The organism is Methanoculleus nereidis (assembly GCF_032944295.1).
In the GTDB taxonomy this organism is placed as follows: domain Archaea; phylum Halobacteriota; class Methanomicrobia; order Methanomicrobiales; family Methanoculleaceae; genus Methanoculleus; species Methanoculleus nereidis.
In genome coordinates, this window is the sequence record NZ_JABFFQ010000007.1 from 1 (window position 1) to 57671 (window position 57671).

General features: G+C 61.9%; 47 protein-coding genes, 1 tRNA gene and 1 pseudogene (1 of these 49 running past the window's edge). 29 read left to right on the forward strand and 20 right to left on the reverse strand.

Translation table 11 applies throughout. The annotated features are described in order from the left end of the window. Positions 1-177 precede the first annotated feature (177 nt). Positions 178-1158: a hypothetical protein gene (locus HL657_RS09210; protein WP_317296528.1), complete on the reverse strand. Its 981-nt coding sequence runs from the start codon at positions 1156-1158 to the stop codon at positions 178-180. A gap of 171 nt (positions 1159-1329) precedes the next feature. Further along, positions 1330-1962 (reverse strand): hypothetical protein, encoded by a 633-nt coding sequence (locus HL657_RS09215; protein ID WP_317296529.1) that lies wholly within the window; start codon positions 1960-1962, stop codon positions 1330-1332. A gap of 220 nt (positions 1963-2182) precedes the next feature. Here HL657_RS09215 and HL657_RS09220 point away from each other — a divergent pair, with 220 nt between their 5' ends. Next, entirely contained in the window at positions 2183-2596 is a 414-nt protein-coding gene (locus HL657_RS09220) for a hypothetical protein (RefSeq protein ID WP_317296530.1), read from the forward strand. Between the two features lie 20 nt (positions 2597-2616). On the opposite strand, the gene HL657_RS09225 is transcribed toward HL657_RS09220, so the two are convergent. Both HL657_RS09225 and HL657_RS09230 read right to left on the reverse strand, forming a co-directional pair. Then, positions 2617-5055 carry a DNA-directed DNA polymerase gene (locus HL657_RS09225; protein ID WP_317296648.1) on the reverse strand — a complete coding sequence of 813 codons (2439 nt, stop codon included), beginning with the start codon at positions 5053-5055 and terminating at the stop codon, positions 2617-2619. A gap of 19 nt (positions 5056-5074) precedes the next feature. Further along, positions 5075-5941 carry a malate dehydrogenase gene (locus HL657_RS09230; protein ID WP_317296531.1) on the reverse strand — a complete coding sequence of 289 codons (867 nt, stop codon included), beginning with the start codon at positions 5939-5941 and terminating at the stop codon, positions 5075-5077. Positions 5942-6146: 205 nt separating this feature from the next. On the opposite strand from HL657_RS09230, the gene HL657_RS09235 reads away from it, so the two are divergent. Next, entirely contained in the window at positions 6147-7034 is an 888-nt protein-coding gene (locus tag HL657_RS09235; protein WP_317296532.1) for a dihydroorotate dehydrogenase, read from the forward strand. Continuing rightward, positions 7027-7791 carry a dihydroorotate dehydrogenase electron transfer subunit gene (locus HL657_RS09240; RefSeq protein ID WP_317296533.1) on the forward strand — a complete coding sequence of 255 codons (765 nt, stop codon included), beginning with the start codon at positions 7027-7029 and terminating at the stop codon, positions 7789-7791. The genes HL657_RS09235 and HL657_RS09240 overlap by 8 nt, the downstream gene beginning before the upstream one ends. An 18-nt stretch (positions 7792-7809) precedes the next feature. Here the strand turns inward: HL657_RS09240 and HL657_RS09245 are convergent, their stop codons facing one another. The 5 genes from HL657_RS09245 to HL657_RS09265 all read right to left on the reverse strand — a co-directional run bounded on the left by HL657_RS09245 (position 7810) and on the right by HL657_RS09265 (position 13339). Further along, on the reverse strand, positions 7810-8955 hold the full coding sequence (locus HL657_RS09245) for a WD40 repeat domain-containing protein (protein ID WP_317296534.1): 1146 nt from the start codon (positions 8953-8955) through the stop codon (positions 7810-7812). A gap of 334 nt (positions 8956-9289) precedes the next feature. Then, the gene (gene mobA, locus HL657_RS09250; RefSeq protein WP_317296535.1) at positions 9290-9925 is read right to left on the reverse strand and encodes a molybdenum cofactor guanylyltransferase; all 636 of its coding nucleotides are present in this window, start codon (positions 9923-9925) and stop codon (positions 9290-9292) included. A gap of 16 nt (positions 9926-9941) precedes the next feature. Next, complete coding sequence (locus tag HL657_RS09255; protein ID WP_317296536.1) at positions 9942-10853, reverse strand: ketopantoate reductase family protein; 912 nt, start codon at positions 10851-10853, stop codon at positions 9942-9944. A 21-nt stretch (positions 10854-10874) separates the two neighbouring features. Beyond that, complete coding sequence (locus HL657_RS09260) at positions 10875-11342, reverse strand: methylated-DNA--[protein]-cysteine S-methyltransferase (RefSeq protein WP_317296537.1); 468 nt, start codon at positions 11340-11342, stop codon at positions 10875-10877. Next, positions 11330-13339, reverse strand: coding sequence for an ATP-dependent DNA helicase (locus HL657_RS09265; RefSeq protein WP_317296538.1), 2010 nt, complete (start codon positions 13337-13339; stop codon positions 11330-11332). The genes HL657_RS09260 and HL657_RS09265 overlap by 13 nt, the downstream gene beginning before the upstream one ends. A gap of 163 nt (positions 13340-13502) precedes the next feature. Between HL657_RS09265 and HL657_RS09270 the strand changes: the two genes are divergently transcribed. The 6 genes from HL657_RS09270 (at position 13503) to HL657_RS09295 (ending at position 20700) form a co-directional block, all read left to right on the forward strand. Further along, positions 13503-13757, forward strand: coding sequence for a DUF5654 family protein (locus HL657_RS09270; protein ID WP_317296539.1), 255 nt, complete (start codon positions 13503-13505; stop codon positions 13755-13757). 54 nt (positions 13758-13811) lie between these two features. After that, on the forward strand, positions 13812-14834 hold the full coding sequence (corA, locus tag HL657_RS09275; protein WP_317296540.1) for a magnesium/cobalt transporter CorA: 1023 nt from the start codon (positions 13812-13814) through the stop codon (positions 14832-14834). 123 nt (positions 14835-14957) lie between these two features. Continuing rightward, positions 14958-15941, forward strand: a complete 984-nt coding sequence (locus tag HL657_RS09280; RefSeq protein WP_317296541.1) for a mechanosensitive ion channel family protein — start codon at positions 14958-14960, stop codon at positions 15939-15941. A 154-nt stretch (positions 15942-16095) separates the two neighbouring features. Further along, positions 16096-17094 carry a magnesium/cobalt transporter CorA gene (corA, locus tag HL657_RS09285; protein ID WP_317296542.1) on the forward strand — a complete coding sequence of 333 codons (999 nt, stop codon included), beginning with the start codon at positions 16096-16098 and terminating at the stop codon, positions 17092-17094. A gap of 73 nt (positions 17095-17167) precedes the next feature. After that, positions 17168-18508 (forward strand): adenylosuccinate lyase, encoded by a 1341-nt coding sequence (gene purB, locus HL657_RS09290; protein WP_317296543.1) that lies wholly within the window; start codon positions 17168-17170, stop codon positions 18506-18508. 1046 nt (positions 18509-19554) lie between these two features. Next, positions 19555-20700 (forward strand): peptidase S9, encoded by a 1146-nt coding sequence (locus tag HL657_RS09295; protein WP_317296544.1) that lies wholly within the window; start codon positions 19555-19557, stop codon positions 20698-20700. 86 nt (positions 20701-20786) lie between these two features. On the opposite strand, the gene HL657_RS09300 is transcribed toward HL657_RS09295, so the two are convergent. Beyond that, complete coding sequence (locus tag HL657_RS09300; protein WP_231476519.1) at positions 20787-21113, reverse strand: cobaltochelatase subunit CobN; 327 nt, start codon at positions 21111-21113, stop codon at positions 20787-20789. Between HL657_RS09300 and HL657_RS09305 the strand changes: the two genes are divergently transcribed. The 11 genes from HL657_RS09305 (at position 21090) to HL657_RS09355 (ending at position 33174) form a co-directional block, all read left to right on the forward strand. Next, entirely contained in the window at positions 21090-21341 is a 252-nt protein-coding gene (locus tag HL657_RS09305) for a hypothetical protein (RefSeq protein WP_292519815.1), read from the forward strand. The genes HL657_RS09300 and HL657_RS09305 overlap by 24 nt on opposite strands. 156 nt (positions 21342-21497) lie before the next feature. Beyond that, entirely contained in the window at positions 21498-22505 is a 1008-nt protein-coding gene (locus tag HL657_RS09310; protein WP_317296545.1) for an asparagine synthase C-terminal domain-containing protein, read from the forward strand. Beyond that, the gene (gatC, locus tag HL657_RS09315) at positions 22495-22764 is read left to right on the forward strand and encodes an Asp-tRNA(Asn)/Glu-tRNA(Gln) amidotransferase subunit GatC (RefSeq protein ID WP_317296546.1); all 270 of its coding nucleotides are present in this window, start codon (positions 22495-22497) and stop codon (positions 22762-22764) included. Before HL657_RS09310 ends, gatC begins: the two co-directional genes overlap by 11 nt. Further along, a complete protein-coding gene (gene gatA, locus HL657_RS09320; RefSeq protein ID WP_317296547.1) occupies positions 22765-24066 on the forward strand; it encodes an Asp-tRNA(Asn)/Glu-tRNA(Gln) amidotransferase subunit GatA in 1302 nt (433 codons plus the stop codon). Continuing rightward, a complete protein-coding gene (gene gatB, locus HL657_RS09325; RefSeq protein WP_317296548.1) occupies positions 24063-25478 on the forward strand; it encodes an Asp-tRNA(Asn)/Glu-tRNA(Gln) amidotransferase subunit GatB in 1416 nt (471 codons plus the stop codon). Before gatA ends, gatB begins: the two co-directional genes overlap by 4 nt. A 6-nt stretch (positions 25479-25484) precedes the next feature. Next, a complete protein-coding gene (locus HL657_RS09330; protein WP_317296549.1) occupies positions 25485-28280 on the forward strand; it encodes a DNA topoisomerase I in 2796 nt (931 codons plus the stop codon). Between the two features lie 4 nt (positions 28281-28284). Then, complete coding sequence (locus tag HL657_RS09335) at positions 28285-28977, forward strand: phosphoglycerol geranylgeranyltransferase (RefSeq protein ID WP_317296550.1); 693 nt, start codon at positions 28285-28287, stop codon at positions 28975-28977. A 3-nt stretch (positions 28978-28980) separates the two neighbouring features. After that, positions 28981-29679 (forward strand): RNA methyltransferase, encoded by a 699-nt coding sequence (locus HL657_RS09340; protein ID WP_067075222.1) that lies wholly within the window; start codon positions 28981-28983, stop codon positions 29677-29679. Positions 29680-29701: 22 nt separating this feature from the next. After that, on the forward strand, positions 29702-30265 hold the full coding sequence (gene dcd / locus HL657_RS09345; RefSeq protein ID WP_317296551.1) for a dCTP deaminase: 564 nt from the start codon (positions 29702-29704) through the stop codon (positions 30263-30265). A 141-nt stretch (positions 30266-30406) separates the two neighbouring features. Continuing rightward, positions 30407-32242: a threonine--tRNA ligase gene (locus tag HL657_RS09350; RefSeq protein ID WP_317296552.1), complete on the forward strand. Its 1836-nt coding sequence runs from the start codon at positions 30407-30409 to the stop codon at positions 32240-32242. A gap of 476 nt (positions 32243-32718) precedes the next feature. Continuing rightward, positions 32719-33174: a ferritin-like domain-containing protein gene (locus HL657_RS09355; RefSeq protein WP_317296649.1), complete on the forward strand. Its 456-nt coding sequence runs from the start codon at positions 32719-32721 to the stop codon at positions 33172-33174. 77 nt (positions 33175-33251) lie between these two features. Here the strand turns inward: HL657_RS09355 and HL657_RS09360 are convergent. Beyond that, positions 33252-33419, reverse strand: a pseudogene (locus HL657_RS09360) (cation:proton antiporter domain-containing protein); the annotation flags it as partial. Positions 33420-33791: 372 nt separating this feature from the next. Between HL657_RS09360 and HL657_RS09365 the strand changes: the two are divergent. Continuing rightward, a complete protein-coding gene (locus HL657_RS09365; protein WP_317296553.1) occupies positions 33792-35192 on the forward strand; it encodes a GNAT family N-acetyltransferase in 1401 nt (466 codons plus the stop codon). Between the two features lie 54 nt (positions 35193-35246). Here HL657_RS09365 and HL657_RS09370 read toward each other — a convergent pair whose 3' ends face one another. The 8 genes from HL657_RS09370 to xerA all read right to left on the reverse strand — a co-directional run bounded on the left by HL657_RS09370 (position 35247) and on the right by xerA (position 42051). After that, complete coding sequence (locus HL657_RS09370; protein ID WP_317296554.1) at positions 35247-35414, reverse strand: hypothetical protein; 168 nt, start codon at positions 35412-35414, stop codon at positions 35247-35249. Between the two features lie 35 nt (positions 35415-35449). Next, positions 35450-36742 (reverse strand): phosphopyruvate hydratase, encoded by a 1293-nt coding sequence (gene eno, locus HL657_RS09375; protein ID WP_317296555.1) that lies wholly within the window; start codon positions 36740-36742, stop codon positions 35450-35452. Between the two features lie 229 nt (positions 36743-36971). Next, positions 36972-37367 (reverse strand): DUF3795 domain-containing protein, encoded by a 396-nt coding sequence (locus HL657_RS09380; protein WP_317296556.1) that lies wholly within the window; start codon positions 37365-37367, stop codon positions 36972-36974. A 160-nt stretch (positions 37368-37527) separates the two neighbouring features. Continuing rightward, positions 37528-37600, reverse strand: a tRNA-Gln gene (locus tag HL657_RS09385). Between the two features lie 117 nt (positions 37601-37717). Next, complete coding sequence (locus tag HL657_RS09390; RefSeq protein ID WP_317296557.1) at positions 37718-39070, reverse strand: mannose-1-phosphate guanylyltransferase/mannose-6-phosphate isomerase; 1353 nt, start codon at positions 39068-39070, stop codon at positions 37718-37720. 277 nt (positions 39071-39347) lie between these two features. After that, positions 39348-39791, reverse strand: coding sequence for a tetratricopeptide repeat protein (locus HL657_RS09395; protein WP_317296558.1), 444 nt, complete (start codon positions 39789-39791; stop codon positions 39348-39350). Between the two features lie 130 nt (positions 39792-39921). Further along, positions 39922-40857, reverse strand: a complete 936-nt coding sequence (locus HL657_RS09400; protein WP_317296559.1) for an SDR family oxidoreductase — start codon at positions 40855-40857, stop codon at positions 39922-39924. A 279-nt stretch (positions 40858-41136) separates the two neighbouring features. Then, the gene (gene xerA, locus HL657_RS09405; protein WP_317296560.1) at positions 41137-42051 is read right to left on the reverse strand and encodes a site-specific tyrosine recombinase/integron integrase; all 915 of its coding nucleotides are present in this window, start codon (positions 42049-42051) and stop codon (positions 41137-41139) included. Positions 42052-43387: 1336 nt separating this feature from the next. Here xerA and HL657_RS09410 point away from each other — a divergent pair. From HL657_RS09410 to HL657_RS09430, 5 genes are all read left to right on the forward strand, one after another. Further along, positions 43388-43969 carry a DUF5806 family protein gene (locus HL657_RS09410; RefSeq protein WP_317296561.1) on the forward strand — a complete coding sequence of 194 codons (582 nt, stop codon included), beginning with the start codon at positions 43388-43390 and terminating at the stop codon, positions 43967-43969. A gap of 1 nt (position 43970) precedes the next feature. Beyond that, positions 43971-44726: a molybdopterin-guanine dinucleotide biosynthesis protein B gene (mobB, locus tag HL657_RS09415; RefSeq protein WP_317296562.1), complete on the forward strand. Its 756-nt coding sequence runs from the start codon at positions 43971-43973 to the stop codon at positions 44724-44726. Positions 44727-44732: 6 nt separating this feature from the next. Then, positions 44733-46103 (forward strand): phosphoglucosamine mutase, encoded by a 1371-nt coding sequence (gene glmM / locus HL657_RS09420; protein ID WP_317296563.1) that lies wholly within the window; start codon positions 44733-44735, stop codon positions 46101-46103. A 358-nt stretch (positions 46104-46461) separates the two neighbouring features. Further along, positions 46462-50010: a hypothetical protein gene (locus HL657_RS09425; RefSeq protein WP_317296564.1), complete on the forward strand. Its 3549-nt coding sequence runs from the start codon at positions 46462-46464 to the stop codon at positions 50008-50010. Then, positions 50007-50294: an acylphosphatase gene (locus HL657_RS09430; RefSeq protein ID WP_317296565.1), complete on the forward strand. Its 288-nt coding sequence runs from the start codon at positions 50007-50009 to the stop codon at positions 50292-50294. The genes HL657_RS09425 and HL657_RS09430 overlap by 4 nt, the downstream gene beginning before the upstream one ends. On the opposite strand, the gene cas1 is transcribed toward HL657_RS09430, so the two are convergent. Then, the gene (gene cas1, locus HL657_RS09435; RefSeq protein WP_317296566.1) at positions 50276-51211 is read right to left on the reverse strand and encodes a CRISPR-associated endonuclease Cas1; all 936 of its coding nucleotides are present in this window, start codon (positions 51209-51211) and stop codon (positions 50276-50278) included. The two genes, HL657_RS09430 and cas1, sit on opposite strands and share 19 nt — an antisense overlap. Positions 51212-51509: 298 nt before the next feature. Here cas1 and HL657_RS09440 point away from each other — a divergent pair, with 298 nt between their 5' ends. The 3 genes in view from HL657_RS09440 to HL657_RS09450 are tightly spaced (at most 28 nt apart) and all read left to right on the forward strand, a layout consistent with a single transcriptional unit that may run on beyond the window. Continuing rightward, positions 51510-55019: a molybdopterin-dependent oxidoreductase gene (locus tag HL657_RS09440; protein ID WP_317296567.1), complete on the forward strand. Its 3510-nt coding sequence runs from the start codon at positions 51510-51512 to the stop codon at positions 55017-55019. A gap of 12 nt (positions 55020-55031) precedes the next feature. Then, a complete protein-coding gene (locus HL657_RS09445) occupies positions 55032-56120 on the forward strand; it encodes a hypothetical protein (RefSeq protein ID WP_317296568.1) in 1089 nt (362 codons plus the stop codon). A gap of 28 nt (positions 56121-56148) precedes the next feature. Further along, positions 56149-57671, forward strand: the 5' portion of a protein-coding gene (locus HL657_RS09450; RefSeq protein WP_317296569.1) for a PEGA domain-containing protein. It continues 1063 nt past the right edge of the window; only the first 1523 of its 2586 coding nucleotides appear in the window; it begins with the start codon at positions 56149-56151; the stop codon falls past the right edge of the window.

Below are 57671 nucleotides of genomic sequence, written 5' to 3' on the forward strand. Positions count from 1 at the left end.
CTCCCCTGTCCCCACCCCCCCATGGCGATATCCCCTCGAAATCCGTAAATGGGGTATAGCAGGTAGCAAGTACCACCGGCGATTCCGCATGCCGATAACGTCCCCGGAAAAACCCTATGATATTAGCAAGAACGCGGTGAAGTTGCCGGATTGAGGGCATTCGGCCGAAAAAAGAGACTACGCCCCACCACCACCGGCACGGAACGGGCAGAAACTCCTGAGCGCATAGAGCAGCCCCCCGTAGCCGAGACTGACCGCGACGATCTGGACGAGCCCCCCGAGCAGCGGGATGAAGATGAGGATCTGCAGGATCACGAACCCCAGGACAAAGATCCACGAACGCCCCGGCTCCCACCCCGTCCGGGAAGCGATGACGTCCCCGAGGGCGTACGCGACAAAGAGCGACGAGAGCATCAGGGCGACGATGAAGAGCATTCCTGCGAAGAGCGCGATGGGGAGGCCGGCGATCGTGATCGCGATAATGACGAGGATGATCGCCGATACGATGATCGCGATGAACCCGAGGACTGTAAGAAGGATCGGACTTTTCTCGACCTGCCCGACCACCGCAGCGAACAGGTCGGGGAACGCCCGGATGACGAGAAGCCCGAGGATCAGGAACCCGATGGCGAAGAGTACCGAGAAGAGATCGGGCAACAGTCCGGGCTCCGGCGGCTCCTCGAACGTCACGTTCCCGGCCGTACCGGGATTGTCGAACGTCTCGCCCGACACCGTCAGGTTCCGGAGAACCGATCCTGCGTTGGTGACCTCTCCCGCCGAGATGAATGCGTCGCGCTCTATGACGGCATTCTCCCCGATCCTGACCGTGCCCCCGGTGATGAGGGCGTTCGTCGCGTTCCCGTTCAGTTCGATCTCGCCCCCGGCGGCGAGCACCTTCCCTCCCACATCGCCGTTGATGATCAGGGTGCCGCCCGCGGCGATGACATCGCCGGCGACCGGCGCATCAACCCTCACCGTTCCCCCGGCGACCGTCAGGCTGTCCACGGGGGCGTTGACGGTCACGGATCCGCCTGAAGCGACCACATCATCGGGGATGGGGGTGTCGATCACCTGCTGATCCCCGCCGAGGAAGGTGAGCGCCTGAGCCCCGGACGGGATGAGCAGCAGGCCGAGGATGATTATTGCCAGATGCTTCATACCGCGGAGATGGACACTCCCCATCAAAAAAGTTCGTGCGGAGCCCGGAGTGATCCCCGGGAGGCATTGTTCGCAGCCGGTATGGAAGCAGTCCCGGTGGTGTGTAAACAGTGAGGCGGCAACCGGGATCGACCCAACGGGCTTGCACAAAAAATGCGTGGTGAACCTGTGCTACACCAGGTTCTTAAGGCGGCTCTTGAGCTCGGCAATCGCCTCATCTTTTCCGGGAACATCCGACTCCTGAAGCGAACCGATGTTTTCCTCGATCGTTGTGGCTACCCACTCGTTCGGAACGCTTGATGCAGAGAAGAGTTCCTGCCATTCATCGGCCCCGAACGGGATCACTTTCACCAGTTTTCCGAGGATGTTCCAGTCAACGACTTTGTACTCCTCTCCAGTGCTGGTATCCACGATCTGTATCGATCGGTCTTCGTTGCACCCGATGACCCGGCCGTGAATGACGTAGACGCTTACCTCATCCTTGTCGGTGAAGGAGATCTGGACCACGTTCCCCGGCTGCGGGCTCTCGGGAACCGTGTAAAGGACGATATCACCCGGGTACATCAGGTCCGGTTCGTACCGGTCTGCGATACCGATGTATCCGGTGTCGGAGACATAGAGCCGGAGATATTCCTGGTAAAACCTCCGGACGATCCAGTAGACCGCACCCGGGTGTGTCTCCGCCAGTTTCAGGAGGAGATTGTGGATAGCGCTCGGGATGCTCTCCGGCCGATCCAGCACCTCACGGGCCAGCCTCTCATACGCTTCTACAACCGCGGCCTCTGTCTGCGTTGCCTCTGCCATTATCAACAACCCCGGTGCATAATACCGGTAGTAGGATAAAAGTGTTCCTCCGGGCATTTGCGGTGCGCCGTCCTGCCTGGGTCCCATACCTATCCCCTTGCCGGCCCCGGAGGAGAGAAACCGCCGGCCGCTACCAGGTTCAGAGGGGACAACCGCAAGCGAAGAGAACTATAACGCTTATATTCGACCATGATCATACAGTAGAGCAGAGGATATTGATATGGGTGGCATAAAGGATTCTACGTATCTAGATGTCCAGAAGACCCTTGCCCGGCGGTTCTCTCCCCAGGAAGGGTGGCAATTAGCATGGTCTCCCGCCAGCGGTGCGCATCCGGAGTGTGTGCTCTCCCGCCGGGTCGCCGGCAGGACGGAGCGGGTGCTCGTGAACGTGAAGATGACCCCCAGTGTCCCGGCAGGCACCATCGAAGCACTCGAGGCTGCCGCAAGCGCCAGCAAGGTCGACAAGGCTGTTCTCGTCGTGCCCGGCGGGGCGGCCGTCCCGGAAGTTCCCGAGGGGATAGACATCCTGGAGATGGGCAACTGGCAGATCGTCGGCGGCCGCATCGCCTGGGCGAAGAACATCGAGCGCAGTGCGTTCCTCGAAGAAGAGCGCGCAAAAAGGGGCTTCGCGTAAAGCGGCCCTCAAAACTTTTCTTACATTCCGAAATCAAAGAGCGTCGTCCGTGACGGGTCGACATCGTGCCAGTCCCACCCGAGCGGCTCTATGATCCGCGAGAGAGGACCTTTGAGCGTCTTCTCAAGCATCGTCTCCCAGTCGACGACGAACTCCGGCGGCACCTGGTCGGCGTATTCGAAGCAGACCACGTCTGTGCGCGGGTATTTCGCCGTGACGGTCTTGATGTAGACGCGCTTGGGCTTGCTGCCCCGCTTGAAGTCGGTCCCGAGGTATTTGTTTGAATATTTAGCGCCCCGGATGTGGGCATCGTCGTTCTCGTAGTTCTCCAGGTTCTTCCCGATCCCGCCGGGAATACCGGCCTCGTCGAGCGAGTACTCCCCCCGGCGGTACTTCCTGATGACGGCGCGCAGGTATGCCTGCACATCGCTGAACGCGTCCCCGCGGAGGATCATCTCGAGGACGGCGCGCTGCACCTCCCGCGTGATCTGCGGCGAATCGCTCCGCCGGATCTCGAACCCGACAACGTCCACCTCATCGACGTCCTTGCCCTCCTTCCAGACCAGGTGCCCGGCGTAGCGCTTCTTCTTGCCGGCCTGGAAGAAGCGCCGGTAAACCTTCTCGAACTTGATGGAGAAGTAATGTGTATCGGCGTTCAGTTCGGTCTTCGCGAAGTCGCCGTAACTCGCGTTCAGCCGCGCCTCGATCTCCCTTGCCCGCGCGATGGTCTCCTCGAGACCCGCCGGCGGAACCTCGACCATGCAGGAGTCGGTGTCGCCGTAGATGACCGTGTAGCCGAGATCGGTGATGATATCCCGGGTATGCCTGATGATCGCCCGGCCGACCGAGGTGACGGCCGACCCGATCTCGCGGTCGTAGAGCCTGAACCGGGTGTAGCCCGAGACCCCGTAGTAGGAGTTCATGATCACCTTCAGGACGTTCTGCTGAAGGTCGTAGAGGACGTATTCCGGCGACCCAAAGGGGTACTGGTTGCGCAGGCGCTTGCGCTCGTCCCGCTCCTCGAGGAGCTCGGCGATGATGCTCCGTGTTAGCCCGTCCGGCTCCCGTGAGAACCGGATACCGTTCGGGGCCCGCAGTTCGCCGTCTGGGTCCTTCGTCTCGGGCGAGGCGTTGATCGTCATCATCGCCATTGGGTAGAGCGATTTCAGGTCGAGAACCACCACGTTCTCCCGTAGGCCGGTGGCGGGCTCAAAGACGGTCGCCCCCTCGAACTCGTCGCCTGCAGCGAGCCCTTTTGAGGGGAGGACGAACGTGCCTGACGCCTTCCGGAGAACGAAGATGTCGATGACGTTCGACGAGTTCAGCGTCCGATCGAGCGGGCACCCGACGTACCGGGCGATCTCGCGGTAGAACTCGATGATGTTGTTCTTTTTATCGATCCCGACGCAGAGCTCGACGTCGCGGTAGTTGTACTCCACGAGCCGCTTCGGGTCGGACCGCCAGAGGTCCGTGATCGTCCCGCTGTAGCGGACCTTCGTCACCCCGAGTTCCTCCCCGGCGATCGCATCGAGCCGGTAAGACTCCTTCTGCGCCTGGTGCATCTTCCGGTAGGCAGAAAGAAGGTCGAAGACCGCCCTCCCGCGGACGGCATTCCGTTCGGTCTGCCCCGGCAGGCGCGCGAGGTCCTCCGCCCGGAGGCCGAGTGTCGCCATCCGCTTCAGGATGTAGGGAATATCGAACTCCACAAAGTTCCAGCCCGAGAGGATATCCGGGTCGCGTTCTTTGACGTAATCGACGAGCCCCTTGAGCATTGAGACCTCGTCCGGGTACCGGATGACCCGGTGCCGCTCTTGGACGCAAAGATCGGGCGCGTCGCCCGCCGCCCCACCGGGCTGCCAGAGGAGGGTCGTATAATCGTCGTCGAACGAGTCCCAGCAGGTGACGCAGATGATCGGGTCGCGCTCGGGCTCGGGGAACCCCTCCTCGTCCACGCACTCGATATCCATGATGCAGGTCCGGGCCGGGGCCTTGATCTCGGTCGGCGTGAGTTCGCGACACTCGATCTCAAAGGCACCATCGGGCAATTCAACAGTACCGGCAGGCAACTCGACACCGGCGGTAAGGCCGCAGTCAATCATGAACCGGGTGGTAAACGGGATATCGGCCTCATAGTGCTGTTTAAAGTCATCGCGGACGGCACGGACGTCGCCAGGGCGCCGGGTGTAGAGCCGCCGGAGCGGGTCGCCGCGGATGGAGCGGTAGGTCGTATTCTCTTCGATACCGACGATCTCCTGCGGGAGGGATCTGCCGTTCACAAGATCGGCAGGCGCATAGAAGTAGGGCCGAAAGCCGGTCACCCTGACCTGGATGGCCTTCCCGGATGCGTCCCGACCGAAGATATAAACGACCGGGGTATCGGCACCGACGTTACCGTACTCCACTTGATGAATACCGACACGGATCTTCCCGAAGTCCTCCAGCGTTGCCGGAACGCTCATGCGGGACTCGAGCACCTGCTCAGACATCGAACCTCCTGCAGAGGCCCTGCACGAACGCTCCCGCCTCCGCCATCTTCGCGGACTCCCAGGGATCGAGGTCCCACTCCTCGATGCCGAGGATACCTTCGCGGCCGATCCGGGCCGGGACGCCGAGAGAACAGCCGGAGAGTCCGTATTCGCCGTCAAGCACACACGAACAGGGGAGCATCTGGCGCCGGTCGTCGAGGACGGCGCGGATCAGCATGGCGATATGGTATGCGGGGCCAAAGACCGTCCCGCCCTTGCCGCGGATCACCTCCATGCTCGCCCCCTGCATCCGGGAGAGGATAGTTTCGCGCTCATCAAGACTGAAATCCACACCAGTCTTCGAGAAAAGGGGTACCTGGTGCTCGCCGTGTTCCCCGAGCACCCAGGCGGGCCCCGTGTGCCCAGCTTCATCGAGATAGCGGGCAAAACGGGCGCTGTCAAGCTGACCGCCGAAACCGATGCACCGCTGCCGGTCGATATCCATCATCTTCCAGAGGCCGTAGTTGTTTGCGTCCATGGGATTCGTGACGGTAATGACTATCCCGGGGAACCCTCGCAGGAGCTCGCTGCAACGTTTCGCCACCGGGATATTGGCCTCGAGGAGATCGGCCCGGGTCTTGATATCTGGTGTCCTCGGGGTGCCTGCCGCAAAGACGAAGATATCGGCATCCCGCATTGCCGCCGTTTTGGTGGAGACCGTGACATCGATACCCGTGTGCTGCAGGTCGAGCACCTGTGCCCGGAGGATGGGCTCGTATACGTCGTAGGCGACGATCTCGTCGACGAGACCGAGCGCGGCGGAGAGAAATGCCGTCTCGCCCCCCACCTTTCCTACACCTAAAATTGCGAGCGAGGTCATGGTATCGGTCCTGATTCTCGGTAATGGTATATGGTATGCGCGCAAAGAGGCCCTTGACTGCACGGAGAATAACGATCCGGCGGGGAAAAGAGCCATCTTACCGTCTCCCGTGCCGGTACCCGGGCTCCGGAGAGCGGAGCACATGTTTTCCTGTTAGTACACTTGGCGCGAGAGTATAATAATACTCTACTCCTACCTTTTTTCAATGGTTGCGCTTTATCCAGGCCCCATCGAGGTCGGCGGCGTCCGACTGAGGAACCACCTGCTGCTCGCGGCCGGCGTCCTCGGTACCACCGGGGCGTCGCTCGCGCGTATCCTGCACAATGGTGCAGGCGGCGTGGTCACGAAATCCATCGGCCCGAGCCCGAAGGAGGGGCACCCGGGACCCTGCCTGATCGTCGTCGACGGTGGTATCATCAATGCCATGGGCCTGCCGAACCCTTCGGCCGCGTTTGTGGACGAACTGACCGCTCTCGCGGGCGAGCCGGTGATCGTCAGCATCTTCGGAGGGACACCAGAAGAGTTCCGAACGGTCGCCGGGTGGTTTGCCGGCACGGCCTCCGGGCTCGAGCTGAACCTCTCCTGCCCCCACGCGGAGGGCTACGGGGCGGCAATAGGGAGCGACCCGGCTCTTGTGGAGGAGTGCACGAGAGCGGTGGCCTCCCTCGGGGTCCCGACCTGGGTGAAACTCACACCGAACGTCGCCGATATCGGTGCGATCGGGGCGGCCGCGGAGCGCGGCGGGGCGAATGCGATCGTCGCGGTCAACACGGTGAAGGCGATGCGAATCTCGACGGCGCTCCGCCGGCCGGTGCTCGGGAACCGGTTCGGCGGGCTTTCCGGGAAGGCCATCTTTCCCGTCGCGGTCCGGTGCGTCTACGACCTCTACGAGGCGTGCTCCATCCCCATCGTCGGGTGCGGCGGGGTCTCCACCGCCGACAACGTCGTCGAGATGATGATGGCGGGAGCCAGCGCCATCGAGATCGGGAGCGCGGTCATCGACGACATCGGCATCTTTGCTGCGATCGCAAACGACCTCTACAGTCCGGACGGCATCGACGCACGCGAGATTGTGGGGTGCGCCCATGCATGAGCAGATGCCCGCAGGGGTCACGATAACGGAGATCGTGGAGGAGACGCCGTCGATCAGGACGTTCGTCTTCGACCGCGAGATTGCATCGCGACCGGGTCAGTTCGTGATGGTCTGGGTGCCGGGTGTCGACGAGATCCCGATGGCCCTCTCCTCCCCGTCCTCGATCACCGTCCTCGAGGTAGGGGACGCGACCGCCGCTCTCTTTGCGATGCACGAGGGCGACCGGATCGGGATCCGGGGACCCTACGGGAACGGCTTTACCGTCTCCGGGAGGGTGCTTGCCGTCGCCGGCGGCGTCGGGGCCTCGCCGTTGCTGCCGCTTGTCACGGCCGGGCAGGTGGACACCTTCCTTCTCGGCGCCCGGACGGCCTCAGAACTCCTCTTCGCCGACCGGATACGCGAGTCAGCAACGCTGATGGTCGCGACCGACGACGGCACCGCCGGCCACCACGGGTTCGTGACCCAGCTCTTATCAAGGGTAGATCTCGCCGACTTCAGCCACATCTGCGTCTGCGGGCCTGAGGTCATGATGGCGGCAGTGCTCGCCGTCCTCGACCGGAAAGGGTGTGCCGAGCGGGGACTCTTCTCCCTCCACCGCTACATGAAGTGCGGGGTCGGCCTCTGCGGCTCGTGCTGCACCGACCCGCACGGCCTGCGGGTCTGCAGGGACGGACCCGTCTTCACCGGCGACGTCCTGCTCGATAGTGAGTTCGGGCACTACGCGCGCGACGCGAGCGGCAGCAGGCACCGGGTCTGATGCCCGCTCAAAAAAGGTTCAGGCGAGGAAATCTTCCTGGGGTTTAAAGAGGAGGGAGATGATGTTCTCCACCCACCCAAGCACCCGCGTGGTGATCGGAACCTCCTCGGCCCGGGCCCGGGTGTTCGTTTCCACCGATGGCTCCGTGCTTTCTTCCGCAAGGGACGGTTGGGCGGTCACGTCGCTCGCGGTCTGGTTCAGGGGTTCGATTTCGTCTAACATGGCGTCTATTGGCTCCTGGTTTCCGATCAGGTCTGGATCGTTTGTGAAGAGGCGGATGGACCGGTCGCCGTCACCGCTCCCTACAACGAGGAACGAGCCGTCGGGGGTCGCGGCAACGGATTCCGCACGGCCGCCGAGACCGATCTTCTGGACCTCGGCTCCTGTGCGGTCGAGGACGTAGATTGTCCTCCCGGACGCAGCGAAGATCCTCCTGGCCTCGTTCGTCAGGGCTGTCGCGGCGACGGAGTATTCCGTGGGGTATTTCCAGAGGTGCTCACCCTCCCCTGTGGAGAGGTAGACGCACCGATCGTACGATCCAGCTGCCACGAACCGCCCGTCAGGGGTTAGGGCAATCCCACTCACCAGTTTGCCGGTCCCGTAACTCCAGGATTCTCCCTCCCTGCTATTGAGGAGATAGACCCCCTGGTTATCACAGCCGATCGCGATCCTGCGGCCGTTCTCTGATATCGCGAGATCGTAGCTGTCGGTCCCCATATCGTAGTCCCAGAGTTGCTTTTTGTTACTATCAAAGATATAAACCGCTCCGTTGTCACAACCGGCGGCGACATACGCTCCGTTCGACGAAATATCCACGCTTCGGTAAACAAAAGTCGTCTTCTCGGTCCAGAGCAGGTCTCCATCCTCGTCGTAGAGATAGAGCTTGTCTGCAGCAACCCCTATCCGCGACCCTTCGGGCGATATCCCGACGCTGTTCACCCGTCCACCGACAGTGTCCCTCCAGAGGACGTTTCCCTGCCGGTCGAGAACGTATACTGCAGAGCCTGCAGAGGCAACGATCGCAGAACCGTCGTGAGTGACCGCTACGGAACTGACAGGACCATTGGCCCCCATTCCCCAGACCGGGACATACTCCCCCTCTTCTGCGGAGGCGACCCCGCACAGGGCAGCGATAAGACAGCAGAACAGAAGGAGCGGTGCCATAGTGCGGCCGGCTCGAGATATCCGGATCCTGCTGCCGGGACGCGCTGCCCGCGCAATCCCGGGAGCCGCCCGGATTCTGGTGATAGAATTGGATAAAGTCACTTCCCCCGATGACATCAGGCGCTGATTTCTCAGAGATAGCATATAAATGTTGTGGGGAACTTACCTGCCTCGTTCTCCGGGACGGTTCGCCAGTTCCTGCTCAACCCCGATCAGGGGCTCCATAGAACTGTCGGGGTTCCGGGGATACGTGTGGAACTTTTAGAGGAACCGGGGAAGCCCGGGCAGGAAATAGGTGAGGTCGACTCGCGATGGCCCGATGGACCGGAGAGTGTCAGGAAGACTCCTGTCCGGGCCCGGACGCATCGCCCCGGCCCCGTTCTGCCGAAGAGTCGATCGACTCCAGGTCTTCCAGATTGTTGATGTTCGTGAACGTCAGCAGGCCCGGATCAATCTCCCGGAGCTTTTCCACGCGCACGTAATGGGTATCAAGGCTCCGCACCATCGCCCGGAGTGAGAGTGACTCATGCTCCTCCAGGTAGCCGAGCAGTGCGCTTGTCCGGTAGACCGCGTGGAGTGGTTCGAGCATATCGGCATTCCAGCAGGGAATAGCGGCATCATACCCGATGGCGGCGTCGAAGAGCAGCCTGACCACCCCCGGGTGGATGCAGGGCATGTCACAGGCGGCAACAAAGACATACTCGCCGTGCACCGCGAGCGCCCCCGCGTGCAGGCCCCCGATGGGCCCGAGGTCCCTTCTGATATCCGGTATGCACTTAATGTCATCAAGATGGCCAAACCGTTCGCACTGCCCGGGATCACGTGCGACCACCACGATCTCATCCGCCACCTCCTTCAAGGTATCAATGAGGCGGTCGATGAAGGTTTTGCCCCGGAACGTAAAAAAATACTTCTCCCGCCCGCCGGCACGTCGTGCCGCTCCGCCAACAAGGACAACTGCAGATCGCATCCTCGCTCCCCGGCTGTCAGAGCCGCTCCCGGAATCGGATCAGTTCGACGATACAGGTGTTGTAAGGGGCTTCGATGCCGTGTTTCTGGGCAAGCGCCGTCACCGCACCATTCAGAAAATCAATCTCGGTTTTGCGCCCGAGGGCCAGGTCCTGGAGCATCGACGAGTGGTGGGCGGCCGTCGCCGGGAGTTGCTCGGTCCGGAGATACTCAAGGTAGGCCTCAGGCGTCTCCCAGGGGAGGGAGACAGCCTCGGCCTCCGCCACCCGGCAGGCCTCCCGAACGATCATGGTGACGATCGTCCAGGCATGGGGATTGGTGAGCGCGCCGTAGGGAACGTTCATGACGGCGCCGAGCGGGTTCAACGCGCAGTTGTAGAGGGTCTTACTCCAGATATCCGTCCTGATGCTGCCGGTCGCCTCCGCACGGATACCGGCCTTCCGCATAAGGGCGGCGAGGTCTTCGACCGCGGCGTCCGTACCGGACGGGAACCGCCCGAGTTTCACGGGCGCCGCCTCCACGGAGACGTGGACCGATGCATCGCCCCGCCACTCGAACCCGGTGATGATCATCCCACCGATGACCCGGTCGGTGAACCGCGCGATGATCTCCTCGTTTCCGATACCGTTCTGGAGACTCACCACCTCGCGCCCCCCGATGACGTCGGCGAACTGGCGGCAGATCGCCTCCGTGCCGGTGGACTTTGCGGCGACGATGTAGTAGTCGGCGTCCCGCCACGCGTCGGGGAGATCCTCGGAGCAACTGAACCGGCATGTGCCCTCTCCCCATATGCCGGTCATCAGAAAACCCCGTTTCCGTACCGCATCCGCGTGCCGCGTCCTCGCTACGGCATGAACGTCCGCAACGCGGGACAACTTTGCGGCAACGGTCAGCCCGACCGCCCCGGCACCCAGGACCACGATCTTCATTTCAATATTACTATGGCGGAGTTACCTGTTAATTCCTCTCTTTTCCGGCGTGCAAACATCTCCCCGCCGTTCCATGGCAAGCAGGGCCTCTTTGATCGCGAGATCGGGGGAGAACCCGCCCATGCCGGTCTTCGCGACGACCCGGTGGCAGGGCACCACGATCGGGGTCGGGTTTCGGGCCATCGCCGCCCCGACCGCCCGGGGCGCGGTTCCGACCATCCGGGCAACCTCACCGTAGGTGACGGTCTCACCGCAGGGGATTGCCCGGACCGCACGGTAAATCCCGGCAAAGGTCGAGTCGCCCTCGGTCGCGACGCTCCGGAGGGAGGCGAGGTCCGCCGGCCGGCCGACACAGTAGCGCAGGATCTCTTCCGGCACCGACCCTGCGATGCTCTCACGCGCGAACCGCACCCGGTAGACGAGGTCGTCCTGCCATGCGACGTGGACGTGCCAGAGGCCGAACCGGCACGACCCGGTCAGAATCGCCATTTTTCAGCCTCCTTTTTGAAAGCATCTACGGTGCATGCCGTCATCTCCTCCTGCATCCACGGCGGCAGCCCCGCATGAACCCGGCGCTCCAGGAACCTCTTCTCCCCGAGGATGAGCATACCCCTGTCCTCGGGCGTCCGGAGCACCCGGCCGAGCGCCTGCAGGGCGCGGTTGACCGCCGGGAGGGTGTAACTGATGAACTCCCCCTCCTCACCGAACTTCATCCGGAAGTAGTCGATCACCATCTTCCGGACACGGTTGAACGGCGCGAGCGGGAGGCCGATGACGAGCGCACCCGAAAGCATCTCGCCGCGGTAGTCCAGGCCCTCGCTCCACTTGCCGCCGCAGACCGCAAAGAGGATGCCCGAGCGGCCGGTTCCCGGGAGGGCCATGAACTCCCGGAGCATCGTGGCCGAGGCTGTGGTATCCTTGGACTCGATATAGATCTGCTTTTTACGGATGCGGGGTGCGCACCGCTCCGCAAAGGTGTTCAGGAGGTCGTAGGAGGGGAAATAGACCGCAAGGTTTCCCGGGAGGCGGGCAAACGTGGTGATGTAGTCCTCGGTCCGTGCGAGGTTCTCTCTGTCCCGGCGCATCGAGTAGGCGGTGGTGATGTCGTTTGCGCAGAAGATGCGGCGGTTCTCCGGGGGGAAGGAGTTCGGGAGCGACATCGCCGTGACGGGAAGGTCGCCGAAGTAGTAGCGGCGGTAACTCTCGATGGGGGAGAGCGTCCCCGAGATCAAAACGCAGCAGGCGTGCGCCCGGGCGATGTCCTGGAGCTTGGTGCTCGGGTCGATGTTTCGGACCTCGAGTGCCACAGCCCCGTCCTCCTCTTTGCGGTAGACCGTGAGGTACGCCGGATCGGCGGCGGAGCGGAAGATCCGGTAGAAGAACTCGGTCAGCCGCTCGATCGCGCTCTCCCGGAACTCGCCCGCCTGCATGTTCTTCTCGCGGATCCCCTCGCTGATCTTGAGGAGGTCGTCAACGATCTCCTCCACGCTCCGGTAGAGCGTGCCGGACAGGATCATCTTCTGAAAGACCGGCGGCTCGAAGAAGTCCTCCGTCTCATAAGAGCCCTTGAGCGCCTCCATGAACCGGGTGATCTGCGGCAGGATCTGGACTATGGCGTCAGCCTGCGGCGATCGCCGCCGTCCGGAGAGTTCGTGACCGGCCTGCACGATGTCGCGCTCCTCGATCGTCACGCTCTCGATGCTCTGGACGACGTCCCCGCAGTTATGAGCCTCGTCGATGAGCAGCATGGCGTCGTGCCCCTCGATCCCAAGCGACTGGTAGAGCTGTTCCCGGATGGCGTCGTCGAAGAGGTGGTAGAAGTTCACGAGCACCACGTCGGCGTCCCGGGCAGCATGCATCATCGTATCGTAAGGGCAGATATCGCCGCAGAACCCGGCAAGTTGATCGGGCCAGATCACCTCGGTGCTCACCCGCTCGGCCCGGACGCGCAGGGCCGCCGACGGGATCATCTTCAATCCCCCGTCCTCGGGCTCCACGAACGATTTGCCGTGAATGAAGTAGGGGCAGATGAGCGGGTGCTCCGGGTCCATCTTGCGGATCTGCTGCTTGATCTGGCGGTCGTTCGCCGGGACGAGCGACCCCTTCTGCGCCCGCTCCCGCATCAGCGCCGTCGAGAAGGACTTGACGCCCTCGCACCGCCGGTAGATGTCTCCCTCGCCGCCGAGCGGACACATGCTGGACTTGCCGATGAGGTAGGCGAACTTGAGGTCGCCGCGCTTCTTCCGGATGAGCTCGAGCTCGCGCATGAACGTCGCAAGCTGGCTGATGGTCCGGACGGCGACGAGCACTTTTCGTCCCCGGCTCTCCGCGAGGAGCGCGGAGACCACGCTCGACTTGCCGCTCCCGGTCGGCGCATCGATCATGGCGATGCCGCCGTCGCGTGCGATGGAGGCGGCCGCTTCAAGCATCTCCCGCTGATGGGGCCGGTACTCCCGGTACGGGAACCAGTCGTCGAGGCTATCCATTGCATACAGTTCGACGGCTGACATCAATGTAGTTTGGGTGCCCGGGGCGAAAGTGAACGGTGGCGGTACTGCCCAAACGGCGGAAGGAAAGGAGAGCGGAGACCGGGACGCTCTTACGAAAGTATTATATATCAACCCGCTTACCGCTCGCCGGTGAGACTGTATGTCACTCAAGGCTGAGGTCATTGAAAAGGTATCGGCTCTTCTCGCGGCTGCATTCGGCCTGATCGCCGCTCTCGCATGGAACGGAGCCATTCAGGAACTTTTCGCGGAGATTTTTGGAGATCAGAGCTCGCTTGTCGCCATGTTCGTGTATGCCATCGTCGTGACGATCGTCGCGGTGATCGCGGTCATCCTGATCGGCCGCGCTGCAGCGAAGGCGAAGAGAGAGGATGAGATAGCGGCAACAAGAAGGTGAAGCCCAAAAATCCCTTCATTTTCGATAAACCCTCCTGAACCAGCCGGATATCCTATGAGCCTGCACGACGACCGGGTGACGGGTGGAGCGGCCCCCCGCTCACGACCGGTCACCGTCACGGTCATCGATTACGATGAGTCCCGCCTCGGCGAGCGAACGTATACGCTGCCGGGGTTCCGGCTCCCGGCTCGCCGTCCGGCGGTCATCTGGATCGACGTCGACGGCGTCCACGATACCGGGGCGATCCAGGCGGTCGGGGACGCCGTCGGGATTCACCCCCTGACCCTGGAGGACATCGCAAACACCAGCCAGCGGCCGAAGATCGAGGATTACGGCGATTACCTCTACGTTGCAGTCCGAATGCTCGCTCCCGGCGACGGCGAGTTCCGTAGCGAGCAGGTCAGCCTTGTGCTCGGGAGAGGCTACGTCGTATCCTTCCAGGAACAGCCGGGCGACGTCTTCGAGCGTATCCGGGAGCGCCTGCGTGCGGGAGCCGGGCGGCTCCGAAGCGCCGGGCCGGACTACCTCTTCTACGCCCTGCTGGACGCGATCGTCGACGGTTACTTCTCTGTGATCGAGGTCTTCGGGGAGCGTATCGAAGTGGTCGAGGAGGAGGTGGTGGCGGACCCCGATCGCGGGACACTGCAGGCGATATATGCCTTAAAACGATCCCTGATAGCACTCCGGCGCTCGGTCTGGCCGCTCCGCGAAGCGGTTGCACAACTTGAACGGGGCGAATCGCCCCTGATCGGGGAACAGACGCTCGTCTACTTCCGGGATGTCTACGACCACACCATAGAGGTCGCCGAGACCGTGGAGACCTACCGGGATACGATGTCCGGAACCCTCGACGTCTACCTCTCGAGCCAGAGCAGCCGGATGAACGAGATCATGAAGGTCCTCACCGTCATCGCCACAATCTTCATCCCGCTCACCTTCATCGCCGGGGTCTACGGCATGAACTTTGCATACATGCCGGAGATCAGCCATCCCTGGGGCTACCCCCTGGCCCTCGCCTCGATGGCAGCCGTCGCGGCTGCGATGCTCGTCTACTTCAGGAAGAGAAACTGGATCTGAACCGCGGCCGGCACCCCTCCCGTCCATAGCCGAATACCATTATATCCCGCTGCGTCGAAGTCCGCGCCATCCTGCTGTGAGGAGAAGTAGGCCGCGTGCGCCGGCGGCAGCAGGGCGAGGGGTATGCAGGCGGACCGACGAAACCCGGAGAGGCAGGAAGAGAGACGGGCGACGCTGAGGACCGTCGCCGTCATCGTGATCTCCGGCACCGCCACGGCCCTGTTCCTGCTTGCGGCACTCGCCTACCCCGACATTTACCTCGAACGTGTCTTCTACACGGCCCTTACGATCAGCCTCGTCTACCTCTTCTTCTTCATCGTCGAATCCCTCACCCTCCGGCGCATCAAGGACGAGCGGGAGCGCTACTCGTTTCGGAGAACGGTATCCATCTTAAAGATCGTCGTCATCAGCGTCATCCTCCTCCGGGTCTGGATCGATACGAATTATATCTTCGTCGCCTACGGTATCGTCGGTGCCGGGATCGCCGTCGCGCTCCAGGACCTCTTCAAGAACTTCGTCGGCGGGATCCTGATCATCGTCTCGCGCACCTACCAGGTTGGCGACCGTATCGAGATCAGCGAGACGATAGGCGACGTGATCGATATCGGGATCCTCGAAACGAAGATCCTGGAGATCCACGCCCGCGACGTGAAGGGGGATCAGGCAACGGGCAGGATCGCCGTCGTCCCGAACGGTGCCGTCCTGTCATCAAGGGTCTTTAACTACACGATGGATCACACCTTCGTCTGGGACGAGATCTCCATCCCCATCACCTACGGGTCGGACTGGCGGCGGGCGGTCTCCCTCTTTCTCGATATCGTTCGCCGGGAGACGGCGGCGACGTCCGGACGGGCCGAGCAGGAGATCGAGAGGATCGGCATGCGTTACTACCTGCCGAGGAGAGAGGTGGAGCCGTCCGTCTACCTGACCCTCACCGACAACTGGATCGACTTTTCTATCCGGTACGTGACCGATGTCCGGAGGAAGCGGGCCACGAAGGACGACCTCTCCCGCAAACTCCTCGAGGCGGTCGAAGCGGCCGACGGTATCACCATCGCGACCGAGAACATCATCGTCTACGACGGCGGGCCGGTCGAAGATACATGATCGGCCCGACAGTGATGTTTTATACCATGGGATGAATGCCCCCCTCCCGGGGATGGTATCCGTGGCCCCTGCCGGGCGGCTCGCCGGGTGATTTGCCGGGACCGGCAAGGCGTATCCGCCTCTCCCCCGGGGAGCAGGGAGTCGGGAGGTGGTGATGCGGCCGGAAAAAACCTGTGGGATACTCTCGATCCGGGTGATCGACTACACGGAGGATCGCATCGAGGAGCACGAGTGCATCGAACTCACCGAGGCATGGTCGTGGATCGGCCGGGAGACGGTCACCTGGATCGACGTCGTCGGGGTGCCGGAGCGCGACGAACTCGTGATCCTCGGCAGGCAGGCGGGGATCCACCCGCTCACGATGGAGGATATCACGGCCCCGGACCAGCGGCCGAAGGTGGAGGAGTTCGGGAGCTACGTCGCCGTCATCGCGAGGATGCTCTCGGAGAGAGACGGCAGAGTCACAAGCGAGCAGGTCAGCCTGATCTTCGGGGAGAACTACGTCATAACGTTCCGCGAGCAGCCCTTCCAGGTCTTCGAACAGGTCCGGGAGCGGCTCAGGAACGAGCTGAGTGTCCTCCGGGGATCGGGGCCGGATTTTCTCGCCTATACGCTCCTCGACGCCATGGTGAGTGTCTACCTCGCCATCCTCGACGCGGTCGACGACCGGGTGGAAGACCTCCAGGGCAGGGTTCTGGCTGCCGCGGACCCGCTTGCCTTAAAACAGATCTACGAACTCAAGGAAGATCTCCTGACCATCCGGAGAGCGGCCGTCCCGGCACGCGAGGTTCTCGGGGCGCTTGCAAGCCGGGAGTTGAGCCTTGTCCGGAAGGAGACGATCCCGTACTTCCGGGATATATACGACCGGTGCATCCAGGCGGCAGAGGTCGCGGAGTATACCAGGGATACCCTCTCCGGCGTGATGGATCTCCATACCTCGAACCAGAACAACAGGCTCGCCGAGATCACAACGATCCTCACCATCGTCGCGAGCATCTTCATTCCTTTAAGCTTCATCACCGGGTTTTACGGGATGAATCTCAGGGACATACCGCTCGAAGACTCGCCGCTCGGGTATCCGTTCGTCCTCCTCCTCATGGTAGGCGTCGCGTTCGCGATGCTCCTTTACTTCAGGAAGAAAGAGTGGATATGACGGCGGGCCCCGCGGCACGGGGAGAGGGGCGGCAACCCCCTTTTTGTAGCGAGAATGCCAACACTTCTCCATTATGGCAATCCATCCCATCGACTACCGGTACGGCACTTCGGAGATGCGTGCCGTCTGGAGTGAGGAGAACCGCTTCCGGGCTATCGTCACGGCCGAAGTGGCGCTGGCACGAGCGGAGGCGGCGCACGGGATGATCCCCCGCGAGGATGCGGAGACGATCGCGATCTCTGCGCATGACGCGCGCCTCGAGCGGGCGAAGGAGATCGAGGCCGAGATCAACCACGATATGATGGCGATCGTCAAGGCCGTCACCGAGGTCTGCGGCGACGCCGGGCGGTGGATTCACTACGGCGCGACCTCGAACGACATCCTGGATACGGCGACCGCCCTGCAGGTCCGCGAGAGCCTCATGCTCATCGAGGAGAAACTCGGCAAACTCCTCTGCGTGCTTCTCGCCCGGAGCGCCGAGACGAAGACCCTCGTCTGCGCCGGCCGCACCCACGGGCAGATCGGTGTGCCCACCACCTACGGGCTGCGGTTCGCGATCTGGGCGAGCGAGGTCTCCCGCCACATTGAACGGCTCCGCCAGATGCGACCCCGGGTCGTCGTCGGGCAGCTCACCGGAGCGGTAGGCACCCAGGCGGCGCTCGGGGATGCCGGTATCGAGATCCAGGAGACGATGATGGAGTTCCTCGGAATCCGGCCGGTAGACGTCTCGAACCAGCTCGTCTCCCGGGACCGCTACGCGGAATACTTCATGCTCCTTGCAAACATCGCGACGACGCTGGACAAGATCGGCCTTGAACTCCGGCTGATGCAGCGCTCCGAGATCGGGGAACTCGCGGAGGCGTTCGGGAAGAAGCAGGTGGGCTCGAGCACGATGCCTCACAAGAGAAACCCGATCAAGAGCGAGCAGGTCTGCGGCCTTGCCCGGATCGTGCGCTCCGCGGTCGAACCGGCACTGCAGAACAACGTCCTCTGGGACGAGCGCGACCTGACGAACTCCTCCCCCGAGCGGGCCCTCTTCCCCGAGGCGTCGGTACTGACCGATCACATCCTCAACGTGATGATCAGCGTGATGGATGGCCTTGAGTTCAATAAGGCAAACATCCGGAAGAACCTGATGCTGCTCAGGGGCGTGAACCTCGCCGAGTCGGTGATGATCGACCTCACCCGGCGGGGCATGAGCCGGCAGGAGGCCCACGAGGCGATGCGGACGGCGAGCATGCAGGCCCTTGCCGAGGACCGCGACCTCGCCGAGGTGCTCGGTGAGCGGCCCGAGGTCACGGCGTTCGTCACCCGCGAGGAACTCAACGCTCTCCTCGACCCGGACGCCTACATCGGGACGGCCGTCCGGCAGGTGGAGCGGCTGATCGAGAAACTCACGCCGCTCTGCCGGTGAAACGTTTTTGGGCGGGGTGCGCCGCCGCATCCCGCCCGTTCGCCGGCAACGGTGAACGTCATCACGGTAATAACCCCGTTCCTTCACCATACTTTTTTACCAACGCGGCACAGGGTGGCGTTATCTCACCGGTGTGAACGATGACCGCTTCTGCACGAGGACAGTGGTTGGGCGAAACGGAAGGAGTCGCTCAGAACTCTTCCGCGATGCCGTAACCGTAGGACCGCAGTACCTCGCTCCCCGGCATGCCGGACAGTGCCCCGGGGACCAACCGATACAAGAAAAACCAGATCCCTTGAACCTCTTCCGCGCCTGCTCCCGACGAACACAACTCCCAGGCACGACGGTTCACCGGACGTGCACCTGACGATGCTCGATGGACGCTCCCTGAGGGGCATCCTGATCCTGAGGATTCACACCTCTCCGGGGCGACCGTTGAAGATACACTCGGCGAGATATGGTCGAGCGTGGTGGCGCTGATCCTCTAGCCCGTCGTCGTCTTTGCCGTCGCATACACACGGTTCATGCGGACGGATATCCGATGATAGACGGGCGCGCACATTCGCTCCCGGGGAAGGGCTGCATCGGAAGCAAGCTGATTATTCCGCCGGGTTTCGGTATTTGGGGGAGGTATGCAGGATTCTTACCGGGGTATGCACTCATACCCGCGATCCGGGGATCGAGGTACATTTCCACTGGTGATCGGCCGTACTGCCGGGAGATGGAACAACGAGGGCATGTCAGGAGAAGGAGACGGCCCGGGTACAGCCACGACAGTTCGATGCTTGTCACAGAAAAGGTATATGGGGGAACGTTGACGCTTTGAACGGTGACACCGCGTACGGTATCCCGCGGGGGCCGGGAACCCCGATTGCCGTCGTATCCCGGCCCCAAAAGCGTGCCCGGAGGGCAATAGGGGTTCCAGGGGATAGCCGTTGCGGTTCCGTGTCCCTCCAGGCACTGTTACGGAATTTCGAGTGACATAGTATTGCAATGGGAAAGAAATGTGCCGAAATATATCCATGAGACGCACAGGAGAGGCCTGTATGAACCGAAAAACGATATTTATCGTCCTGCTGCTGATCGCGTCCGCTCTCCCGGCAGCGGCTGCACCCGCCGTCCAGCTAACAAACGATTCGGCATTCAATTCGTATCCTTTCTGGTCGCCGGACGGTGCCAGGATCGCCTTCGTCTCATCCGACGGAGTCCATGCCGGTATCCGGGTGATGGAGCGCGACGGCCAAAACCCGGTACCGGTAACGGACGACCGTTCGTGGAATCTCTTCACCGAGTTCGATCCCTGGTCGCCGGACGGGGAGAAACTCCTCTTCCTCTCCGACGACGGAGGAGGGCTCGACCTCTGGACGATGAACCCGGATGGGACCGGGAAGGTGCGCCTGACCGAAAGCGGCTGCATCGTCCCCATTCCGGGGCTATCCGGCTACGGGGCGGACTGGAGCGCCGATGGGAGGGGGATCGTCTATACCTCCTGCCTCTTCGATGATGCGGCCATCCAGGAAGTGAACCTCTCGGCCATCCGCACGGAAGCGGACATCTGGATCATGGACGCGGACGGGGGTAACAAGAAGCAGCTGACGACCGATGGAGATGCGCGTTTGCCCCTGTGGCAGCCGCAGGGGGACAGGATCGCATACCTCGCAGACAGAACCGGGAACCGGGAGATCTGGACCATGCAGAGCGACGGAACGGGCAAGACACAGGTGACGTTCAGCGAGGGGAGCGTATCCGGGTATTCCTGGTCCCCGGACGGTGCCAGGATCGCCTACGTCGTCGCGTCACCGCCGGGGACATTGCCGGAGTTCTCTCTCTGGGTTATCGATAGCGACGGATCGGGTTCGGAGCAATTGACAACCGGAAACCGGGACACATCACCAGTCTGGTCGCCGGACGGTACCAGGATCGCCTTCCGGTCGGAGTCGCGGGACCGGGCGCTCTGGGTGATGAAGAGCGACGGATCGGACCTCGCACCCCTCGGTCCTGATAATCCGGCATACATGATGCACCAGTGGTCTCCCGACGGCAGAACGATCGTCGTGAGCGATGGAAACGACCTGTCTGCAATCCCGCTCGAAGATCCGGCGGCACCCGCATCGCCGGGATTTGAGGTAGTTTCTGCAGCGGGTGCACTGCTTCTCACGGTATGTCTGCTCAGACTGCGAAAACAGGGATGAGGGGGAGCGGGAACGTGCCGCACGAAGACGATTACCGGTGGAGCGCGACGCGTTAACGGGTGTCGCCATCGCCGTCTTCACGCCGCTCACTCCTTCTCCCGTGCTCCCCGCAGTGCTTTTACATCCCCCACGGTCACCACGCGAACCGCACCGCCCTGGACGTCGCCTCCGGCATCGCCCATCCGGTCCTCGATCCAGCCCTCCATCTCCAGGTACGCCGCCCGCAACCCTTCGAGAACATCCGGATCGGCATCCCAGAGGCCGCGTTCGTGCGCTTCAAGCAGCCGTCTCCCGATCTCCTCCAGCCCCCAGGGATTCTCGTGGGAGCAGACGTTCGCGAGCGGAAACGGCGTGGGGGGACGCTTTCGCTCGATACGTCGGTGGAGACGATGAAGATCAACCTGACTTCCCAATCACCGCCCACGATCGAAATCGTGGTCAATACAGGCCTCCCGGTTCCGCTGAACACGCCACTCTGGGAGGCGTGCAACGAGACGCTGCACGAGACAAGGATATATGCCGATGTCGTTAACTGCACGTCCTCCTCCGGAGACGGCCGGGTGACGCTCACCTTTGCCGAGGGCCACGCGCCCGAGGTGACGCTGCGTCCGGTCAGGATCACCGTATCCGCCCGGGGGTGACAGATTCAGGCTTAAACCCTCCGAACCGCCCGCATCTCGCGCCGACCGGTGTACGCACATTTATAATTTAACAGTGCAAACACTGACACAGATCCGTTTTTTGAGGCGTCCGCGTACCGCGTGAGCCTCATGGCGATACCTGCCGGATTACGGAATATGCCGACCATGAACCTGAAGGGCTGGATAGAACGTGACGGAGTGCGCCTCACCCCCGCCGATGTGGAGCAGCTGCTCGAAGTGGGACCGGAGGCACTCAATGGGTGCGGCGGCGAGTTCCTGCTCACCTACGGTGACTGCACCGCACGCGACGCCTTCGGGATCATGCCCGGCCCGGTCCCGCCCGGGACCATCTGTTGCGATGGACGGGAGGTTGCCCGGGTAGCACCCGATCCAGCGCCCTGCACCCTCGAGGAGGCGATCGTCACCGCGGTCGGCCTCCGGAGCGACGAGGGCGCGGTGGCGTTCTCCGGCGGCGTGGATTCGGCCCTCGTCGCCCACCTCGCCCGCCTCCCCTGCGTGGCCGTGGGGCTCGAAGGGTCGCACGACGTCAGGCGGGCCGCCGCAGCCGCCCGGATGATGGGGCTTGACCTCGAGATCGTCACGCCGACCGAAGACGAGGTCGCGGAGGCGCTCGCCCGGGTCGTCCGGGTCATCCCCGACCCGACGAACCCCCTCGAGGCCTCGATCGCGACGACCCTCTCCTTTGTCGCCGCGTGGGCAAAAGAGCGCGGCCATACCCGTATCCTCGCCGGGCAGGGGGCGGACGAGCTCTTCGGCGGCTACGCCCGCTACCTCACCTCCCCCGACCTCGCGGCGGAACTCGAACGGGACTATGCCGACCTCGCCCGCCAGAGAACGCGGGATCAGGCGGTGGCGGCGCTTCACGGGGCATACTTCTCGATGCCCTACCTCGACGTCCGGGTGGTGCGCGCCGCCCGGGCGATCCCGGCCAGGGAGAAGGTGCGCGGGGGGGTGAGAAAGCACCCCCTGCGGGTGGTCGCAGAACGCCACATTCCCGCCGAAGTCGCCCGGGCCGAGAAGAAAGCGATGCAATACGGGAGCGGGATCTGGAGGGCGATGCAACGGCTCGCACGTGACAATGGTTATAAAAAGTCGGTACAAGGGTACTTAACGGAGATCAGTAGGGCGGAACATGATTACTGAGAGCGATATTGAACATATAGCAGAACTTGCGGATATCGGCATATCGAAAGACGAGGTGCCGGAGTTCACCACCCAGTTCAACGCAATCCTGGACTACTTCGAGGTCCTCGACACCGTCGAGGGCATAAGTGCCCCGGATACCGGGCTCGTGAACGTCTTCCGGGACGACGAAACCCGGCCCGGCCTCTCGCAGGACGAAGCCCTCGCGAACGCGGGGTCGACCGAGAACGGGTTTATCAAGGCGCCGAGGGTGATGTGAGTGGCGGGAACCCTCGAATTCTCGCCGGACGACCGGTATAACGCCTTCATCACCACCTGCGGCCAGGCGCCGTTCTCCGAGGGGGCGCTCGCCGGCACCCCCGTCGCGGTCAAGGACAATATCTCGACGGCGGGGATACCGACCACCTGCGGGTCGAAGATCCTCGAAGGCTACGTCCCGCCGTATGACGCTTACGTCGTGGAACTCCTCCGGCAGGCAGGAGCGGCGGTCGTCGGCAAGACCAACATGGATGAGTTCGGGATGGGCACCACCACCGAGACGAGCGCGTTCGGCCCCACCAGAAACCCGGCGGACCCCGAACGGGTGCCCGGCGGTTCGTCCGGCGGAAGCGCCGCCGCCGTCGCCGCGGGTCTCGTCCCGATGGCGCTCGGCACCGATACCGGCGGCTCGATCCGGTGCCCCGCGGCGTTCTGCGGGATTGTGGGGCTCAAACCCACCTACGGCCGGGTCTCCCGCTACGGCCTCATCGCCTACGCAAACTCCCTCGAACAGATCGGGCCGATGGCACGGACGGTGGAGGACGTTTCAAGGCTGATGTCGGTGATCGCGTGGTACGACCCCCGCGACTCGACGATGCTCGACCGTCCGTATGACCACCGGCCGTCGGGCGAGATCAAGGGGCTCCGGGTCGGGATACCGGAAGAATACTTCGGCGAAGGCGTCGACCCCCGTGTCGCGGAGAGCGTCCGCGACGCCATCGGGGTCCTCGAAGGGCTCGGGGCCGAGACCGTCCCGGTGAGCATCCCCGGCATGCGTCACGCGCTCGCGGCCTACTACGTCATCTGCACGAGCGAAGCCTCCTCGAACCTCGCGAGGTTCGACGGCGTCCGCTACGGCCCGGCAGTCGACACCAGGAAATCCTGGCACGAGGCCTACCAGGACCTGCGGCAGGAGATGTTCGGCACCGAGGTCCGGCGCCGGATCATGCTCGGCACCTTCGCCCTCTCGGCGGGCTACGCCGGCCGGTACTACGCGAAAGCGCAGGTAGCCCGCCGGAATATCAAAGAGGACTTCGAGCGGGCGTTTTGCGACGCGGACGTCATCGCCGGCCCGACGATGCCGACGACGGCCTTCCGCCTCGGTGAGAAGTCCGACCCGCTCTCGATGTACCTCTCCGACATCCTCACGGTGCCCGCGAACCTCGCCGGCATCCCGGCGATATCTGTCCCGTGCGGCAGGGTGGACGGCCTCCCCGTGGGGCTCCAGATCATGGGAAGACAGTTCGAGGACGAACGCGTCGTCGATGCTGCCTATGCCTACGAGCAGGAGGTGAAGGCATGAAGACGATCGTCGGGCTCGAGATCCACGTCCAGCTCTCGACCGCGACAAAGCTCTTCTGCGGGTGCTCGACGGACTACCGCGACGACGAGCCGAACACCCACTGCTGTCCGGTCTGTCTCGCCCTGCCCGGAGCGCTCCCGCGCCTGAACAGGAAAGCGGTCGAATACGGCCTGAAGGTGGCAAAAGCCCTCGACATGAAGGTCCTGGAAGAGTCGGAGTTCGCCCGGAAGAACTACTTCTACCCCGACCTCCCGAAGGCCTACCAGATCACGCAGTATGACAAACCCCTCGCGGTCGAAGGGACGGTCGAGATCGAGGACGACGAGGGGCACGAGAAGATCGTCCGGATCACCCGGGTGCACCTCGAAGAGGACCCAGGGAGGCTCGTCCACGTCGCGGGCGGCTCGAAGTACTCGCTCGTCGACTACAACCGATCGGGTATCCCGCTTCTTGAGATCGTCACCGAACCGGACATGCGCTCTCCGCAGGAGGCTCGCCGGTTCCTCAACAAACTCCGGACGATCCTCGAGTACCTCGCCGTCTTCGACGGCGAGCGGGAGGGTGGCCTCCGTGTGGATGCAAACATATCCCTCGAGGGGTCCGAGCGGGTCGAAGTCAAGAACATCTCCTCCTACAAGGGCGTCGAGAAGGCCCTCACCTTCGAGGTGACCCGGCAGAAGAACCTGCTCCGGCGCGGCCAGAAGGTGACGAGAGAGACCCGCCACTTCATGGAGGGCCGCGGGATCACCACCTCCTCACGGAGCAAGGAGGAGGAGCACGACTACCGCTACTTCCCCGAGCCCGATCTCCGGCCGCTCCGGGTCGCGGACTGGGTCGCGGCAATCGACCTTCCCGAGCTTCCCGTCGCCCGTAAGAACCGGTTCATGGCGCAGTACGGCATATCGCTCAATCACGCCCGGACGCTGACCGGCGACCCGAAACTCGCCGACTTCTACGAGGCGGTCGCCCACATCGACCCGGTTCTCGCCGCCACCTGGGTTGCCGACACGCTGCTCGGGGAGCTCAACTACCGCGACATGAGCATCGCTGCCGTCCCGGCCGACCGCATCGCGGAACTCCTCGCGCTTCTGCGGACGGAGACGATCACCGATACGGCCGGCGTCCAGGTTCTGCGGGAGATGCTCGATGCCTGCGCAGCCGGCAAGCCCTGCGAGCCTCCCGCCATGATCGTGGAGCGCGAGGGGCTCGCCAGGGCCACGGGAGACGAGTTCACGCAGGTCGTCGAGAAGGTGGTCGCCGCGAACCCGCAGGCGGTGGAGGACTACCGGGGCGGCAAGAAAGGCGCCCTGAACTTCCTCGTGGGGCAGGTGATGAAAGAGACCCGCGGACGGGCGGACCCGCGGGAACTCGGCCGCATCGTATCCGGGTATATTGACACAGGTGGGGTGTAATCCACAGTGCATCTGATCATCGCAGAGAAGAACATCTCGGCAAATCGTATCGCGCAGATCCTCGCCGGTAACGAGAAAGTGAGAGCAAAGAAGGACGGAAGCGTATCCACGTATTCCTTCGACACGAAGACGGTGGTCGGCCTCAAAGGGCACGTGGTGGAGGTGGACTTCGAGCCCGGCTATACCAACTGGCGGAGCGAGACCCACACGCCGCGAACCCTCATCGACGCAGGCATCGTCAAGAAGCCGACCGAGAAGAAGATCGTCAACCTCATCCAGAAACTCTCGAGGAAAGCGGATCTCGTCACCATCGCGACCGATTATGATACCGAGGGAGAACTGATCGGAAAGGAGGCCTACGAACTCGTCCGTGCGGTGAACCCCAACGTCAGGATCAACCGTGCCCGGTTCTCCGCGATAACCCCGGCGGAGATCCGCACCGCGTTTGAGAACCTGACCGACCTCGACTTCGACCTCGCGGCTGCCGGCGAGGCCCGCCAGACGGTCGACCTGATGTGGGGGGCGGCCCTGACCCGGTTCATCAGCCTCGCGGCACGCCGGGGCGGTAAGAACATCCTCTCCGTCGGGCGGGTGCAGAGCCCGACGCTCGCCATGATCGTCGAGCGGGAGCGCGAGATCGAGAGTTTCGTCCCCCAGACCTACTGGATGCTCTCGCTTGAGACCGAGAAAGACGGCGTAACGATCGAGGCGCGGCATACCGCCGGGCGGTTCACCGACCACGAAGCAGCCCTCGCCGCGGAAGCGGGGACAAAGGAGCCGCTCGTCGTCACGGACGTGAAAGAGGGGCAGAAGAACGACCGGGCGCCGACGCCGTTCGACACCACGACCTTCATTGTCGCGGCGAGCCGCCTGGGCCTCTCGGCGGCGAACGCGATGCGGCTTGCCGAAGACCTCTACATGAACGGGTACATCTCCTACCCGAGAACCGACAACACGGTCTACCCGAAGTCGCTGAACCTGAACGCGATCCTCAATACCCTCAAAGGAGGAGGGTTCGATAAGGACGTCGCCTGGGTGCAGCAGAACCGGCGGCCCGTCCCGACCCGGGGCAAGAAGGAGAGCACCGACCATCCGCCGATTCACCCGACGGGCTCCGCGACCCGCGAGGCCCTCGGGCAGGACCGGTGGAAGGTCTACGAACTCGTTGTGCGGCGGTTCCTCGCGACCCTCTCCCCCGACGCGAAGTGGGCGACCACAAGGTGCACCTTCGACGCGTCCGGCGAGCCCTACAAGGCCACGGGCGGCAGGCTCCTCTATGCCGGGTGGCGCCGGATCTACCCCTACTCGGAGGCGAAAGAGAACATCCTCCCGGTGCTTGCCCCGGGTGAACGGCTGCCGATCAAGAAGGTGAACCTCGAGGAGAAGGAGACACAGCCGCCGGCGCGCTACTCCCAGAGCCGGCTCATCCAGGTAATGGAGGAACTCGGCCTCGGCACGAAGAGCACCCGGCACGAGGTGATCGGCAAACTCGTCTCCCGCCGCTACGTGGAGGGCAACCCGCTCCGCCCGACGCTCGTTGGCCGGGCGGTCATCGACGCGCTCGACAACCACGCCGAGACGATCACGGAGCCGGAGATGACCCGGACGCTCGAAGAGCACATGCAACTCATCAAGCAGAGCCGGCGCTCCCGCGACGACGTCGTCACCGAGTCCCGCGAGATGCTCCATCGGGTCTTCGACAAACTCGAGGCGCACAAGTCGGAGATCGGCACCGAGATCATGGAGCAGACGGCAGAAGAGCATACCCTCGGCCCCTGCCCCGCCTGCGGCCACGATCTCCGGATCCGGCATATCGGCGTCTCCCAGTTCATCGGCTGCACCGGCTACCCCGAGTGCCGGTTCAACATCAGCCTGCCCGGCAGCACCTGGGGCAAGGCAATCCGGGTCGAAGCGACCTGTCCGGAGCACAACCTCTCCCACGTCCGCCTGATCCGGAAAGGCGCCCGCCCATGGGACATCGGCTGTCCACTCTGCAGCCATATCGCCTCGAACGTCGAGGCGCTCCGGATGATGCCCTCGATGACCGACGACCTCATGCAGCGCCTGCACGCGCACCACATCTACACGGTCTCCGAGATCGCGGGCATGCAGCCTGAAGACCTCGCGAAAGCCGTCGACGTCGAGAAAAAAGAGGCCGCAGAGCTCGCGAGAGAGGCAGAGGATGCGCTCGAGGTTCTCCGACGCCGTTCGGAACTCAGGAAATTCGTCCGGAAGATCGTGCCCCCGAGGAAGGGCCGGAGCCACGCGAAGATCATCCGAAACCTTCTCGAACAGGGGATCGGCGATATCCACGCGCTCTCGCTGGCCGACGTTGCGGCGATCAAGAAGGCCGGGATCCCGGAGGCTACCGGAACCGAACTCCTGGACGCGGCCCGCGGCCTCTGCAACGAGCGCGCCCTCCGGGAGGCCGGAGTTCCCGCGGTCAGCCTGAAGAAGTACCAGGCAGGCGGCGTCGCGACTCCCGACGACTTCTGTTACCTCCCCATCCCCTACCTTGCAAGCAAAACCGGCATTAACCCGGAAACCGTACATAAACATGTGGATCTGGTCTGCAGGCACCTCGGGCGCCCTGCCCCCCAGAAGATCTCCAGGACGGTCTTTGAGCGCGGGCGCAAAGAACTCCTGGAGGTCCCCGGGCTCGGTGAGGCGACCGTGGACAGGCTCTACCTTGCAGGCATCTATGACGCCGCAACGCTCCGTGTTGCCGACCCGGAGAAGGTCTCCTCTATCACCGGCATCCCGAAGGCCAGACTCCGCGACTACATCGGCCACCTGAAGTGACACCATGCACGCGAACTGGAAGACCTGGGCACACGTAACGAAACTTGACCCCGATAAACGCCTCCCGAAAGGAGTCGTCGAGGAGATCGCGACGAGCGGAACCGACGCCCTGATGCTCTCGGGCACGCTGAACGTGACGCGGGAGAACCTCCACGAACTCCTGGATCTGGTCTCCTCCTATGGGGTGCCGCTGGTGGTGGAACCAGCGAGCCCCGACTGCGCCATCTTTGATAGGGGGATCGACCACCTCTTCGTGCCGAGCGTATTGAACACGAACGACGTCCGCTGGGTCGTCGGGAAGCACTACGCCTGGCTGCGCCACACGAGCAGCATCGACTGGGATATGGTGGTGCCCGAGGCCTACATCGTCCTCAACCCGAACTCGGCCGTCGGCCGGGTGACGGGGGCGGACTGCAGCCTCTCGCCCGGGGACGTGGCCGCGTTCGCAGAGGTCGCGGACCGCTATTTCCGGTTCCCGATCGTCTACATCGAGTACAGCGGAACCTATGGGGATCCTGCAATCGTGCAGGCGGCATCCGAGGCTGTCGAGCACGCCACCCTCTACTACGGCGGCGGGATCCGTTCGGCCGAGCAGGCGGCGGAGATGGGCCGTTATGCCGACACGATCGTCGTGGGGAACGCGGTCTACGAGGAAGGGATCGACGTGCTCCGGGCGACGGTCCGGGCGGTACAGTGAGGCATGCCCGAGATCTCAATCGTCCTGATCGAACCCCTCTATGAGGGAAACGTCGGGTTTACCGCCCGGGTGATGAAGAACTTCGGGTTCACCCGGCTGGTTCTCGTCAACCCCTGTGCGCTCGGCGACGACGCGATCATGCGCGCCTCCCACGCCCGCGACGTCCTCGAGGGCGCCCAGCGGATGACGGTCGAGGAGGTCTATAACGAGTTCGACTTTGTCGTCGCGACGACCGGCGAGGTGAGCAAGTCGGTCTGCACCCCGATGCGGATGCCCTACTACGCGCCGGCGGAGGTCAGGGAGATCGTCGGCGATATCGACGGCACGGTCGCGATCCTCTTCGGCCGGGAGAACTGGGGGCTCGCGAACACAGAACTTAAGCGCGCAAACCTCATCTGCACCATCCCGACCTCGGAGATCTATCCTATCCTCAACCTCTCTCACGCGGTCGGCATCCTCTGCTACGAGCTTGCGAACCTGCCGCGCGGGACCTACCCGCTCGCAAGCCCCGTCGAGATGGATTCGCTCTACCGGCACATCGACGCGTTCCTGAACCGTATCGACCACCCGGACTTCAAGCGGGAGAACACGATGACCCTGATCCGTCGAGTGCTCGGCCGGACGAAACTGACCATCCGCGAGGCGAGCACGCTTCACGGGCTGATGCGCCGGACGGAGTGGCATCTCGAAAACAAAGAATAGTTTGCGGGAGAGATATATTGGAATGATTCTTGTCGACTGGCAGATAGAAGACCGCATCAGGCGCGGGCACATCAGGGTTGATCCCTTCGAACCCTCCCTGATCCAGCCAAATTCCCTGGATATCAGGCTCGGTTCGCACTTTGTCTGGTACGTTCCGGGAGAGAGCGTGATCGACCCCTACGACAGCGAGACCGTCTGCGCCGAGACCGAAGAGATGGTGGCCGACTCGATCGTCCTCGCACCGGGTCGGTTCCTCCTCGCCGAGACGCTCGAGGCGATCGAACTCCCCGACGACATCGTTGCGAGCATCGAGGGGAAGAGCAGCATCGCGCGTCTCGGGGTCGAACTCCACCAGACGGGAGGCTGGATCGACGCAGGCTTTCGGGGGACGATCACGCTCGAGATGTGCAACGTGAACTCCCGGCCGGTCAAGGTCTACGCGGGGATGCCGATCGGGCAACTGGTCTTCTACAGAACAGATCGCGCCGCGCGCCCCTACAACATGAAGCAGGACGCGAAGTACATGGATCAGCGGCAGGCGACCCTCTCCCGCTACCACGAGAACGCGCGCCGCGCAGAGGAGTGATGCCGGGAATCCGGTGAAACTCGACGCCTCCGCCCATACCGCGGCAGGAGCGGCGGCCCGGGGCACGTGCCCCCCGCCCGCCGAGCGTCATGCACTATATAGCAGGAAAACAGATATTGAACGATTCAACTGGGGATACCAATGCGACTTCTTCTGATCCACTCTGATCATATCGAATACGAGGCCCGGAAGAAGACGAAGGTCGCCGAAGAGGATGCCGTCCCAAAGGACGCCCTTGATGAGGCGCTTGCCGTCTTCTGCGCGGTTGAGTCTGTCGACGAGGAGAACATCGAGGATGCCGTCAGGCAGGCGGCCGACGAGATCGTTACCACTGCCCGGCAGCTCGGCACCACCAATATCATGATCTACCCCTATGCCCACCTCTCCTCCGACCTTGCATCGCCGGATGCAGCGGTGAGCGCTCTTAAGGGTATCCAGGATATTCTCAACGGTACGGACGGTTTCGTCGTGAAACGTGCGCCGTTCGGCTGGTATAAGGCATTCTCGCTCTCCTGCAAGGGCCACCCGCTCTCCGAACTCTCGCGGACGATCGTCCCGGGAGAAGGGGCGGCCGCGCCGAAGAAGGAGATCGAGCACGAGTTCTTCGTCATCACCCCTGAAGGTGACCGCAAAGACGCAGCCGACTACGCGAAGGAGGAGACGCCCTTCGCCGCCCTGATCCGGAAGGAACTAGGGTACCCGGGGCCGGAAGGGGCCGAGCCGGTTCACGTCGACCTGATGCGTGCGAAGGAGCTCGTGGAGTACGAACCACGCGCGGATGTTGGAAACCACCGCTGGATGCCCCGGGGCAAGCTGATCCGCGACCTTCTCTCCGACTACGTCCTCACACAGGTGCTCGACTACGGCGGGATGCCGGTCGAGACCCCGGTGATGTACGACCTCGGCGATAAGGCGATCGCGGAGCACGCGGCCAAGTTCGGGGAGCGGCAGTACCGGTTCAAGAGCGGCAACCGCGACATGATGCTCCGGTTCGCGGCGTGTTTCGGGATGTTCTCGATCATGCACGACATGCATATCTCGCCGAACACCCTCCCGCTGAAACTCTACGAACTCTCGACCTACTCGTTCCGCCACGAGCAGAAGGGCGAGGTTATCGGCCTGAAGCGTCTGCGCGCATTCACGATGCCCGACATGCACACCCTCTGCCGCGACGCAGACGGCGCGCTCACGGCGTTCGAGGAGCAGCTCGCGATAGGCTGGAAGACCGGCGAGGATCTCGAGACCCCGCTCGTCGGGGTCTTCCGGTGCACCCGCGACTTCTTCGACCAGTATGAACTCTGGGTGAAGGGGATCGTCGCGAAGTCTGGCGTGCCGATGCTGATTGAGGTTCTCTCGGAGCGGACTCACTACTGGATAGCAAAGGTCGACCTCGCGGCGATCGATGCACAGGGGAGACCCATCGAGAACCCGACCGTCCAGATCGACGTGGAGAGCGCCGACCGGTTCGATATCAAGTACTACGCACCGGACGGAACGGAGGTTCATCCCCCGATCCTCCACTGCTCGCCGACGGGCTCGATCGAGCGGGTGATCTGCGCGATGCTCGAGGGCACCGCAGGCCAGGAGGTTCCCTCGTTCCCGACCTGGCTCGCCCCGACCCAGGTCAGGCTGGTGCCGGTGGCGGAGCGGCACATCTGTTTCGCGGAAGAGATCGGCACCCGGCTGAACGCTGCCGGCATCAGAGCGGACGTCGACGACCGGGACGAGAGCGTGAACAAGAAGGTCCGCGAGGCGGGCATGGACTGGGTACCTTACGTCGCGGTGATCGGCGACCAGGAGGCCGAGACCGGCCGGCTCACGGTCACCATCCGGAAGCTCTCGGAGAAGAAGAAACCGTTCAAGGAGTCGGTGACCGAGAACGAACTCGTCCAGGCGGTGAAACTGGAGACCGCCGGAAAGCCCTTCCGCCCGCTCTACACGCCGAAGCTTCTCTCGCGGAAGCCCCGGTTTATTTAATCTCTCTTTTTTTTGCAAAGCACGAAGCCACGCTGCTGCAACTCGCACCAAATGGTTCGCACGCTCCTTTCAGTCGTGCCTCGCACCTGACGATGTCAAACAGGGGATATCCCACCTACTGTTCTTAGAAACGCCACAAACCCAATCTACGGCTTTCCACAGGCTATCGCCATGCAGGGGAGGGGCTGACGGGGAGGGGGGAGACCCCCCTCACCTGTCCCCACCCCCCATGGCGATACTCCCACGGACCACTGCATCCGGATTTACCCTCGATTCGGCCACCTTGTTTGTCGCAAATCGAAGCTTCTCAGCCTCTTCGAACCTCCCGGATTTCCTCCCCAATCATCGCTGCCCTGACAGCCACACATGAAAACCTGCAGGCCTCTCACACACACCTTGTCCAACACCCTACCAAACCCCGCCCCTGACAAGGTTTAAAAGCCCCGGACGCTACTGTCCCACCGGTGCATGAAGTCATGGACACCGAAGAATACCGTTCCATTATATCGAATGCCATTGATCGGGAGATCGAGGCATACACCTTCTACCGCACGGTCAGGGAGAAGGTCACGGATGAGAACCTGAAAAACCTCTTCAACGAACTTGCCGGGGAGGAGAGCCAACATCGGAAGACCCTCGAAGGCTTTCTCACGAAAGAGCCAGGGAAACTCGGGTTCGACACGAAGCGGGACTACAAAGTCGCCCAAACCCTGGAGACACCCGCGCTCTCGGCCGACTTAAAGCCGCTTGACGGCCTCGTCATCGCGATCAGAAAAGAACTCGACGCGATGCAGATGTACACCCAGCTCGCGAGCCTCAGCGTGGATCCGGAGCAGATCGAGTTGTTCGAGAGCCTCGCCTCGATGGAGCGGGGCCACAAGGCACGCCTCGAGGACATCTACACCAACATGGCGTTTCCGGAAGTCTGGTGAAGGTGGGGCTTCGCAGCTCCGCCACTTTTTATCGCACGGGGAGGGAGAAAAGAGAGGGGTGCAGGCTCTCCCATGCATCATTCGACAGCGCAGTAGGCCCCCTTGAAGAACCAGTTCCGGTAAACGATCGGGGTGATGAGCGTGGTCAACAGACTCATCAGAACGATCACCACGAAGACGTTCTGGCTGATGAGTCCCGAATCCAGTCCTATCAGGGCAACGATAATCGCCACCTCGCCCCGCGATTCGGGATGCCACGCGGTAGGCCGGCGAGAGCGAGGAAGAGGAGGAGGCTCATCTGGATCTCAATTGCCAGGGCAGCGCTTTCCATAGTTACCTGCCCGTGATCTGGGAGGGTGGCCTTAAGAAATCTATGCAACGTGCACGAGTTATAGGGGACGTGCCGGGAGAACAACAGCAACATCCCGCTATCATCGGGGATGGCCGGCATTCCCGATGATAGCGGGATGGAAAAATAACCGTTGGATGAGCGGGGCTCTCTCCGCCTCTCCAACCGGAAAGAGGAAGTACACTCCCAAACGCAAAAATAACCAGTTTTCAAGACTCGTTATGGGTACACTACCTTCAAGACCTTCCACTGCAAACCTCCATCACAGATGGAAAAGCAGGTACGGGTGACCATCCAGAGCGATCCGGCTATCCTTGGTATTGTTCGGTCGGCGGTCTCCCGAATGGCATCCCTTGCCGGTCTTCCCGGCGGTACGATCAAGGAGATAACCCTCGGCGTCGAGGAAGCAGTGCTCTGGATCATCGACCACGCCTTCCCGCCGGGCGTAGAGGGCGAGATCACGCTCACCTGCTCGATCAACGCCGACCGGTTTGAGGTACGGATCGTCGAACACGGGATCCCCTTCGACCCGGAGATAGCTGCCCCGACACTGCCCCGGTGTCGGGCGGTCATGGATCAGATTGCCTTTACAAACAGGGGCTGGGCCGGGAAGGAGACCCTGCTGGCAAAGGTCTGCAGAGTGTCCCCGCATCCCTCCCGCTCTCCGGTACCGCCTGCCTCCCCCGGATTCGTCCTGATCCGACCGACCCTGCCCGATGAGGCGGTGGAGATCTCACGGTGCGCTTACTTCAGTTACGGCTACTCCTACGGCTATGAGAAGGTCTATCATCCGGACGTGCTCAAAGCCCTGATCCGATCGGGTGACCTTATCTCGTTCGTCGCGGTCGATGGGGATACCGTGGCCGGTCATGCCGGGCTCCTCTTCTACGACGACCCCGGTGTAGCCGAGATCGCGCTCGGGTTCGTGAACCCGCCCTACCGGAGCCGGCGGGTCTTCTCGGACCTGATGGCAACCGTCGTTGCCGAGGCCGAACGCCAGCACCTGGCAGCGCTCTCCGGGCAGGCGGTCTGCACCCACCTTTACTCGCAGCGGTCGGCCCAGGCCTTCGGGATGAGCGAGTGCGCCCTCCTCCTCTCCCGCTACACCCCGCTCCGGTTCACCGGAATAGCCGATGAGAACCGGGTCAGGGAGAGCATCCTTGCGGTCTTCCGCTACCTCTCACCGCCGGAGCACCCGGTTCTCTACCCGCCGGAGCACCATGCCGGCATAACGAGAGAGATCTACGATCACCTCGGCGTGCACCCGCCTTTCGGTATCGGCGATGCGTCAGCCAGACTGCCGGAGAAGAGCGAATACTCTATCACCGTCGAAGAGATTTACCAGACAGCTCAGATCCGTATCCGATCCCTCGGCACCGATCTCATCCCCCGGCTCAGGCGCGAACTCGGCCGGCTCCGTGCCGGACGCCTCGAGGCCGTCTACATCCACCTCCCGCTCACCGCCCCGGCAACCTCTACCGTAGCGGACGCGATCGAGAACCTCGGCTTCTTCTTTGCCGGACTGCACCTCACCTCTACCGGCGAGGATCTCCTCACCCTCCAGTACCTGAATAACCGGATCCTGGACTACGACACAGTCATGGTGGCATCATCCAATGCCGGCCGGCTGAAGGAATATATCAGAGAGCGAGATCCCTGGCAGGCGTGAGGAATGCCTCCCCGGGTCTCCAGCATCTAACGGTGCGCCTGAAAAAAGTCCGGGTTACATTTGCAGCGAGTTCGAACATAACGTGGTATACTCCCGGCACGTCCCCTGCCACCGGCAATAGCGGCAGCAGAGGACGGTCTCGGCACGAAGGTTCCCCTTCCCAAAGGTGGCGATTCGTTCGTAACCGGTCAGTTCCGCCCCGCAGTACGGACATGCGACCATACGTCACCCCGGTTCAGGATCCGATCGACGCCACCCTACCGGACGAACCCGCTCCGCCCGGCATACCGGGCCGTATCCCCGGCCGCCTCTTCGATCCTGATGAGCTGGTTGTACTTCTCCACCCGCTCGCCCCGTGCCGGTGCGCCGGTCTTGAGGTGGCCTGTCTGCATGGCGACGGTGAAATCGGCGATGAACGTATCGACCGTCTCGCCGCTTCGGTGGGAGACCATCGCACCCCAGTTCTGCTGCTGCGCGAGATGCACCGCAGCGATTGTCTCGGTCACCGTCCCGATCTGGTTGGGCTTGATCAGGACGGCGTTGGCGGCCCCCTTCCGGATACCCTGATCGATTCGGTCGACGTTCGTGACGAAGAGATCGTCGCCGACGAGTTCCACGCGATCGCCGATCGTTCTGGTCAGGAGCCGCCAGCCGTCCCAGTCGTCCTCGGCAAGGCCGTCCTCGATGACGATGACCGGGTATGCCGCCACAAGGTCGCGGTACCGGTCAACCATCTCAGCAGCGGTCAGGGTCAGCCCTTCGGTCCTGAGGTTATAGACGCCGTCGCTGTAGAACGCGCTCGACGCCGGATCGAGGGCGATGCCGATCTCCCTGCCGGGTGCATACCCGGCACGCTCGATCGCTTCCACGATCAGGTCCAGCGGCTCGGTGTTCGTGGAGACCGCAGGGGCGAACCCGCCTTCGTCGCCGACGCCGGTCGTGTAACCCTGCGTCTTGAGGATCTCTTTGAGCGCATGGTAGGTCTCGCTCCCCCACCGGACCGCTTCAACGACGCTCGGAGCGCCGTAGGGGGCGATCATGTACTCCTGGAAGTCCGGGCCCTGCCAGTTGGCGTGAACGCCGCCGTTGAGGATGTTCATCATGGGGACGGGAAGGAGCGGTTTAAACGGGTCTCCCAGGTACTCCCAGAGCCAGAGACCCTGTGCGGCGGCGGCAGCCCGGGCGACGGCCATGGAGACCGCAAGCGTGGCGTTGGCGCCCAGGTTCCGCTTGTTCGGTGTTCCGTCGAGAGTGATGAGCGCCTCGTCCACCGCCGCCTGATCGCGGGCGTCCACGCCCTGCAGGGTAACGGCGATCTCGCCGTTGACCCGGGCGACAGGCCTCTGCACTCCTTTGCCACCGTAACGGTCTTTTACGCCGTCCCGGAACTCGACGGCTTCGTGCTTGCCGGTCGATGCGCCGGACGGGGTCGCGGCACGCCCGGACGCCCCGCCGGCGAGCGTGACATCCGCTTCGACGGTCGGGTTTCCCCGCGAGTCCAGTATCTCGCGGGCATGGATTGATCGTATCCTCGTGTCAACCTCGGTCATGCTCGATGACACCGTGGGGCGGGAGGGTATCGAGCGCAAAAAAGGTATCGCCGGCGCCGGGTCCGTCCGGGCGGTGGCGGCAGCATAGGCCGATATCGCATTGCCGTTTACGATGAACCCAATTGCCCGTTCTTGTCCGTCTTCGGAGAAGATCGAGGAACAGGGTAGGTATGCGAAGTTCTGGCGAGATACAAACGGAGCCGGCAGCGGTGCGGGTGATGCTCCCCCCTCACCACGTCCGGCCGCAGTGCAGGCAGCGATCCCTGTGCATGCTGAGGATATTCCCGCACTGCGGGCACCTCCAGCGGACCTTCTCCTGTTCGACGAACTCCGCGACTCCCCGCTCCCGTATCTCGCGCAGGTTGTCGAGCACGCTCGTCCGGTATTTTGCATAGCGCTTGTCCAGGCGTTTCAGCCGCGTGCAGGGATATCCGGCGCATTCGTAGCAATACTCCCCCGTACGGTCTTCGCACTGCCGGAGCCTGCACCGGGCGCAATACGCGTTCAGGCTGCCGGCATCCTCCGTCCGGCAGCCCGGGCACCTGTTCTTCTCCCGCAGGTAGGCGATGCAGAGCCCGCAGTTTATGCCGCAGGGGGCGATCAGGACAGGAGAGAGATGGGTCATTCTCGTATGCTCGCCGTACGCCAAAAAATCCCTTCCGGTTTCGCCGCCGAACAAGATGAGAGTGACTGCGAAATACTCACGTGTATCATCTTATGTGAATGGACAATACTCCCGGGCGGAACATAAAAAAGTGGCGTGGGTATCGAACTTCACGCCCTGATACCCCCGGGCGGATTCGAACCGCCGTCGCCGGATCCAAAGTCCTGCATGATTGACCACTACACTACGGGGGTACAAGAAATCTAAACCACCGATACCCGCGGCATCGGCTCCTATATTCTATGTACCGCGGGATTATATCGGTTTGGTCGCGGGCAGGCGGGGGGAGGGAGGGGGTCCCGTCCGGCGGTTCACGTCCGCTCGAAGTCGTCCTCGAACCGGACGATATCGTCCTCGCCGGTATACTCCCCGATCTGGACCTCGATCAGTTCAAGCGGCAGGAGGCCGGGATTCGCGAGCCGGTGGACCGTTCCCGCCGGAACGAAGGTGGACTCGCCGTTCCGCAGAAGAGAGATCTCGTCCCCGATCGTCACCTCGGCGCACCCGGTGACGACCATCCAGTGCTCGGAGCGGTGGTGGTGCATCTGCAACGATAGCCGCCGTTTCGGGGGGACGGTGACCCGCTTGATCTTATAGGACCGCCCCTCCTCGAGGTTCGTGTAGGAGCCCCAGGGCCGGTGGACCTGCGTGTGGAAGAGGGCACGGGAGTCCCCCTTCTCGCGGAGGGCCTTTGCGATCTCGCCCACCCGCTGGGCCTCGTCCCGGGCGGCGACCAGGATCGCATCCTTCGTCTCGACGATGGCAAGGTCGTGAACACCGACGGTGGCGACCAGGCGGTCGGCGATGATCAGGTTCTCGGAGGAGTCGATCCCGATATGCTCGCCCCTGACCGCGTTACCGCTCCCGTTCTTTTTAAGGGCGGCATAAAGCGTGTCGAAGTTCCCCACGTCGTTCCAGTCGCATTCAAGCGGCACGACCGCCGCCTTCCGGGTCTTCTCCATGATCCCGTAGTCGATGGAGAGGGCAGGGGTTGCACCGTACGCCTCCTCGAGGGGCTGCTCGAACGCCCGGGCCACCTCCGGTGCGCACGCCTCGCACTCAGAGAGGAAAAGGCCGGCATCGAAACAGAACATGCCCGAATTCCAGAGGTAGCCGTCGGCGACGTACCTCCCGGCAGTCTCGAGATCAGGCTTCTCGACAAAGGCGTCCACGGTTGAGCCGTCTCCGAGAGGCTCACCGGGGCGGATATAGCCGTATCCGGTGTGTGGCGAGGTCGGCCGCACCCCGAAGACCACCAGGTAGTCCTTGCTAAGCCGCTCCGCCCGGCGGAAAGCATCCTGGAACGGTCCGGTCGCGGTGATCAGGTGATCCGAGGGGAGAACCGCAACGGTATCGGATCCATCCTCCCGGGTGGCCTCCCGAATACCGTAGTAGATCGCCGGCAGGGTGTTTCTGCCCACCGGCTCCACGAGGACCCTGCAGTCGCACCCGATGGCGGCGAGCTGGTCCCGGACCAGGAACCTGTGGTCGGTGTTCGTGACGATCGCGATCTCCTGCGGGGAGGAGAAGAGGAGCGACCGCTTTACAGTCTTCTGGAAGAGAGACTCGTCGTCGACCAGCGGGATGAACTGTTTCGGGTAGTGTTCCCTTGAGAGCGGGAAGAGGCGGGTGCCGCTCCCGCCTGCGAGTATGAGCGTCTTCATGGGATAGACTCCGTGCCGGAGGGCACTCGATTGTATATCTCTATTGCGGTAAGGGAGATAAAAACGTAAGGTTCTCAGGGAGTTCGGGTGAACCCGGGCGATCTCGCGGTGTTGACGGGACGAGCCGGGGCGGCCGGACAGGGGTGCATGCGGAGCCTGAACCTGAAGACGATCCGTATCGCACTCAAGGGTGTATCACCTCTCTACCCCGGGCATCCGGCCACGCAGAGACCTGCCGGCTGCTTCATCCCGTTCCCGGAAACATGAGCATCCCTGCTCAAGCCCGGGTCATCGTCAGAGTTCCGGGGTAGAGTGATCTGGCCTGCGGATCGAGGTCTTCTGCCACCGCAAGAACCTGTTCGGCCTCCTGGTAATTCCCGAGCCTGCCGAGCACCATGCCATAGGTCACCCAGGCGAAGATGCACGACCGGTCGATCGCGAGCGCCTGCCTGCATGCAAGCACTGCTTCCTGGTGGCGATCGAGCCGGGCAAGGATCACCGCCCGGTTGTTCCAGGCGTAGACGTCATCGTTGTCGGAGAGTATCGCCGCACTGAACGCAGCCAGGGCCTCTTCGTAGCGCCCCTGCCTCTCAAGCGCCACACCTCTGTTGTTCAGGGCTGCAGGGTCGTGCGGGCCCTCCACGATGATGTCGCTGTACGCCCGTGACGCATCTCTCTCATCACCCTTACGGGGCATCTCCGGTGTAACCAATCGGGGCATACGTCTTGCACCTCCCACTCCTTACTACAGGGTGACGATATATAAGTTCCTGCACCTATCTCGTCCGGGAGCGGGGCGGGGGGATCGCCCGAAGGGATGCCTTGAGCCGGGTTCCTACCCGTGGGGGTGGTTACCGGCCACCGTCACGGAACCACGCCACTGTCTCGCGGAGTCCTTCGGTAAGTGTGCAGCGGGGAGAGAACACAAAGGCATCGTAGGCCCGGGATATGTCGGCGAGCGAGTCACGCACGTCACCCGGCCGCGGTGGTTCATATACCGGCCGGTGGTGTATGCCGGTGATCTCCGCGAGAATGGATGCAAGCTGGTTCAAACTGATCCTGCTGCCCCCGGCGATGTTGAAGACGCCGGAGGCATCCGCCTCCATCGCCCGGAGGTTCGCCCGCACCACGTCGGCGACAGAGATGAAATCGCGGGTCTGCTCCCCGTCGCCGTAGATGATCGGCGGCTTATCCCCAAGCATCCGGGTGATGAACTTCGGGATCACCGCCGCATACTCGGAGTTCGGGTCCTGCCGGGGACCGAAAACGTTGAAGTAGCGCAAGAATACCGTCCGGATACCGTAGAGGTCGGCAAAAACCTTCCCATAATACTCCCCCGCGAGTTTTGAGACCGCATAAGGGGAGAGCGGTCTTGGCGCCATCGTCTCCTGTTTGGGAAAAACCGGGTCATCACCGTAGATCGCTGAGGTGGACGCCGCCACGACCGCCGGAACTCCGCACTCCTTTGCCGCCCAGAGAACGTTCAGGGTCCCGCCCACGTTCACCTCGTTCGTCTCCAGCGGGTTTGCTACGGATCGGGGGACCGAGGCGATGGCTGCCTGGTGGAAGATGCCGTCCGCCCCGGCGCAGGCATCAACAAGCAGGGGAAGATTGGTGACGCTCCCCTCAACGAACGCCACCCGGGGATGATCGGCAAGGTGCTCGATGTTCTCCCGCCGCCCGGAGGAGAGGTCGTCGACGATCACGACTTCGTGATCGTCGCGTGCCAGCCGCTCTGCGAGGTTGGACCCGATGAATCCTGCCCCGCCCGTGACGATGTAACGCATATGGATTGATAGGTGCTCCAGTGATTTGAGCGTTGCCGGGAGAGAGAAGGAGAAGAGGGAAAAAGGCACGGGAATGCTATTCCGAGGGACCAGATGGGTACTCCGCGAAGATGAGGACACGGCTCAATAGATTTCCCGCTCCTCGGCGTGGAAACGGGGCAAATAAACCAGTGCAGTCGTGCCGGGTGGGGTTCCCGGCACGACTGCACCGCGGGGCCCTACGCTGGCCGGCACCCATATAGCATCATGGGGTTTATCCGGATCGCCCGGCAGGCCCGATCACTCCCCCTTTTTCCCGTTCGAGAGCGGGAAATACTGCTGATAGACGCGCTTACGCTCGTCGATATCGGTATGCAGGTAGATCTCGGTCGTCTTGATAGAGGAGTGCCCCAGATTCTCCTGCACGACACGGAGGTTTTTTGACCGGCGGTAAAGCTCGCTTGCGTACGAATGCCGGATTTTATGCGGCGTAATCCCGGAAGGGGCGTATTGATTGAAGAGATGCTGGATGGTTCGCGGAGAGATGTGGTTGCCCTGCTGGCCTAAAAAGAGCGGCCCCTCGATCTTGTTGCCGATAAACAGGTCAATCTCTTCTAGTGTCTCTTCGTCGATGAAAACGGTCCTTATTTTGTCGCCCTTACCCTTCACCCGTATCGTCTGCTCCTCGAAGTCGATGTCTTCGACGCATATGGCGCAGAGTTCCGAAACACGGACACCGGTGGCGTAGATAAGGCGGACGATCAGTCGGTCGCGCTCGCTCTCGATGGTGTTGATCAGGCGGAGAACCTGGCTGTGTTTGAGGTATTTCAGTTCCTGATTCTTGATCCGGGGCCGCTCCACCCCAAGCATCGGGTCGGCGACCACGGCCCCCTGCACGTAGAGATACTTGTAAAACGAAGAGAGCGTCGATATCATCCGGTGGAGAGTCCTGGGCTTATAGTCCTGCTTCTCCGTAAGACAGGAGAAGTAATCGGTAACGAGGGCTGCAGAGACGTTGACGTCCGCATCCAGTGGAGCGTTCTCGAATGCGGCGTCATCAAACGAAACCTCATCCGAGTTCTGCCGGAGCCAGGCGTACCGAGCGAAACGCCGAATGGTCTGCAGGTATTTTTCGATGGTCCGGGGCGAGTAGTTTCGCATCCGGAGGTAACTGCTGAAGCGATCCAGCCATTCCGAGAAACAGGCGTTTTCCATCGGATAATAAATAGAATAACAGAGCATATCAAAATTGCGGTAAATGCCTATTCCCCGCAATTATAGTTCAGGGGAACCTCATCCGAACCCGGCCAGGGCCGCCGGCCACGATCGCACACACCCGCACCCAAACGCCCGGCTGGCATAACAGGGGGCCGCACCCCCACTCCACGCCACGCAGGCCCAGAGCCTGGCGAAACCACGATGCAGGCAGTAATGAAACGCAGACAACAATCGAGGTAAAACCCTGACGCTGGACATTCCAACAGTTGCCGGCAAAAAGGACCCCAACCCGCCCTTCGGCGAGGAAGGTTGGCAGGAAGGAGGGCCATTTTTGCCCCGACGCCAAAAAAAGATATTTCCGGTGATGCAGGAGGTATTGGCGTTAGGAGGTAAGGGCTGCCATCCCGGGTGGACGGGAAGCAGACCCTGTTGAATACGTCCCCTCTTGAGTATATGAATCCCTTACCGCGCGGGGAGAAAGTGAACGATCAGGGAGCACCACCGGTGCCACGCGGCCCCAGGTCCCGGCCACATATAAAGGGCCCACACAGACGGGCTCAGGCGCCCGATCAGCCCGACCGATAAAGGAAACTATGGGCGAACCTGCGATCCTGGCCCAAAGGTGCGATATGAAGACCCCAAAACTTGAATGGTTATCCGACAGAGCGCCATGCCCGCAGCGAGTATCGGCGCACCGGCCCGGGAGAGATGCTCCCACACAACCCCAAACGGTGCAGATGCGCCGGATTCAGTAGCAAAACCCCATAAGAGACCTACGGCTCATGTCACTCGGACAATGAGGCGGTGTTTAAGGATGGCAGAAGCATTTCTCCAGAGCGATCCCCATACCAGAGCATGAGAGATTGGGAAGGAGCTGGACCGCCACCAAAACCCACTGTATCCGCATCTCCGCTCCTTCACATGAAGCAATTGGACGGCCAGCCACCACGGTCTGCGCCCGGGTAGCCGGAACCTTTTCCCGCGTTTCGAAAGATCCGCTGCAATTTGACCATCAACCGGCGCCGCACTGTCGCCTGCAACATCCAGCAGGGATCCTCGATACATTACCCACCATAACATGGCCCGATTGGAACGGAACCGGGTCTAACGTTTTAGATCCGCACCCCTACCCGGGGAACAAAGAGGCAAGCATAAACCATATGGTGCTATATACATCATAGGGCGAGGTGGAATTGCAGATCCTGCAGAGTTCCTGGCACAACTAAACCCTGCAGAACACCGGTTCGTTCAATCGCCGTCTCAGCCCGCCGCCCGGCATCACCCTTCAACCAACCTTATTGAAATAGCAAAACCAACAAGAGGAATAGGTAAAATGGAAGAGCCTGATAGCATCAAAGACCCGAACAAGTACCAGAAATTCAAGAAGGTAGACGGCGCCGCCTACCAGCGGGTCAACCAGTTCCTGCGCAAACACACCCACATCACCGCCCGCGAGTGGGCGATCGCACGCCTCTGCGCAGACTTCAAAACCACCAGCGGCTCAGAGATGACATTCATCGGCGAGAACCTCCCCGAACTCTGCCCGTTCATGGTCGACTCCTACACCCCGCAGGCGGTCAACCAGGCGAGGAGTTCGTTTAAGAAGAAAGTAAAGAAAGCAGGGGCCACATTCTTCTACGGAGCCATGTGCGGTTTTTTTACCGCGGAAGAACTCGACGAGATCCTCTTTGAGGCAAGCGAGGTCGCCCGGTTCCTGCTGGAGGTCGAAGGGACGAGCCTGAACCTCGACGACGAGATCGACGTCGAGGACCGGATCACCGAGGTGATGCGAGGCGTAGCTGAGGCGTCGGCAGTCATCCTGAAGGCCAGGCCGGGCCAGGAGGATGGACAGGAAGTACCACAGAACCAGGAAGAAGACCAGGCACAGAACCAGGAAGAAGAGAGGGAAGACTGATATGAAGATCATCCAGATTGTCGGCAGATCAAACACCGGAAAGACCACATTCATAAAGAGCCTGATTGCGGCGCTTTCCGCTCGCGGCACCGTCGGGGCGGTCAAGCACCTGGGGCACCACGGCTTTTTGCTCGAGCCCGGAAAAGACACCACCGTATACTATGAATCGCATGCTGCTATATCCGGCGGTGTCGATGAAGAGAAGTCGGTCCTCATCCGGCACGAGAACGAACTCAACTCCACTCTGGAGACTCTTTGCAATGCAGGAGTCGAGTATGCCATACTCGAGGGGTTCAAGTCCCGGCAGTTCCCGAGGGTCGTGATCGGCGATCTCGGAAGCGAGAACATCGTGCTCAGGAACCCCACCGTCGACGAAGTGCTCGCCGCACTTCCACGGTTCGAGGACTACTACACCGTTGAGGGGCTGGTCCGGGAGCTGAAGCGCGACTGCGACGTCTCACACGCCGGGGCCGTCCTTACGTTCAACGGGATCGTCCGGGAGTGGACCGGGGCCGAACGGACAGAATACATGGATTTTGATGAGAGCGTCGACGCCGTAACGGAAAGTATTCTGCGTGAGATAGAGGCAGTCCCGGGGATCATCGGCGCACGGTTCCACCACAGAAAAGGACGGCTCTATGCCGGAGAAGATATAACCTATCTTGCTATACTTGCAGAACACAGGCAGGAGGCGTTCTCTGCAGCCAGCAACGCTATTGACAGGCTCAAGCGGGAGTTACACGACGTGGAGAAGTGACGTAAGATGCGTAACGGAAAACAGATGTTTGGAACGAACGGCGTGCGGGGCGTGATCGGCGAGATGATGACACCGGCCCTCGTCCTCAAGATCGGCGCCGCACTCGGATCGATGAGGAAGGGCACCATCGTAGTCGGCAGAGATACGCGGACATCCGGCGAGGCCCTGACCCACGCTCTCAAAGCCGGGCTCCTGATGACCGGGTGCGACGTGGTAGACGTAGGAATCCTGCCCACGCCGGCCCTGCAGTATATCGTGAAGACCAACAAGTTTGCCGGCGGCGCGATGGTCACCGCATCCCACAACCCGCCCGAGTACAACGGCGTGAAGATCATCGAGGCCGACGGCACCGAGATGTCTGATGCCGAGATCATCAGGCTCGAAGGCCGGTTCTTTGCAGAGGAATTCGATACCGTCCTCTGGGACTGCGTCGGCAGGGAGGCCGCCGCACCCGACCGGCTCGAGGAGTACATCGAGGCCATCGTAAACTACTTCCCGCCGGGCATCGGGGAAGGCATGACCGTCGTCGTCGACCCCGGTTCCGGCCCCGCGTCGCTCACCACCCCAAGCATCCTCTCGCGGATGGGCTGCCGGGTACACACCATTAATGCACGGCTTGACGGCACCTTCCCGGGCCGGATGCCCGAGCCAACCCCCGAAGGGCTGCAGCCCCTCTCAGAGATGGTCCTCGCCACAGGCGCCGACTTCGGGGTGGCGCACGACGGCGATGCCGACCGGGCGGTCTTCGTCGACACCAAAGGACGCTATATAGAAGAGAACTATGAGTTCGGCCTGATTGAGGATTACGTCTGCGCTAGAAACACCGGCGGGCTTGTCGTCACCCCGGTCGCCACATCCCGGCTGATCCGGGATATCGCAGAGAAACATGGCTGCACCGTCGACTATACCCCCGTAGGGAGTATCTATGTCGCAAGGAGGATGATCGAACTGATAGCCAAGGAGCAGGACGTCTCCTTCGGGGGTGAAGGGAACGGCGGCCTGATCTATCCCGACCACCAGTTCTGCCGGGACGGGGGCATGACCGCTGCCATGATGGTGGCGGTTCTCGCAAGCCACAGCGGCAAAAAACTCTCGGATATCCTCGATGATCTTCCTGCATACCACCTGATCAAGGAGAAGCACCATACCGGTGACCCGACCGCGCTGGTTCGCACCGTCGAAGAGGCATTCTCGGGAGAGACCATCGAGAAGATCGACGGCATCAAGATTGTCAGAGACAATGCCTGGGCCCTGGTGCGGGCATCTGGCACGGAACCAATGATCAGGATCATGATCGAGGCAAAGGACCCGGCCGTCGCGAACGCCATGTACCAGGAGATTATGCAAGTTGCGACGGGCCAAAGGGCCGGAGCATGAGAAGACGCTTCGCGTTTTCGAGTAGCGACGCGTGCCCCGCCTGGGGGCAGGCGGAGTTCGAGCACCGTTAGGTGCGAAGTGCGAGCGTAGCGAACATGAGAAGCAATCAGGCTTCGAAGTGCGACGGGCTGGATCAGGAGCACCACTCACAGGCAGGATCAATCATTCATGAGGCATTCGATTCGGGGTATCCCGGAGGCTCCTGCCATTCATCATATCCCCAATATTTCCGAGGAACTCTCTGAATTCTACTGAAAAACATTCTTGTGAAAGGGGGGCAATCTATATATCTGATAATGGATATGCATGATGCAGTACCCACGGGAGAGCGCTGATCAAAATGAATGGAAAACTGCAGATGAAACAGAAGATAAACTCCGCTATCTCGTCTGGCGATCTGCGTGAGCTTGAAAAGGTTGTTTCAGACATATCGGAGACCCAGACACGGAAGGAGAAGAAATCGCTTTACGAGCAGATGAATGCCGCCCTGGTTGAAGCGGCGTTCGACGAAGGGCAGCCCGAACTTTTAAGTCAGCTCGTTGAGCCGACCAAAGAAGAGGTATTCACCCTCGCAAGGCGCGCTGCCGCGCTCTATAGTGAGAACAGGGACGAAGCATGGTTCTCGGTGATATTTACTCTGGTCGATAAACTCGACCGTAAGAGCCATCAGTCCGATATTCTCGCCGGGATCTCCCGCGATCTGGTCCAGGCCGGGGTCGACACCGGGGATATCCATTATATCGAAAAAGGAGGGGAGGCCTTCGATAAGATCAGCATCCGAAAATACCGCTCAGCAATCCTCTCCGAGATCATCCCGCTCTTCATTAGGTACGGTCAGAAACACCACAACGCCGACATCATGCAATATGCTCTCCAGATGCTTCCTGAGATCGGCGATATATCAAGACAGTCCCAGCTCCACGCTGATGTGGCCCGGGCAATCGCCGGTTCCGGCATCGAGTCCGGTGACATCAATCTTGTAATCAACGGGCTTTCGAGCGCCACCGAGATCAACCAGAAGATCCGGCGCACCAACTCGATCGCCGACATCGTTGACGCCGCCTGGAAATCCTCACTGAAGAAGGATATCTCCGACGTCGAGCAGATCATAGACTCCCTTCCCGACATCCCCGAAGAGCGGCTCACCGAAGTCCTCGCGATCCTGATCGAACAACTCCTCGACCGCCAGCGGGACAAAAAACAGGTATATGCCAAACTGCTCAGGATCGACGACGAGAAGCCGTGGGCAGGCCAGACCCTCGTTCTTGAACTCCTGAAGAAAGCAGAACGGAGCGGGGAGCGCTGGTTCCTCGAGAAGGCGTTCGAGTTCAACGCCCGGGGCGCAGGCGAGACCCAGCTCCCTATCGAGGAGATCGTCCTCTCCGGGATTGCAGTCGTCGAAAAAAGCGGCAACCCGACAATACTCCTCGACATCACGCCGCTGATCGACGAGTCCTGCGATGCAGTGAAGGCAACCCAGCTCTACCGGCAGATCACCGATGCGCTTTCCCGGATGGGCGACTTCTATCACGCGATCGAGGTCATGAAAAAAGCCAGCGCCAGTACACAGAGGATCAACGCCCAATTTTTCGATACCAGTGTCCGCCTGATCAAGGAGGGTGTCCGGCGCGACGAGATCAGACTCGTCCGTGAGAACATCCTCGCTACACTGGATACCGATATTGCCGACTCGCTGGTACACCAGGCGGTGACCGACTTCTGCAAAGAGTATGACTTTGACGAAGTTGTCAGGCACATACCAGCCATAAAGGAGCTTGCGGGGTCGCACCACGCACAGGACCCCCTGCTTCTGGAATGCAACACCATCCTGATCGACCGGGGGTTCATCCGCCAGAAAGACCCATCGGCTCTCGTAGACCTGGTAAGCCAGATCGGGGAGCAGGGTATACGCGAACAGGCAATCTCGACCATCGCCGTCGAGATGGCACGGATCGGCGTCGCCCGGAAAGACCGGGATCTCCTCCGGAACGCGACCGGACTCACCTGCGAGATCATGGACCAGCAGGCACGGGCCGAAGCGATGGGCGGCATCGTGGATCAGGCAGCCGTGCTCGCCGTCGAGGATGGGGATCTCGACCTCCTCCATGGGATGCGGGTTCTCTCCACATCCCTGCTGGAGCGGGACTACTGCCTCTTTGCGATGGGCAAGGTCATCCAGGGCCTGATCATGTACGGGATCGAGCAACTCTCGCTCCGGGCGCTGGATGAGGCCACTCAGATCCTCTCCCAGATCAGCGACCCGTCCCTGCAACGGCAGCTGGCCGACCCCCTCATCGAGGGCTACGTCCGGGTCGGAAGCCTGCAGGCGGCAGACCAGCTCTCCCGGGGGAAGGCCCGGATCTTCGAGGGCATGATGGAACCGTTCGAGATCGCGCTTGCCCTCCTTCAGGCTAACACTTCGCGAGAGGATATCTCGATCAAGATAGCAAGCTACGTCGACATTATGCTTGAGTACACACAGGCTTACAGAAGCCCGATCTTTGCGGTTCCCATGACGCTCTTTTCCCTGGAGATCGAGGGAAGTTACGAGCGGACTGCTATGATCCAGAGGATCCTCACCTTCTTCACCAGTTACACGAAAGAGTTCGATTCGGCCGACCCCTATGAGGTGACGGCGTATCTGCTCGAGGGGATCGAGGGGGGAGCGGCGGCACAACCAGTCCTCGAGCTGATGTACCGCCTCTTCGAGCATACCGGTGACGTCTATGCGCGCTACTCCGGGATGTACCGGATCGTGAGCGCCTACTCGGCTCTCGGTAACGAAAACCGGGCCGAGACGATTATCCGGCGGCTCCACGAGACTATCGGCACCATTTCTGATCCGTCGGTGCGTGCGATCATGCTCTCCGACCTTGCTGGACTCATGGCCGGGATAGACCACAGCGCAGCCAGGGGCTACCTTACCGAGGCGCAGGGGATACTCGATCTGGTAGGGCAGGAGCGAGAGGGATTCGTCAGGAAGAACCTGATCTACGCTGCAAGAAGCCTCAGCACCGTAAGCAAGCAGGAGAAGGATATCGACTGGGCGATCGAGCAGGTCGGCAAGATCGAGGATCCGGTCGAGTACGTCGATGCCCTGGCGGCGGTCTTCGACATGGTCAGTGAACCTGCACAGAGAAAGGAGATCCTCTCGGCCATGTGCCACACCGTCGTAAGCATTCCCTCTCCCTATGTCAGGCTCTCGATGCTCTTTGACGTGGCGCAGTTCGCTGAGACTTATGGAGACGAAGAGGAGATCGACGAATTGCTGGACGGCATGGAAAGAACGGCCGGGTATATTCAGATCCCGTTCATCACCGCCATGACGCAGCAGCGGATGGCCCGGATGCTCTTCTCGTTCTACCGGGTGAGCGGGAAACCGGCTGCCCGAGAGCGCGCTGCCGATATCGTCTCCATCATCGACGACGATAGGATCCGATACAATCTCGCGGTCCAGCTCGAGCAGGCTATGCCCCAGTCGTGGAAGAACACGGTCTACGGCAGGATCCTGGACTGCCGGGACAAGATCCGGAGCGGCGACTACACCACAAAGGACATGGTCACGCTTGATAGGGCGATACGGGCGGCACCCGACCGGGCAAAACGGGCGACCTACTACACCGAACTCTACCTCATCGCCAGGAACGCAAGGCAGCACGAGGTTGCAGACAGGATGCTGCTCTGTGCGCTCGAAGAGGCGCGGATAATCAGGCCGCTTTCGCGGCGGGCTTTTGTGCTCGGTGATATGGCGTGCCGGATCTATGCAGAGCGCTACGAAGACCGCTCAAGGGAAGTCCTCGACATGGCCGTGAGCGAGGCCCTCAACATTCGCGACTCGGCGATCCGGGACGAGGTCTATGATGAACTGGATATGTCCCTGCGGCTCATCCAGGAGCACTGGTTGTGAAGACGATCGAGATTAGAATAGCAGGACGGGTGCAGGGCGTCGGGTTTCGCGCATGCATCAAAAGGATTGCCACCAACCTCGGCGTCGTCGGCGAGGCGATGAACCTTCCTGACGGAAGGGTGCTCATCGCCGCAACCGCCGAACCTATTATCCTCGAAAAGTTCGTCTCCATGCTTTATGGGTGCCCCCGGGTCGTCATCAGGGACCTTACCCAGCGGGAGATCTCTCCTGCCACTTACCCCGAGTTTACCATCCAGCGGGGCAGTTACCAGTACAGCACATGAAACTCGGCGTTCGCAAGGAGCGCGTCCCGCAGGATGCGTACCTGCGCGTCGATGCGGGACTGGTCGATTGAGTCGCGGAGCGCCGCGACCAGCCGGGCCGAGAGGTTTGCGTCAAGGTAGCATCTCTTTTCACCGCATTCGTAATCCCCGTCTCCGATCTCTTCACGGGCAAACCTGATAACGGCACGATCCACCATCACCGCTTTCTGCGGTTCGATGAGGTCGTGGACGAAACTCCCGGCCCCCTCATGGAGCATGCCGAGGTCGGGGTCGAGATGGGCGCCGATCAGCGCGACGCAGCAGTTGCCATAGAGCATCGCATATCCAAGCGAGAACATGGCATTGACGGGATCGAGGTACGGGCGGCTCGTCCTGCGCCGGAACCCGAGTTCCGGCGGGAGCGCGCGGGAGAGGATCTCGTAGTACATATCGGCCGTCAGGCGGGAGAGCCTCCGGAGGTCCTCCATGGTGACCGATACCGAGAGTTCCTCCCGGGCCTGGTAGAGGAAATCGAGCTCTCCGGCGTAGAAGATGTCCTGCCCGGCGCGGTCGTAGAGTTCTTCGAGGAGGAGGAGCCTCGACTGGAGGCCGGCCGTTGCGAGCGGCTGCGCGAACCGGTGGGGGGCGGCTCGTTCCTGGGCGAAGCGCACCGCCTCGTCCGGCCGGTAGCCGTAGGGGTAGAGATATCCAACGGGCGTGCCGTCGATATCGAAGAAGGTGATGACAGCACCGGCTTTGAGGAGATTTGTCACCGCCGAGGTGTGCAGGGTATGGCCGCCGACGATCAGGAGGTGCCTCACCGCCTGAAGAGGATAACGCCGGGTAGCGCTCCCCTGCACGATGACCACTTCATGCGTCGTCGCCTTGATGTGCCCCCCGTAGCCGAAGACGGGGAGCCATGATTCCGTTGCTGCCATCCGATCACTCTGGAAAGGAGTATTGGGCGGTTTTTGGTGATTAATGCATCGATTCGCCGGATCCAGCGAGATCTTCCGGATACCAGGCAGTCAGGAAAGTACGGGGAAAGAACCGGACGCAGATAAACCAAATAATGTTAACTTAACCAGGTTAATTAACTGTAACGTTTTTACATGCCCATAACCTAGTCTAAAACGTTACTTTCCCGGACAGGGTCCTGAGAAAGAGTATGAACCGAAAAGAGTTGATGTAATGACTTCAACGAGGAAAACAGTTCAGTACGCTCTGTTTGTACTGATGGTATGCTCGCTGCTGGTATTGCCGGCAGCGGGGGCGACGCTCCCTGACGGGAACGTGAGCCCGGGGGAGAGCACTGTGACTATCGCAGTGACCCCTGAAGTGACTGAGACGGAGATACCGACGGAGGAGCCCGGTATGGGACTCACCGGAGCCCAGTCCGCGGATCCCGTGATACTCTTCGATGACACCGTTGCACTGACGGCCGGCACGTTCGAATGTACGGCCAGCTCCGGAGAATCCTACACCGTTGACTACCGGACCCCGCTCGGAGCTCTCCAGGCGGTAGCGGAACTCGAGGACTTCACCTACGAGGTCACCGACAAGAAGTGGGTGGCAGACAGCAACGAAGTCCTCCTGCTCGACGACATCGGAGAGTACCCGTACGTAAAGGGCGAGAACGAGTGGGCCTGCTACGTCAACGGCGCCCTCAAGGACGGATACAGCAACTCCGCCGACGGCCTCAACGTCGTAGCGCTTGCCGAAGGCGATGAAGTCGTCTTCTGCTACGGCAACGACCCGACACCGGAAATTGCAGAGGTGCTGATTCTGATCGAAGTGACTCTGGACGAATCGCCGGTAACACCGCCCCCGTCGGGCTGGAGTATCACGCTCACCGGTGCACAGACAGAGACTGTCGACCAGGAATACTTCGAGGAAGGGATAGACTGCGGGCACGTAGCCACCTACACCGACGAGAACGGTGGTGAATGGAGCGGCATGCCCCTGTGGTACCTCGTCGGTTTAGTCGACGACATCGAGACCAGCGACCACTGGACGTTTAACGACGCCCTCGCCGCCCAGGGCTACTCGATCAAAGTCATCGCCGACGACGGCTACTCGATCAACTTCGAGAGCGCAAGCGTCGCAGAGAACGATGGTATCATCGTCGCGAACACCCTCAACGGCACCGAACTCCCGGAGACCATCGGCGAGAAGGAGAAACCCTGCTGGCCGCTCCAGCTCATCGGTCCCGACGTGAGTGCCGGCCAGAAGATCGGCGGCATTGCCGAGATCGAACTCATCGGCCTCTCCGAACCCTCTGACGAGTGGGAGATCACGCTTTCCGGCGCGTTCAACCGGAAACTCACACAGGCTGAGTTCGAGGATGGGGTCGGATGTCACGGCGGGAGTTATACCGACGGTGACGAACAGGTCTGGACCGGCATACCGCTCTGGTACCTGGTGGCCGTCGTCGACGACATGGAGGCCGATGATCACTGGACGCTGAACGACACACGGGCGGCCGAGGGCTACACCGTGCGGGTGAGCGCGAGCGACGGGTTCAGTGCCACGTTCAGCAGCGCCGATATCGCCCGGAACGGCACCTTCCTTGTTGCGGACAAAATGAACGCCGCGCCACTGACGGACGACGGTAAAACCTGGCCGCTGAAACTTGTCGGCCCGTCCCTGACCAACAAGCAGAAGATCGGCAATATCGCATCGATCACCCTCGAGGGGCTGCCTGATGAAAGCACTGAATCGGAGTGGACGCTCGCACTCGGGGGGCCGAAGGTCAGCGACCTCATCACAAAGGAAGAGTTCGAGGCATGCGGCTACCACACGAAGACCTACAATGACGGGGTCAGCACCTGGACCGGTGTCCCGTTAAAAGTCCTCTGCGGCTGGGTTGACGACGACGTCATGCACGGCTCCGGGGCCTTCAACACCGCACTCGCCGAGATCGGTTATACCGTGATCGTCTCCTCCGGCGGGGAGAACCCCTACAGCAAGGAGTTCACCAGCCAGGAGATCATGGCGGGTCAGCTCGACTACATCGTCGCAAGCAAGGTCAACGACACGGCGATCACCGGAGACGCCTACCCGCTCCGCCTGGTCGGCGAGGGGGCAGTCGGGAGCAAGAGTGTCGGGAACGTCCAGAAGATCCAGCTCGTCGACTTCCAGGAGCCGACGGAAGCCCCATCCATCCGCATCGTCCGCTACGCCTCCGACGGCGTGACCGTCGTCGAGGAGACGACGAAGACTACCACATGGATGGAAGAGAACCTGGATGTTTACGGCGCACCGGACGGTGTCCGGCTCAGGTTCCAGGGACCTACCTTCGACCCGAACGACCTCTGGAACCCAGCTGAGGACATCAACCCCGGCAAGGTCGACGAGGTCGTGAAAGGAACCTCTATCCGAGACCTCTGCGACCTCGTAGGTGGAGCCCCCGAAGGAGGCGAGATCAAACTCGTTGCGTCCGATGGCTTCAAGTCGACAATTAATTACACCAACCTCTACGCTCCGCAAGAACGGCAGGGAGAGGCTATCGTCGCCTGGTGGACGGAGCGGCAGGGCTACGCGCCCGGTTACAGCGACGGCCCGCGCCTCTTCTACAACACCCCCGACGGCATCTTCGGTGCCGACGATATGCGGGTATGCCTTGCCGAAGGCTACTGGCACTACTACTCGTCCGGCGGCATCCAGTACCCCTCGGCAGCCGGTGTCTCCACCAGAAACATCGCGACCATCGAGATCTACCAGGCCCCGCGGGAGGACTGGAACCTCACCCTGACAGGCGCCATCGACACGACCATCACCCGGTCCTTCTTTGAGTCCGGCAAGTCCTGTGCCATGGCCGGACACGATGCGACGTGGACCGACGATCAGGACCAGGTCTGGTCGGGGATGCCGCTCTGGCTCCTCTGCGGCTGGGTCGACGACGCAAACAGCCACGACGCCGGGACGGACCCCTTCAATGACGACCTCGCGGACGCGGGCTACAATGTGACCGTCATCGATTACGGTCCGGACGGCACGAAAGGCACTGATGACGACTTCTCCACCACCTTCAACAGCTCGTTCGTCGCACGGAACAACAACATCGTCGTCGCGGACGAGATTGACGGCGCACCGCTGCCCAACGACGGCAAAACCTGGCCGCTGAAACTCGTCGGCTCCGCTCTGACCTCCAACAAGCAGAAGGTCGGCAGCATCGACGAGATCGTCCTGGACGGCGTGCCCATCATTGTGGAGCCGCCCACGGGCGACGCAACGATCTCCCTTGAAGCGGGCTGGAACTTCGTCTCAACCCCGAAGCGGCTTGCCGACGGCAGCGACACGTTCGCGGTCTTCTTCGACGCGGTCGATACCGCGGGCTACTCGATCCTGATCTACGACGGGTTGGAGCAGAAGTGGGAGGACGTAGCCTCGACCGACTCCTTCCAGCCGCTCGACGGGGTCTGGGTCTACGCGAACGAGGCCTGTACCGTCCCGTTGGTCTTCGCCTCCGGGGAGCCCGAAACCCCGCCCGCGAAGAATCTCGGCAAAGGCTGGAACGCGATCGGCTTCACGGACACCGTTCCCGAGTCCGCCGCAAACACCCTGCTCTCGCTCGGAGACCACTGGATTACCCTGATTGGCTTCGATGCAGAGGCGCAGGAGTACGAGGTATCGATCATCCGCGGCGCCAGCGACCGCCACGGTGATGAGCGCACGATGCAGCCGATGCAGGGCTACTGGGTCTACATGACCGGGGCAGACACGCTTGCTGCCATCGGCGCCTGAAGGTGATGTAGGGTGAAGATACGAGACGGCATCGTGCTGATTCTCCTCCTCGGCCTCGTCGCCGGCGTTGCGGCGGCCGGGGACACTCCCCCCGTCTTGCCTCATGTGTTTTATGGAGGCGTGACAATCGGCGGATCTCCTGCACCGGCCGGGACCGTGGTCACTGCGACGATCGAGGAAACAACCTGCGGCTCAATCCAGACAGTGGATGCCGGACAATACGGTAGTCCCGACGAAAGCCTCGGTAACCGTCTGGTCGTTGCAGCAACCGCAGACCCGGCGGGAGAGACGATCGTCTTCCTCGTCAACGGCGTAGCCGCACAGGAGACCGCGACCTTCGCACCCGGAGCGGTGACGGCCCTCGACCTGAGCGTTGCCGGGGAGAGCACACCCACGCCCACTTCCACGCCCGGTGGCGGCGGCCCCAGCGGCGGAGGGGGCGGATCCTCCAAAGACCCCGGGTCGGAGATAACCTATGACCCGGATGCTCCTGCAGTCCCGAAAGTCTTCACCGAGAGCGCGCCCATCACGACGTCAACGGCCGGCGTGGTGATTGAGTCGGTGACGGTCACGACGGAAGGAAAGGCCGGTGCCGTGACGATACTGGAGGGCACCGTCGCTCGCGACGGAGACGGCAACCCGCTCGGTGAGGTGACCTGCAATGAGGTCGCTCCGGCCGAGGTTCCCCCGGCGCCGCCGGGAGCGACGGTTGCCATCGCACTCTCATGCGGCCCTGCGGGCGCCACCTTCGACCCGCCGGCTGCCCTCACCTATACCCTCTCCGTAGAAGAGTGGGCGCAGATCGATGACGGCGCGAAACTCTCGGTAATGTGGTACAACCCGGAGAGCGGGGAGTGGCAGGAGATTGCCGCTACAGTGGACCCCGCCACGCGGACGGTCACCGCAGAGGTAGAGCACTTCAGCATCTACGCCCTGGTATGGACCGTTCCGGAGACGGTGGCAGCGGGAGCAGAGGGAACCCCGACTCCAGTCGGGGAACCGGCCGGGGAACCCGGCCCTGCACTCCCGACCTGGGCGCTGGCCCTCATCATCGTGCTGGTCGTCGCACTTGCGGCATTCCTCCTCGTAAGGAGGAAGTAACCTTTTTTTGAATGGCAAGGAGCAACGCATGGTAGTTACGCACCGGCGGGGCACAGCCCCGCACCCAATCATTCTCGTGCTCTGTATCCTTCTGGCACTGGCAGCCCCTGTAACCGCAGCCACAACCGAACTTCATGTCGTCAGGCATGCAGCCGACGGCGTTACTGTCCTCGAGGAGACGACGGTCGACTACACATGGCTGGAGCAGAACCTGCCTGTCCAGGGGGACGGCAGAACCCACTACTACCACCAGGGGCCGGTCTTTGAGGGAGACCCCTGGAACCCCGAAGAGGACGTCAATGTCATAGAAAAAGACATGGGCGCGGTGAAGGGAACGGATCTTGCAGATATCTGCGACCTTGTCGGCGGGATGAGAGAAGGGGAGACTGTTAGGATCCGGGCGGCAGACGGGATGTCGAGAGAGTTCCCGTACAGGAACGTCTACGAACCCGAACCACGGCAGGGGCCGATGGTCATCACCTGGTATAAGGCCGACGAAGGGTATGTCCCTGATTACTATAGCGGGATGCGTCTCGTCTTCTTCGCGGATACGTCGTCCAATCCCGATGGGCTCCACGCATTCGGCGTCTGGGACATGCACGAATGCTTCGATTCCGATTACTGGTATTTCTTCCAGCCGGGGCTCCCCACAACCACCGGTCTCTCCGTGCAGTACGTGAGCGACGTCATCATCTACAGCGACGAAGAGCCCACCGGGAGCATTCACGTAAACTCGACACCATCAGGGGCCGCTGTCTTCATCGATGACGAAGAGACCGGTGACGTGACCCCCTGCACCCTCTCCGGCATCGAGCTTGGGAGTTATTCCGTCAGGGTCGAGAAAGAGGGGTTCATCCCATCCGATGAGGAGTGGGTCAACGTTGTGGCGAACGCCGTTGCCGAGGTTGAGTTCAACCTGATTCCGGAAACCGAATCCGGCGGCGGTAGCAGCAGTGGTGATGGAGGGGGGGGTGGCTCCAGGAACGGGAGCATCGCCATCACTTCGGTCCCGATGAACGCGAGTATCTACCTCGACGGGAACGCTACGGAGTTCAGGACAGATGCAACCCTGGAAGATGTCCCCCCCGGCGAGCATACGATCGAACTCGTGCTGCCGGGTTACTGGAATATCACCCGAACTGTCACTGTCGAGAAGGCCGAGTGCACCCTTCTTGATCTGATCTTCGAAAACAGCACCACAGGTGAAGCCACCACCAAAACCGGAAGGATCGCCGTATTCTCGGTCCCGACGAACGCGAGCATCTACTTAGACGGGAAGGATACAGGGTCCCGAACCAATGCGACCCTGCAGGCGGTCCCGGTCGGCGAGCATACGATCGAACTCGTGCTGCCGGGTTACTGGAATATCACCCGAACTGTCACCGTCGCGGAGGCTGAGCGCAGTACCATCGATGTGATCCTCTCTCCATCAGGCGGAAAAACTGAGACGAACACCACCACTGGCAATGACGGAACCGCAGCCACACGCCCAACGCCTGCACAGAAGAATCCCCTAGAGGCATTCATCGCGACAATTCTCAACATCCTGAC

What these genes read in the sequence shown, in the direction of transcription:
- HL657_RS09210 (WP_317296528.1), bottom strand. Translation starts at nt 1,158, where the DNA reads ATGAAGCATCTGGCAATAATCATCCTCGGCCTGCTGCTCATCCCGTCC.
- HL657_RS09215 (WP_317296529.1), bottom strand. Translation starts at nt 1,962, where the DNA reads ATGGCAGAGGCAACGCAGACAGAGGCCGCGGTTGTAGAAGCGTATGAG.
- HL657_RS09220 (WP_317296530.1), top strand. Translation starts at nt 2,183, where the DNA reads ATGGGTGGCATAAAGGATTCTACGTATCTAGATGTCCAGAAGACCCTT.
- HL657_RS09225 (WP_317296648.1), bottom strand. Translation starts at nt 5,055, where the DNA reads ATGAGCGTTCCGGCAACGCTGGAGGACTTCGGGAAGATCCGTGTCGGT.
- HL657_RS09230 (WP_317296531.1), bottom strand. Translation starts at nt 5,941, where the DNA reads ATGACCTCGCTCGCAATTTTAGGTGTAGGAAAGGTGGGGGGCGAGACG.
- HL657_RS09235 (WP_317296532.1), top strand. Translation starts at nt 6,147, where the DNA reads ATGGTTGCGCTTTATCCAGGCCCCATCGAGGTCGGCGGCGTCCGACTG.
- HL657_RS09240 (WP_317296533.1), top strand. Translation starts at nt 7,027, where the DNA reads ATGCATGAGCAGATGCCCGCAGGGGTCACGATAACGGAGATCGTGGAG.
- HL657_RS09245 (WP_317296534.1), bottom strand. Translation starts at nt 8,955, where the DNA reads ATGGCACCGCTCCTTCTGTTCTGCTGTCTTATCGCTGCCCTGTGCGGG.
- mobA (WP_317296535.1), bottom strand. Translation starts at nt 9,925, where the DNA reads ATGCGATCTGCAGTTGTCCTTGTTGGCGGAGCGGCACGACGTGCCGGC.
- HL657_RS09255 (WP_317296536.1), bottom strand. Translation starts at nt 10,853, where the DNA reads ATGAAGATCGTGGTCCTGGGTGCCGGGGCGGTCGGGCTGACCGTTGCC.
- HL657_RS09260 (WP_317296537.1), bottom strand. Translation starts at nt 11,342, where the DNA reads ATGGCGATTCTGACCGGGTCGTGCCGGTTCGGCCTCTGGCACGTCCAC.
- HL657_RS09265 (WP_317296538.1), bottom strand. Translation starts at nt 13,339, where the DNA reads ATGGATAGCCTCGACGACTGGTTCCCGTACCGGGAGTACCGGCCCCAT.
- HL657_RS09270 (WP_317296539.1), top strand. Translation starts at nt 13,503, where the DNA reads ATGTCACTCAAGGCTGAGGTCATTGAAAAGGTATCGGCTCTTCTCGCG.
- corA (WP_317296540.1), top strand. Translation starts at nt 13,812, where the DNA reads ATGAGCCTGCACGACGACCGGGTGACGGGTGGAGCGGCCCCCCGCTCA.
- HL657_RS09280 (WP_317296541.1), top strand. Translation starts at nt 14,958, where the DNA reads ATGCAGGCGGACCGACGAAACCCGGAGAGGCAGGAAGAGAGACGGGCG.
- corA (WP_317296542.1), top strand. Translation starts at nt 16,096, where the DNA reads ATGCGGCCGGAAAAAACCTGTGGGATACTCTCGATCCGGGTGATCGAC.
- purB (WP_317296543.1), top strand. Translation starts at nt 17,168, where the DNA reads ATGGCAATCCATCCCATCGACTACCGGTACGGCACTTCGGAGATGCGT.
- HL657_RS09295 (WP_317296544.1), top strand. Translation starts at nt 19,555, where the DNA reads ATGAACCGAAAAACGATATTTATCGTCCTGCTGCTGATCGCGTCCGCT.
- HL657_RS09305 (WP_292519815.1), top strand. Translation starts at nt 21,090, where the DNA reads ATGAAGATCAACCTGACTTCCCAATCACCGCCCACGATCGAAATCGTG.
- HL657_RS09310 (WP_317296545.1), top strand. Translation starts at nt 21,498, where the DNA reads ATGCCGACCATGAACCTGAAGGGCTGGATAGAACGTGACGGAGTGCGC.
- gatC (WP_317296546.1), top strand. Translation starts at nt 22,495, where the DNA reads ATGATTACTGAGAGCGATATTGAACATATAGCAGAACTTGCGGATATC.
- gatB (WP_317296548.1), top strand. Translation starts at nt 24,063, where the DNA reads ATGAAGACGATCGTCGGGCTCGAGATCCACGTCCAGCTCTCGACCGCG.
- HL657_RS09335 (WP_317296550.1), top strand. Translation starts at nt 28,285, where the DNA reads ATGCACGCGAACTGGAAGACCTGGGCACACGTAACGAAACTTGACCCC.
- HL657_RS09340 (WP_067075222.1), top strand. Translation starts at nt 28,981, where the DNA reads ATGCCCGAGATCTCAATCGTCCTGATCGAACCCCTCTATGAGGGAAAC.
- dcd (WP_317296551.1), top strand. Translation starts at nt 29,702, where the DNA reads ATGATTCTTGTCGACTGGCAGATAGAAGACCGCATCAGGCGCGGGCAC.
- HL657_RS09350 (WP_317296552.1), top strand. Translation starts at nt 30,407, where the DNA reads ATGCGACTTCTTCTGATCCACTCTGATCATATCGAATACGAGGCCCGG.
- HL657_RS09355 (WP_317296649.1), top strand. Translation starts at nt 32,719, where the DNA reads ATGGACACCGAAGAATACCGTTCCATTATATCGAATGCCATTGATCGG.
- HL657_RS09365 (WP_317296553.1), top strand. Translation starts at nt 33,792, where the DNA reads ATGGAAAAGCAGGTACGGGTGACCATCCAGAGCGATCCGGCTATCCTT.
- HL657_RS09370 (WP_317296554.1), bottom strand. Translation starts at nt 35,414, where the DNA reads ATGGTCGCATGTCCGTACTGCGGGGCGGAACTGACCGGTTACGAACGA.
- eno (WP_317296555.1), bottom strand. Translation starts at nt 36,742, where the DNA reads ATGACCGAGGTTGACACGAGGATACGATCAATCCATGCCCGCGAGATA.
- HL657_RS09380 (WP_317296556.1), bottom strand. Translation starts at nt 37,367, where the DNA reads ATGACCCATCTCTCTCCTGTCCTGATCGCCCCCTGCGGCATAAACTGC.
- HL657_RS09390 (WP_317296557.1), bottom strand. Translation starts at nt 39,070, where the DNA reads ATGAAGACGCTCATACTCGCAGGCGGGAGCGGCACCCGCCTCTTCCCG.
- HL657_RS09395 (WP_317296558.1), bottom strand. Translation starts at nt 39,791, where the DNA reads ATGCCCCGATTGGTTACACCGGAGATGCCCCGTAAGGGTGATGAGAGA.
- HL657_RS09400 (WP_317296559.1), bottom strand. Translation starts at nt 40,857, where the DNA reads ATGCGTTACATCGTCACGGGCGGGGCAGGATTCATCGGGTCCAACCTC.
- xerA (WP_317296560.1), bottom strand. Translation starts at nt 42,051, where the DNA reads ATGGAAAACGCCTGTTTCTCGGAATGGCTGGATCGCTTCAGCAGTTAC.
- HL657_RS09410 (WP_317296561.1), top strand. Translation starts at nt 43,388, where the DNA reads ATGGAAGAGCCTGATAGCATCAAAGACCCGAACAAGTACCAGAAATTC.
- mobB (WP_317296562.1), top strand. Translation starts at nt 43,971, where the DNA reads ATGAAGATCATCCAGATTGTCGGCAGATCAAACACCGGAAAGACCACA.
- glmM (WP_317296563.1), top strand. Translation starts at nt 44,733, where the DNA reads ATGCGTAACGGAAAACAGATGTTTGGAACGAACGGCGTGCGGGGCGTG.
- HL657_RS09425 (WP_317296564.1), top strand. Translation starts at nt 46,462, where the DNA reads ATGAAACAGAAGATAAACTCCGCTATCTCGTCTGGCGATCTGCGTGAG.
- cas1 (WP_317296566.1), bottom strand. Translation starts at nt 51,211, where the DNA reads ATGGCAGCAACGGAATCATGGCTCCCCGTCTTCGGCTACGGGGGGCAC.
- HL657_RS09440 (WP_317296567.1), top strand. Translation starts at nt 51,510, where the DNA reads ATGGTATGCTCGCTGCTGGTATTGCCGGCAGCGGGGGCGACGCTCCCT.